At 32.4% G+C, this 43,186-nt stretch carries 40 protein-coding genes and 2 pseudogenes; 22 read left to right on the plus strand and 20 right to left on the minus strand.

Annotation, left to right across the window (positions count from 1 at the left end):
• Positions 1-290: 290 nt before the first annotated feature.
• The 7 genes from CHRY9293_RS14510 to rsfS all read right to left on the minus strand — a co-directional run bounded on the left by CHRY9293_RS14510 (position 291) and on the right by rsfS (position 6,432).
• Positions 291-1,037 (minus strand): hypothetical protein, encoded by a 747-nt coding sequence (locus CHRY9293_RS14510; protein WP_162033637.1) that lies wholly within the window; start codon positions 1,035-1,037, stop codon positions 291-293.
• Between the two features lie 129 nt (positions 1,038-1,166).
• Positions 1,167-1,460 carry a Bor family protein gene (locus tag CHRY9293_RS14515; RefSeq protein WP_162033638.1) on the minus strand — a complete coding sequence of 98 codons (294 nt, stop codon included), beginning with the start codon at positions 1,458-1,460 and terminating at the stop codon, positions 1,167-1,169.
• 327 nt (positions 1,461-1,787) lie between these two features.
• Entirely contained in the window at positions 1,788-2,441 is a 654-nt protein-coding gene (locus CHRY9293_RS14520; RefSeq protein WP_122545784.1) for a phosphatidylserine decarboxylase family protein, read from the minus strand.
• Positions 2,442-2,445: 4 nt separating this feature from the next.
• Positions 2,446-3,318 carry a phosphatidate cytidylyltransferase gene (locus tag CHRY9293_RS14525; RefSeq protein WP_162033639.1) on the minus strand — a complete coding sequence of 291 codons (873 nt, stop codon included), beginning with the start codon at positions 3,316-3,318 and terminating at the stop codon, positions 2,446-2,448.
• 26 nt (positions 3,319-3,344) lie between these two features.
• Complete coding sequence (locus CHRY9293_RS14530; RefSeq protein ID WP_183147868.1) at positions 3,345-3,926, minus strand: LUD domain-containing protein; 582 nt, start codon at positions 3,924-3,926, stop codon at positions 3,345-3,347.
• A 135-nt stretch (positions 3,927-4,061) separates the two neighbouring features.
• The gene (gene ftsH / locus CHRY9293_RS14535; RefSeq protein WP_162033640.1) at positions 4,062-6,047 is read right to left on the minus strand and encodes an ATP-dependent zinc metalloprotease FtsH; all 1,986 of its coding nucleotides are present in this window, start codon (positions 6,045-6,047) and stop codon (positions 4,062-4,064) included.
• 16 nt (positions 6,048-6,063) lie between these two features.
• Complete coding sequence (gene rsfS, locus CHRY9293_RS14540) at positions 6,064-6,432, minus strand: ribosome silencing factor (protein ID WP_122545780.1); 369 nt, start codon at positions 6,430-6,432, stop codon at positions 6,064-6,066.
• Between the two features lie 86 nt (positions 6,433-6,518).
• On the opposite strand from rsfS, the gene CHRY9293_RS14545 reads away from it, so the two are divergent.
• Entirely contained in the window at positions 6,519-7,235 is a 717-nt protein-coding gene (locus CHRY9293_RS14545; RefSeq protein ID WP_162033641.1) for a biotin--[acetyl-CoA-carboxylase] ligase, read from the plus strand.
• Here CHRY9293_RS14545 and CHRY9293_RS14550 read toward each other — a convergent pair.
• The 4 genes from CHRY9293_RS14550 to CHRY9293_RS14565 form a co-directional block, all read right to left on the minus strand.
• Positions 7,229-8,341, minus strand: a complete 1,113-nt coding sequence (locus CHRY9293_RS14550) for an LptF/LptG family permease (RefSeq protein ID WP_162033642.1) — start codon at positions 8,339-8,341, stop codon at positions 7,229-7,231. The genes CHRY9293_RS14545 and CHRY9293_RS14550 overlap by 7 nt on opposite strands.
• Before the next feature lie 12 nt (positions 8,342-8,353).
• Positions 8,354-9,484 carry a tRNA guanosine(34) transglycosylase Tgt gene (gene tgt / locus CHRY9293_RS14555; RefSeq protein ID WP_162033643.1) on the minus strand — a complete coding sequence of 377 codons (1,131 nt, stop codon included), beginning with the start codon at positions 9,482-9,484 and terminating at the stop codon, positions 8,354-8,356.
• Between the two features lie 78 nt (positions 9,485-9,562).
• The gene (locus CHRY9293_RS14560) at positions 9,563-9,928 is read right to left on the minus strand and encodes a DUF4296 domain-containing protein (protein ID WP_162033644.1); all 366 of its coding nucleotides are present in this window, start codon (positions 9,926-9,928) and stop codon (positions 9,563-9,565) included.
• Positions 9,925-10,641, minus strand: coding sequence for a polyprenol monophosphomannose synthase (locus CHRY9293_RS14565; protein WP_162033645.1), 717 nt, complete (start codon positions 10,639-10,641; stop codon positions 9,925-9,927). Before CHRY9293_RS14565 ends, CHRY9293_RS14560 begins: the two co-directional genes overlap by 4 nt.
• 145 nt (positions 10,642-10,786) lie before the next feature.
• Between CHRY9293_RS14565 and CHRY9293_RS14570 the strand changes: the two genes are divergently transcribed.
• The 4 genes from CHRY9293_RS14570 to CHRY9293_RS14585 all read left to right on the plus strand — a co-directional run bounded on the left by CHRY9293_RS14570 (position 10,787) and on the right by CHRY9293_RS14585 (position 14,612).
• Positions 10,787-11,386: a DUF4271 domain-containing protein gene (locus CHRY9293_RS14570; protein WP_228455551.1), complete on the plus strand. Its 600-nt coding sequence runs from the start codon at positions 10,787-10,789 to the stop codon at positions 11,384-11,386.
• Between the two features lie 11 nt (positions 11,387-11,397).
• Positions 11,398-12,138, plus strand: coding sequence for a uroporphyrinogen-III synthase (locus CHRY9293_RS14575; RefSeq protein ID WP_162033671.1), 741 nt, complete (start codon positions 11,398-11,400; stop codon positions 12,136-12,138).
• An 88-nt stretch (positions 12,139-12,226) separates the two neighbouring features.
• Complete coding sequence (locus CHRY9293_RS14580; RefSeq protein ID WP_162033647.1) at positions 12,227-14,278, plus strand: S9 family peptidase; 2,052 nt, start codon at positions 12,227-12,229, stop codon at positions 14,276-14,278.
• The gene (locus tag CHRY9293_RS14585; RefSeq protein ID WP_162033648.1) at positions 14,271-14,612 is read left to right on the plus strand and encodes a hypothetical protein; all 342 of its coding nucleotides are present in this window, start codon (positions 14,271-14,273) and stop codon (positions 14,610-14,612) included. Before CHRY9293_RS14580 ends, CHRY9293_RS14585 begins: the two co-directional genes overlap by 8 nt.
• Before the next feature lie 59 nt (positions 14,613-14,671).
• Here the strand turns inward: CHRY9293_RS14585 and CHRY9293_RS14590 are convergent, their stop codons facing one another.
• On the minus strand, positions 14,672-15,163 hold the full coding sequence (locus CHRY9293_RS14590) for an SRPBCC family protein (RefSeq protein ID WP_162033649.1): 492 nt from the start codon (positions 15,161-15,163) through the stop codon (positions 14,672-14,674).
• A gap of 203 nt (positions 15,164-15,366) precedes the next feature.
• Here CHRY9293_RS14590 and CHRY9293_RS14595 point away from each other — a divergent pair, with 203 nt between their 5' ends.
• The 11 genes from CHRY9293_RS14595 (at position 15,367) to fabF (ending at position 26,754) form a co-directional block, all read left to right on the plus strand.
• Entirely contained in the window at positions 15,367-16,914 is a 1,548-nt protein-coding gene (locus CHRY9293_RS14595; RefSeq protein WP_162033650.1) for a sensor histidine kinase, read from the plus strand.
• 76 nt (positions 16,915-16,990) lie between these two features.
• The gene (locus CHRY9293_RS14600; RefSeq protein WP_007842513.1) at positions 16,991-17,677 is read left to right on the plus strand and encodes a response regulator transcription factor; all 687 of its coding nucleotides are present in this window, start codon (positions 16,991-16,993) and stop codon (positions 17,675-17,677) included.
• 81 nt (positions 17,678-17,758) lie between these two features.
• Positions 17,759-18,391, plus strand: a complete 633-nt coding sequence (locus CHRY9293_RS14605; RefSeq protein WP_162033651.1) for a hypothetical protein — start codon at positions 17,759-17,761, stop codon at positions 18,389-18,391.
• Between the two features lie 100 nt (positions 18,392-18,491).
• Positions 18,492-18,773 (plus strand): hypothetical protein, encoded by a 282-nt coding sequence (locus tag CHRY9293_RS14610; protein ID WP_228455549.1) that lies wholly within the window; start codon positions 18,492-18,494, stop codon positions 18,771-18,773.
• A gap of 67 nt (positions 18,774-18,840) precedes the next feature.
• Positions 18,841-21,528, plus strand: a complete 2,688-nt coding sequence (locus CHRY9293_RS14615; RefSeq protein WP_185153223.1) for a TonB-dependent receptor domain-containing protein — start codon at positions 18,841-18,843, stop codon at positions 21,526-21,528.
• Positions 21,529-21,623: 95 nt separating this feature from the next.
• Positions 21,624-22,493 carry a helix-turn-helix domain-containing protein gene (locus CHRY9293_RS14620; protein ID WP_162033653.1) on the plus strand — a complete coding sequence of 290 codons (870 nt, stop codon included), beginning with the start codon at positions 21,624-21,626 and terminating at the stop codon, positions 22,491-22,493.
• 89 nt (positions 22,494-22,582) lie between these two features.
• Positions 22,583-22,999 carry an OsmC family protein gene (locus CHRY9293_RS14625; protein WP_122545765.1) on the plus strand — a complete coding sequence of 139 codons (417 nt, stop codon included), beginning with the start codon at positions 22,583-22,585 and terminating at the stop codon, positions 22,997-22,999.
• A gap of 113 nt (positions 23,000-23,112) precedes the next feature.
• Positions 23,113-23,718 carry a TetR/AcrR family transcriptional regulator gene (locus tag CHRY9293_RS14630; RefSeq protein WP_162033654.1) on the plus strand — a complete coding sequence of 202 codons (606 nt, stop codon included), beginning with the start codon at positions 23,113-23,115 and terminating at the stop codon, positions 23,716-23,718.
• Between the two features lie 9 nt (positions 23,719-23,727).
• The gene (locus CHRY9293_RS14635; RefSeq protein ID WP_162033655.1) at positions 23,728-24,996 is read left to right on the plus strand and encodes an acetyl-CoA C-acetyltransferase; all 1,269 of its coding nucleotides are present in this window, start codon (positions 23,728-23,730) and stop codon (positions 24,994-24,996) included.
• Between the two features lie 4 nt (positions 24,997-25,000).
• Positions 25,001-25,426 carry a PaaI family thioesterase gene (locus tag CHRY9293_RS14640; RefSeq protein WP_162033656.1) on the plus strand — a complete coding sequence of 142 codons (426 nt, stop codon included), beginning with the start codon at positions 25,001-25,003 and terminating at the stop codon, positions 25,424-25,426.
• An 83-nt stretch (positions 25,427-25,509) separates the two neighbouring features.
• Positions 25,510-26,754 carry a beta-ketoacyl-ACP synthase II gene (gene fabF, locus CHRY9293_RS14645; protein WP_162033657.1) on the plus strand — a complete coding sequence of 415 codons (1,245 nt, stop codon included), beginning with the start codon at positions 25,510-25,512 and terminating at the stop codon, positions 26,752-26,754.
• Positions 26,755-26,848: 94 nt separating this feature from the next.
• Here the strand turns inward: fabF and CHRY9293_RS14650 are convergent, their stop codons facing one another.
• Complete coding sequence (locus tag CHRY9293_RS14650; RefSeq protein ID WP_162033658.1) at positions 26,849-27,604, minus strand: murein L,D-transpeptidase catalytic domain family protein; 756 nt, start codon at positions 27,602-27,604, stop codon at positions 26,849-26,851.
• Positions 27,605-27,729: 125 nt separating this feature from the next.
• A complete protein-coding gene (gene msrB / locus CHRY9293_RS14655) occupies positions 27,730-28,176 on the minus strand; it encodes a peptide-methionine (R)-S-oxide reductase MsrB (protein ID WP_162033659.1) in 447 nt (148 codons plus the stop codon).
• Positions 28,177-28,279: 103 nt separating this feature from the next.
• On the opposite strand from msrB, the gene CHRY9293_RS14660 reads away from it, so the two are divergent.
• Positions 28,280-29,524, plus strand: a complete 1,245-nt coding sequence (locus CHRY9293_RS14660; RefSeq protein WP_162033660.1) for a DUF445 domain-containing protein — start codon at positions 28,280-28,282, stop codon at positions 29,522-29,524.
• Positions 29,525-29,568: 44 nt separating this feature from the next.
• On the opposite strand, the gene CHRY9293_RS14665 is transcribed toward CHRY9293_RS14660, so the two are convergent.
• Positions 29,569-30,606: a quinone-dependent dihydroorotate dehydrogenase gene (locus CHRY9293_RS14665; protein WP_162033661.1), complete on the minus strand. Its 1,038-nt coding sequence runs from the start codon at positions 30,604-30,606 to the stop codon at positions 29,569-29,571.
• A gap of 323 nt (positions 30,607-30,929) precedes the next feature.
• On the opposite strand from CHRY9293_RS14665, the gene CHRY9293_RS14670 reads away from it, so the two are divergent.
• From CHRY9293_RS14670 to CHRY9293_RS14680, 3 genes are all read left to right on the plus strand, one after another.
• A complete protein-coding gene (locus CHRY9293_RS14670) occupies positions 30,930-32,471 on the plus strand; it encodes a glycine--tRNA ligase (protein ID WP_162033662.1) in 1,542 nt (513 codons plus the stop codon).
• 200 nt (positions 32,472-32,671) lie between these two features.
• Positions 32,672-33,691 carry a serine hydrolase domain-containing protein gene (locus CHRY9293_RS14675; RefSeq protein WP_228455550.1) on the plus strand — a complete coding sequence of 340 codons (1,020 nt, stop codon included), beginning with the start codon at positions 32,672-32,674 and terminating at the stop codon, positions 33,689-33,691.
• A 3-nt stretch (positions 33,692-33,694) separates the two neighbouring features.
• Positions 33,695-34,306 (plus strand): YdeI/OmpD-associated family protein, encoded by a 612-nt coding sequence (locus tag CHRY9293_RS14680; RefSeq protein WP_162033664.1) that lies wholly within the window; start codon positions 33,695-33,697, stop codon positions 34,304-34,306.
• Between the two features lie 26 nt (positions 34,307-34,332).
• Here CHRY9293_RS14680 and CHRY9293_RS14685 read toward each other — a convergent pair whose 3' ends face one another.
• On the minus strand, positions 34,333-35,604 hold the full coding sequence (locus CHRY9293_RS14685) for a Y-family DNA polymerase (RefSeq protein ID WP_162033665.1): 1,272 nt from the start codon (positions 35,602-35,604) through the stop codon (positions 34,333-34,335).
• A 455-nt stretch (positions 35,605-36,059) separates the two neighbouring features.
• Between CHRY9293_RS14685 and CHRY9293_RS14690 the strand changes: the two genes are divergently transcribed.
• A complete protein-coding gene (locus CHRY9293_RS14690; RefSeq protein ID WP_162033666.1) occupies positions 36,060-37,097 on the plus strand; it encodes a patatin-like phospholipase family protein in 1,038 nt (345 codons plus the stop codon).
• Between the two features lie 824 nt (positions 37,098-37,921).
• Here CHRY9293_RS14690 and CHRY9293_RS19005 read toward each other — a convergent pair.
• The 4 genes and pseudogenes from CHRY9293_RS19005 to CHRY9293_RS14710 form a co-directional block, all read right to left on the minus strand.
• Positions 37,922-38,242 (minus strand): annotated as a pseudogene (locus CHRY9293_RS19005) (transposase); the annotation flags it as partial.
• Positions 38,243-38,961: 719 nt separating this feature from the next.
• A complete protein-coding gene (locus CHRY9293_RS14700; protein ID WP_162033667.1) occupies positions 38,962-40,047 on the minus strand; it encodes a fatty acid desaturase family protein in 1,086 nt (361 codons plus the stop codon).
• Positions 40,048-40,241: 194 nt separating this feature from the next.
• A pseudogene (locus CHRY9293_RS14705) lies at positions 40,242-40,340 on the minus strand (cold-shock protein); the annotation flags it as partial.
• A 54-nt stretch (positions 40,341-40,394) separates the two neighbouring features.
• Positions 40,395-41,510, minus strand: coding sequence for a DEAD/DEAH box helicase (locus CHRY9293_RS14710; RefSeq protein ID WP_162033669.1), 1,116 nt, complete (start codon positions 41,508-41,510; stop codon positions 40,395-40,397).
• Positions 41,511-41,885: 375 nt separating this feature from the next.
• Here CHRY9293_RS14710 and CHRY9293_RS14715 point away from each other — a divergent pair, with 375 nt between their 5' ends.
• Positions 41,886-42,839 carry a beta-1,6-N-acetylglucosaminyltransferase gene (locus CHRY9293_RS14715; RefSeq protein ID WP_162033670.1) on the plus strand — a complete coding sequence of 318 codons (954 nt, stop codon included), beginning with the start codon at positions 41,886-41,888 and terminating at the stop codon, positions 42,837-42,839.
• Positions 42,840-43,186: the final 347 nt, after the last annotated feature.

The following is a 43,186-nucleotide window of genomic DNA, read 5'->3' on the forward strand; positions in this document are numbered from 1 at the left end:
AAATGGACCATGCCTATTCGAAATTGGGGTATTGTTCTCAACCAATTTATGCTTATTTTTGAAAAAAGGCTCAGATTATAAAATCCAAGCCTAACTTTTTAACTTACACACTTTACGAGATAGTGTCGATCACTTTTATTGAATTATTTTTAAAGTTAGGCTCAGATTATAAAAATCCAAGCCTAACTTTTTAACTTAAAAATTTTACGAAAGAGTGTCTTTTTCTCTTATACTCTTCGGGTTCTAATTTTATACTTCACTAATATTTGCAATAGTTAAAGCCTCTTTTACTATTTGTTATATGTATATGATATAGTTCTACCACTACTATTGGTCATTCTGCTAGGATATCCATTACTATTATAAATATAGGCATAAGTAGCGGAGTTCTTTGTTAAAATATTATTACTTCCTGCCATACCTTCTCCAATAAGCCCTCCAATACTATCTTCAACCATATTAAGTATTTTATATCCCATAATATTATTAAAAGGATTACTTTTAGTATCAAAAGTTGAAGTCATCTCAATAGCTCCCTCTACTTTCTTAATTAGATTCCCACTATTATCAAAATAAGCGTCAACGCTATTCAAAACCGTTCCACTTACAGGAGAGTATTCATCATATTTTATGTGTTTATTCTCCAAAATTTGTATATCTTTAGTATAAACTACGGTAGATGAGGTCAAATTACTAGTTACTTTTACTGAGGTAATCATCCCACTTGATGCGTATGAAAACTCTTTTATTAATTTACTTTGTCCACTAAAAGTAGTTTCTTCTTTAATAATATTATTACCACTATAAGTATAGGTATATTTAACCCCATTATCCCTAGTAATCTCTTTTATCTTATTACCATCATAATAACTATATTTTAAATTATATGGCCCTCCTGAAATAGAATCAGAAACAGTTATAGGTAATATAGGAGTTGTATTTACAACTGGTTGAGAGGGAGTCGCAATATCATCGTTTGAAGAATTGCAACTTGAAGTTATTGCTAAAGCAATAAATGCGATAATGAATTTTTTCATTTGTATGAATTTTTAAAATTAGTATTAATAAAATAACATACATGATTATTAGCTAATAAGGTTTTTATTTAATTTAAATAAATAGTATTTCTTTATCTAGAGTTAATTCAACTCGATTATCTAATTAAATTACTTTGTTACCGTAGTCGTTGTTGGGCTATAAATGTCCAATGTAATTGCAGTAATAAATCCATTTAGAAATGTTTGCCTAGTTAAAACAGTATAATTTTCAGAATCTCCTGCCATTTGTTTAGAATCAGAGACTCCCACTGGTGCTATACCTTCAAATAAATAGTGATTCCATTTAGTAATCTGAACATTATTTTGAGCTCCTTTCCCTACAACACTAGTGTAGCTATAACAAGAAGTTAATGTAATTGATGACATTGTCATAAACACCATCATTTTAAAATTATTTTTCATCAATTAGATTTTAATATTTTCGACAAATATAAAATATAATTCTGTAAAAACAAGTGAAAAATACACTGCAATTCATTGATTTTCAATAGTTTAAATCTCTGCTTATCCACTAAAATCTCTAATAAATCAATAGTATTCAAAGTTTATAGAATATCAAAAAGTTATTAATTTTTTTCTTAAAAATTAATATTTCACATAAAATTGAAAATATATTTATAATTCAAATAAAATTCATATTTTACATATTTTTATACCTTATCATTACAAAAAAAACTCCTATACTGATAAAATCAGTATAGGAGTTTTACTATATAAGAATTATTAAAGTTATTCTTTTAATTTAGCAATAACATCCAATCCACCTTTTGTAATATCACCAATCTTACAAATAATTTCAGTATCTAATGGTAAAAAAACATCCATTCTGGAACCGAATTTTATAAAGCCAAATTCATGTCCTGCCTTTGCATCATCTCCTTCATTACAATAAAACACAATTCTTCTCGCTACATATCCTGCAATTTGTCTAAAAACTACTTTATGCCCCGTCAAACTTTCCACGGCAACTGTAGTTCTTTCATTTTCTGTAGAAGATTTTTCATGCCAAGCAACTAAATACTTCCCGGGATGATACTTCTTATAAAGAACTTTACCAGACACTGGATATCGACAAATATGGACATTGAGGGGTGACATAAAAATAGACACTTGAATAGCCTTTCCATGTAAGAATTCATTTTCTTCCACTTCTTTAATCATCACGACTTTTCCATCTACAGGGGCTACAATACTTTCTTTATGTTCAAGTATATCCCTATCTGGCACTCGAAAAAACCAAAATACTAGACTATAGATAACCAATAAAGGCATAATAATAAGTAAAGACCACATTTTAAGAAAGTAAATAGCCAATCCACCTACTATTATAAAAATAGTCGTTGCTACGAAAATAGTTCCTTTTGATTCTTTGTGTAATTTCATAAGGTCAAATAAATTTTTCTAAAATAAAATACAAATATACAACAGGTGCGCAAATTATAAAACTATCTAGTCTATCTAATACGCCACCATGCCCGGGGATAATATTCCCACTATCTTTAACTCCAAAGGTTCTTTTTAATTGGCTTTCAACCAAATCTCCTAAAGGGGCAAAAGCTGCCACTAAAAATCCTACTACCATCCAATTACCTCTCAATTCTTGTTGATAATATTCTATAAAATAGGATAATACCAACGTTAAAGTAACACCTCCGATATACCCTTCCCAAGTTTTTTTAGGAGAGATTTTAGGTGCCATTTTATGTTTCCCAAAAAACTTACCTGTCAAATATGCAAAAGTATCGCTACTCCATATTAAAACAAATAAAAATAAAACTTCTAAAGAAAATGAATCATTAAAGTTTGAAAATTTTGGAAGACCTAGAGCGAAACAAAATGGGAGAGCTACATAAATGACTACAAAAATTAATTTTCCACTGTTATAATATAACTCGTTGGGATATTTGAATAATGTAAATATCGCAATACCAATTAAACTAAGGGCCAAAATCTCACTAAGCCTAAAATCATAAAAAAAATCATGATGGAAATATCTTTTAGAAAAAATATAAAATATAAAAATAACCAGAGGGTAAACCACCCACTTCTCATATCCGTTACCAAACTTCATCATTTTTATACATTCCCAAGCCCCTACTATTAGAAAGAATGTAATAAGGCCAAAATATAGGTATTGTTGTTGAATAATCCCTGGATAAATCCCATTGATTAATTGAGCTCCCATTGATGTGGTGCAAAGAATAATAATTCCAACATATACAATTCCTGAAATTGTCCTTTGAATAAGATTTCTGTCCAAAATTTAAAATTTAAAATGTTACTGCATTAATCTTCTAATAACAATAAAAATAACTTTGTAGTAATAGTAGAAGAGCTATCTAGCTTTGTTTGACTTCCACTAATAGATGTAAGATTTTTAATATTTCCATTTCTTTTTATTTTACTCATTGCATCATTAAGATTACTCACTATCTGGGAGACATTTGCAATGATAATAATTTTATTTGGCAATTTTGAAGAATGATAATGGAGAATATTATTATGAGACAGCATTATTCGCCCATCATAAGCAATCAAATATTCACAAGTAATGAATACTGCATCATCCAATGCATTTAGTTCATTTGTATACGCGACTTTTATCACATTCAAAAAGTTCTGTAATTCTTTATCCCAGCAAAAAAAATTGTTAATACCCTCTATTTTAACAATCTGTTGTAAAGTTTTAAGAGCTTCCGCTTCATCTGCACAATAATTAAAAAATCCCCCGGAGTGCGTAAATAATTGCGCAAACTTATAGTCAAGGTCCGCATTTTTCAGCGAATCTCCAAGTTTTTCCAAACTCTGCTTTTCGTCTTCTTCAGGTTGGTTGGTAAGTTTGCTTACAATCCTCTTGAATAAATTCAACTTAATTTATTTTTAGTCAACTTTATACAAAAGTAAAAAATTAATTATATAGATTCTAAAAAACTGCCCTTAAATATGAAAAAACCTAGTAGTTTAAAACTACTAGGTTGTATTTTAATTCATTTTACTTAAAAATTAAATTTGAGTAGGACTTTCTGGTGCCTGAATTTCGTTTTCCTTTTCTTCTTCTTTTTCAGGAATAGTATTCGTAACAGGTTTTTCAGTCAACTCAGGATCCCATGCTCTTTTACCAAAGATTTCTTCTAAATCTTCCCGGAAAATAACTTCCTTCTCTAACAGTTTATTCGCCAAAGCATCTAATTTATCTTTATTCTCAGCAAGAATAGTAACTGCTCGATCGTACTGATTTTCAATAATAGACTTGATTTCAGCATCAATTTTAGTTGCTGTCTCTTCGGAATATGGTTTACCAAAAGAATATTCAGATTGCCCAGAGCTATCATAGTAAGAGATATTACCAATATTAGGACTCAATCCATAAATGGTTACCATAGCTTGAGCTCTTTTAGTTACAGTTTCCAAGTCTGAAAGCGCACCTGTTGATATATTATTGAATATTACCTGCTCTGCTGCTCTTCCTCCTAAGGTTGCACACATCTCATCCAACATCTGTTCTGTAGTAGTAAGCTGCCTCTCTTCCGGAAGATACCAAGCCGCTCCCAAAGAACGTCCTCTCGGAACTATAGTAACTTTCAACAATGGAGATGCATGTTCTACCAACCAAGAGATTGTAGCATGACCTGCTTCATGATATGCCACCCTTTTCTTTTCAGAAGGTTTGATCGCTTTATTCTTTTTCTCAAGCCCTCCAATGATACGGTCTACCGCATCAAGAAAATCTTGTTTTGTAACAGAGTCATGATTATTTCTGGCCGCTATCAATGCTGCTTCATTACACACATTCGCAATATCTGCTCCACTAAACCCTGGAGTTTGTTTTGCTAAAAATTCCCTATCAACACTATTATCCAGCTTAATTTTCTTTAAATGAACATCAAAAATTTGCCTTCTTTCATGTAATTCCGGAAGATCTACATAAATAGAACGATCAAAACGCCCTGCCCTCATTAAAGCTTTATCTAAAATATCCGCCCTATTTGTCGCAGCCATCACTATAACATTCGTATCTGTACCGAAACCATCCATTTCTGTTAACAGCTGGTTAAGAGTATTTTCCCTTTCATCATTCCCTCCAGAGAAATTATTTTTACCCCTTGCACGTCCAATGGCGTCAATCTCATCAATAAATATGATGGCTGGAGATTTTGCTTTTGCTTGCGCAAAAAGATCTCTTACTCTCGAAGCCCCAACTCCTACAAACATCTCTACGAAATCTGATCCTGAAAGAGAGAAAAAAGGAACTCTTGCCTCTCCCGCCACAGCCTTAGCAAGCAATGTTTTCCCTGTTCCCGGAGGCCCTACTAAAAGAACACCTTTAGGAATTTTACCTCCTAATTTGGTATATTTTTCAGAATTTTTGAGGAAATCTACTACCTCCTGAACTTCTTCTTTTGCCCCTTCTAAACCAGCAACATCTTTAAATGTCACCTGAATACGCTCTTTTTCATCAAATAATTTGGCTTTAGATTTCCCAATGGAAAAGATCTGTCCTCCAGGACCTCCGCCTCCGCCCATCTTTCTGAAAAGAAGGAAGTAAAACAATCCTAAAATAGCAATCCAAATCAATGCTGAGACTAAGATATCCGTGAATGGATTCTTCCCAACCCCATAATCTTTTGTCGTCTTAATATTCGGATTCGCCGCTTTTATTTGATCAAATTTTTGAAGAAAAAGCTGAAGATCACCGTATTTAACAGTGTAATCGGCCTTAGGAGCCATAGAAAAAGCTGAAAGTGGATCACTTTCTTTAGAATTTTTACTCACCATTGCTGTTTTAGCAGCTTGGGTAAGAAATATATCAGCCTTCTCAGTATCTTTATAAATTATAATATTTTGAATTTTTCCAGTCTGCATTTCTTTAAAGAAACCATCTTCGTCAATAGTCTTTGCACTGCTGTCACCCAAAAAGTTGGTCACAAAAAATAACAAAAGAGCTATGATCGCAATCGGAAAAAACCAGTTAAATCCTTTATTGTTCATTTATACTTTTTAAAATTTAAAATTCATTTTCGATTTTGGTAATCATTGCATCACCCCAAAGTTCTTCTATATCATAGTATTCCCGAACTTGTTTTTGAAATATATGAACGACCACTGAAACATAATCCACCAAAACCCACATAGCGTTTTCAGTTCCTTCAACATGCCAAGGTCTCTCTTTAAGGTCATTTCTGACTTTTTTTTCAACACTTCCTGCCAATGCAGCTACCTGTGTATTCGAGTTTCCACTACATATTACAAATGTTTCAGCTACCGAGTTTTCTATGTTTGAAAGGTCAAAGATCATAATATCCTCCCCTTTTACATCTTGAATAGCTTCAATGATTTTATCTAATAGTTCTTGTTTTTCTGCTGTTTTATTCATTAAAAAATACTATAATCTGCAAATTTATTGTTTTTTCTTTACTTTAACCTTACTTTTACCCCTTGAAATTCTTAAAGTTTTCTTAAATGAGTCAACTATTCTATCTCAAAGAATGTTCTTCTACTAATGACGAAATTTCAAAGTTTTTACTTTATAAAAATTCAGATTTCATAGCATTACATACTTTTAATCAGACCAGAGGCCGCGGCCAATACGGAAATACCTGGTATTCAGCTGCAAAAAAAAATATTGCATATACTTTAGCGGTAAGCACCCAAAACTTTGTCTACTCTGATTTTCTGTTCAATTATTATACCGCAATCCTTATACACGATTTCATTGCCAATTTGACTGAAGTTACCCCTAAAATTAAATGGCCAAATGATATAATCCTTAAAAATAAAAAAATTGCCGGAATTCTAATAGAAAAGAAAAAAATTAATCAAAAAGAATATTTCATAGTAGGAATCGGAATCAATATTCTTCAAGAAAGATTTGATGCTCTATCTAACGCCGGATCAATTTTCACGCAAACAGGAAAAGAAAACAGCCTTGAAGAGATTGCATTGAAACTTCATCATTATTTGGTAAAAAAATTAAAAGAAACCCCTTCTAATCAAATGATAATAGAACAATTCAACCTCCACCTATTTAAGAAAGACGAAATTTCCGTGTTCGAAATAGGAGAAACTAGACAAAATGGCATTATCAAAAAAGCCGACGAAGAAGGTAAACTATGGATAGAATTAGAAAAAGAAGGCATCAGTTCTTTTTACCATAAAGAAATAAAGCTACTTTATTGATTAGCTCTTTTAAGATATAAATACAATGCAACAGGTAAAAAAACAAGGTTCGGAAACCACATGGCTAAAGCAGGAGACAGACTTTTATTCTCTGAAACTATTTTTAACGCCTCAAAAGAAAACACAAACATAAAAGCCAAAGAAATACCTATCGCCAAATTAATTCCTAATCCTCCTCTTTTCTTTTGTGAAGAAAGTGAAAGCGCTAAAAAAGTAAGAATGATAATTGAAACCGGCATTGAAGTTCTTTGATACAACTCGTTTAAGTGAGAATTGAGATTGCTATTTCCTTTTTCATTTTCCCTTTTAATAAACTTAAGAAGCTCGGGAGTCGTTTTATTCTGCCCTAAAAGCTCGTTAGGAAATAGTTCCTCAGGAGCTGCACCATAAGTTTTTTTCAAGTCAAATCCATTCCGTAATGTTTCAGAATCATTTTTGTTTACTGTTTTTTCAACATAGCTATTTAAAACAAAATACTTTTTATTTTGATCCCAATATACATCTGAAGATTTAAGCTCATAAATCATTCTTCTATTTTTATCAAACTTTTGATAGATGAACCCAGACCCTCGCCTTTCCATTTTATTCCAGGAATTGATAAAAATATATTCTGTTCTACTTAATTGTGCCGTAACGGGAGCCGTTCCAAGAACTTTCTCTTTATTCCTTGCATTATAAGTATATGCTTCAAGTTCATTTTTTTTAATATTCGCCCAGGGTAGTACAAAATGATTAATAACCAAAGAAATTGAAGCAATAAATAATGAAGTGAGTAAATAGGGTCTGGCAAAACGATGAAAACTTGAGCCACTACTAATAATGGCAACAATTTCGGTATTATTTGCCATTCTAGATGTAAAATAAATCACAGAAATAAACACCAAAATTGACAAGAAAGTCATTACAAGGTTCACAATCCAATAGGGATAAAAGTGAACTAAAAAATAGGATAAATCAAGCTTAGGATCGATTAACTTTGCATTTTCAATTCTGGGTATCTTTTGCTGTACATCAATTACCAATACAACTATAGACAGCAATATAAGCATGAAACTAAAAGTTCCAAGATATTTTTTAATCACATACCTGTCTATAATTTTAAACATATTTTTATTATTTTAAAGTCTTTGTTTAAGTACCGGGACTACCGATTTTTTCCATTCATAAAAGTCTCCTGCTACAATATGCTCCCGGGCTACTTTTACTAAATCTAAATAAAATGCTAAGTTATGAATTGACGCAATCTGTTTTGCCAAATATTCTTTAGAAACGAATAAATGCCTTAGATAGGCCTTAGAATACTCTCTATCCACAAAACTGGTCCCAAATTCATCCAAAGGAGAAAAGTCCTTTTTCCATTTTTCATTCTTCAAATTCATGACTCCTTTCCAAGTGAAAAGCATTGCATTTCTTGCATTTCTTGTAGGCATCACACAATCCATCATATCAATCCCTAAACCTATTGATTCCAAAATATTCCAAGGAGTACCTACCCCCATTAAATATCTAGGCTTATCTTTTGGTAAAATATCTGTTACTTCATCGGTAATTCTATACATCTCTTCTTCAGGCTCCCCTACAGAAAGGCCTCCAATAGCATTTCCTTCCGCTCCAGCTTCTGAAATAACTTCGGCTGAAATTTTTCTTAAATCAGAATAAGTAGATCCTTGAACAATAGGAAAAAGCCTTTGTTTATGTCCATACAGCTCTTGATTTTTTTCAGTCCATTCAATACATCTTTTTAGCCAACGATGAGTAAGCTCCATAGAAGATTTTGCTTGATTATATTCACATGGATAGGGAGTACACTCATCAAATGCCATAAAAATATCCGCACCAATTTGTCTTTGTATCTCCATTGACTTCTCTGGGGAGATAAAATGGTAACTACCATCAATATGTGATTTAAATTTCACTCCCTCTTCTGTCATTTTTCTACTCTTTGAAAGTGAAAAAACTTGAAACCCTCCTGAATCAGTAAGAATAGGCCCATCCCAATTCATAAAATGATGTAGTCCTCCTGCTTCTTGCATAATATCCATTGTCGGACGGAGGTATAAATGATACGTGTTTCCCAAAATAATCTGGGCTTTAATATCTTCTTTTAATTCTCTTTGATGAACAGTTTTTACACTTGCTACAGTCCCTACAGGCATAAAAATAGGAGTTTGTATTTTCCCATGATCTGTAGTAATCTCTCCTGCCCTAGCCTTTCCTTGAGATATTTTTTCTATATTAAAAAACTTCATTTTTATCTTCTTATCTTCTTTAAATTGACTGTCAATGATACTTATATTTTCACAACCATTTCAAGTCTTAAATCCTTACTATTTTCCTATAGGAGGAATATTATTTTTAAGCCTTCGATCATTCACATATTTTTCTGCCTTAGGATCCTTTTTCAAAATTATTTTTTGAGCTTCGTCCACAATTCCATTCATCTTATTTTTCACAACATAATACCTGAAGCTCTCAATGAAATCATCCTTTTTCACCTTATGATTTTGGAGAATAAATCTTGTCCCTGCTTCTAAATTGGAATTTGTATACATATAGGCTACCTGATTATTTATTGATAAATCAGCCAATATTTCTGCCATTTGTTCTTTTGTCAACAGATTTTTGGGTCTGTCAATATAGTCACCACATGAAAATAAACAAACTAAAAAGAATGCCAATACTATTTTTTTCATAATTTGTTAATCAATGATTTCCATTTTAAGTTTAAAACACCCAATACTGCCTCATGGATAATTCCTCCATTCATTTTACTCTCCCCCAAAATTCTATTAGTAAAAATAATAGGAACCTCTACAATTTTGAATCCTTTTTTAAAAGCTCTAAATTTCATTTCAATCTGAAATCCATATCCTTTTAATTTTACATTATCTAAACCAATATCCTCCAATACTTTCCTTGAAAAGCATACAAAGCCCGCCGTTGTGTCATGAATAGGAAGACCTAAAATGAATCTCACATATTTTGAGGCAAAATAGGAAAGTAAAACTCTACCCATAGGCCAATTTACTACATTGACCCCTTTAGAATAACGAGAACCTATTACCATATCCGCATTCAAACATGCATCATATAATTTGGGTAAATCATTTGGATTGTGCGAAAAGTCGGCGTCCATTTCAAATATATAGTCATACCTTTCTTGTAATGCCCATTTAAAACCATGGATATATGCTTTTCCCAATCCATCTTTCACATGCCTTACAGACAAGTGTAAATGATGGGAAAACTTTTTCTGTAATTTTCGTACAATATCTGCTGTTCCATCAGGAGAAGAATCATCCACAACCAAAATATGAAAGTCTTTCTCCAATGCAAAAACTGCGGAAATAATATTTTCAATATTTTCCTTTTCGTTGTAAGTTGGAATAATGACTAGCTTTTTCATTTCAATTTGCAAAGATAGTTTATTAACCTTTTTATTTTATACAAAATAATCTATAATTTTGCAAAAAATCATTCCATTGCCACTATCGCAAAATTTTATAAATCATGTAAGAACACCTGAGAATAACGACTGGGTTATTTTCAGCTTGTTAGGTTGTATTTTTTTATATCTTTTTATGATGAATATTATAGAAAGGGAAGCTAATTTGAAAGATTTTTTATTACAAAAATATTTTAATGCAAGTAATAATCTCGCAAGTTGGATCATTACTTCTTGCGTTACTACGATAACTTCAGCAATTTTGATTTCCCAATACATTCCAACAGTTCCTCAATATATTGCCGAGGTACAAATGCTGGGATACCATATTAATAAAATTGGATATACTTTAGTTGTAATTGTCTTTTTCTATTTGACAAGATCAGCTTTAAGTTTCTTATTCTATCAAAGTATAGGAGATGGCAGAAAATGGCCTGTATTTTATTTTACTTCTACTAAATTTTATTTTATTCAGTCTTTTTTATTAATTATGGTATGTATAATACATTATTATTTTGCAATAGACCGCAGTAAAATATTCACTTATTACTTATTATCATTTGTTTTTGTATTTATTTTTAAGATTTTTTTCTACTTATTTCACAAGAACAATATTTTACCCGAAAAATGGTATTATAAAATTTTGTATATTTGCACCCTCCAAATAGCACCAATTTTGTTGCTTTGGAAATTATTATTTTTTTAATAAAGTCAATGATGAGAATAAAGTCTATATTGGTTTCTCAACCAGCGCCTAGTGAGTCTTCTCCATATCTGGATATTGCGAAGAAGGAAAAAATAAAGATTGATTTCCGTCCTTTTATCCATGTCGAAGGAGTTGACAACAAAGAACTTAGAACACAAAAAATTGATCTTACACAATATACTGGTATTATTTTCACCAGTAAAAATGCAATAGATCATTACTTTAGATTAGCAGAAGAATTACGTTTCACAGTTCCAGATACTATGAGATATATATGCCAATCTGAAGCCATTGCCAATTATTTACAAAAACACATCGTCTACAGAAAAAGAAAGATCAGCTTCGGAGAAAAAAATTTCTCAGACTTATTGCCTCTTTTTAAGAAATTTTCCACAGAAAAATATCTACTCCCTTCTTCCGATGTTTTAAGTCCGGATATTGTAAAGACATTAGATTCTGCAAATATTGACTGGACGAGGGCGATTATGTATAGAACTGTTTGTAGTAATCTAACAGATATTAATATTAAAGATTATGACATGTTAATATTCTTTAGCCCACAGGGAATTAAATCTTTACAACAAAATTTCCCTAATTTTAAACAAGAAGAAACTAAAATAGGTGTCTTTGGCAATACTACTTTAGCAGCAGCTGAAGAAACAGGGTTAAAAATAGAGCTAATGGCCCCTACAAAGGAAACACCTTCAATGACTATGGCTCTAGAAAAATATATTAAAAATCTACATAAATAGTTTTAATAAAATATAAAAAAACCGTCTTTTCTTCAATTAAGAAAAGATGGTTTTTTTTTAATTAAATTTGGATCACAATTAACATTCAATGAAAGCCCCACAAGCAAAAAAAATACAGAAAACGCTCGAAATACATCACAATAAAAGGATTGATAATTATTTTTGGCTTAATGAAAGAGAAAATCCAGAAGTTATTGAATACCTAAATGAAGAGAATGCCTATGCTGATTTCGTAATGAAAGATACTGAAGATCTTCAGGAGCTTCTTTTTGAAGAAATGAAATCACGATATAAAAAAGATGATGAATCACTACCTTATTTTTTCAATGAGTATTGGTATATGGTACGTTATGAAGATGGAAAAGAATATCCTATTTTTTGTAGAAAATACAAAAGCTTACATCATGATGAAGAAATCGTTCTTGATGTCAATATTCTTGCGGAAGGAAAAACCTTTTTTGAAACGGGAAGCATTGCAGTGAGTCCAAATAATCAATTAGCCTCTTTTTCATCAGACAGTGTAGGAAGAAGAATTTATTCTATCTATTTTAAAAATTTGAAAACAGGAGAAATACTACACGATGAAATTCCTAATACAACAGGAAAAGCTGTCTGGGCCAACGACAATGAACATATTTTTTATATCAGAAAAGATGATAGCTTACGAGCTTTTCAGGTTTACAGGCATAAATTAGGAACTCCTTCTTCAGAAGACATTCTAATTTTCCATGAAAAGGACGAAACCTTTGATGTCAATGTTTTCAAAACAAAATCTTTACAATATATATTCATTGCCAGCTCAAGCTCAATTTCTGACGAACATTGGTTTATTCCTTCAGATAATGTTTTTGCGGACTGGGCAGTTATACAGCCCAGAATTGAAGACTTAGAATATTCGGTTGAACATTATAAGGACGAATTTTACATTATTACGAACGCTCATGAAGCCACTAATTTCAAAATTGTAAAAACAAAAATTGCTAAGTGCGGAATGGAAAACTGGATTGATGTGATCCCTCACCGTCCGGAAGTACTGTTGGAAGGTTTTGAAATTTTTAAAGAATTTCTTGTTCTTGAAGAAAGAGAAAAAGGCTTATTACAAATAAAAATCATTGATGAGAAAAATAATAAATATCATTATTTACCTTTCTCAGATCCCACTTATACATCTTATATCGGCATCAATCTTGAATTTGACACTGAGGTTTTACGCTATGGTTACACATCCTTAACACAACCGAGCTCCACTTACGAATATAATATGCGAGAAAAAACCACTAAACTTCTGAAACAACAAGAGGTATTAGGAGGAAAATTCTTTCCCGAAAATTATATTTCCGAAAGAATATGGGCTAATTCAAGAGATGGTAAATCAAAAATACCTATTTCTTTGGTTTATCATAAAGATACAAAAAAGAATAAAGATACTCCCCTTCTCTTATATGGTTATGGAAGCTATGGTCATACTGTTGATGCCAGTTTTTCAAATGTAAGATTGTCAATTCTAGATAGAGGATTTATATATGCTATCGCTCACATTAGAGGAGGTGAATATTTAGGTAGAGAATGGTATGAAGAAGGAAAGATGTTATTTAAAAAAAATACCTTTTTTGATTTCATAGACGCAGGGAAACATTTGATCAAAGAAAACTACACTTCATCTAAACACCTATATGCTATGGGGGGAAGTGCAGGAGGGCTCTTAGTAGGAGCTGCTATAAATTATGAACCTAATCTCTTCAACGGAGTTGTAGCTCAAGTTCCTTTTGTGGACGTTGTTACCACAATGCTAGATGAAACTATTCCTTTGACCACAGGAGAATATGACGAATGGGGAAATCCTAATAATGAAGAATATTATCACTATATAAAAGAATATTCTCCCTATGATAATGTTGAAGCTAAAGCATATCCGAATATATTAATTACAGCAGGATTGCATGATTCACAGGTTCAATATTGGGAACCGGCAAAATGGACCGCAAAATTGAGAGAGCTAAAAACCGATGATAATATTTTGATTTTCAAAACTGATATGAGTGCAGGACATGGAGGTGCCAGTGGAAGATTTGAATCCTTAAAAGAAGAAGCATTAGAATTTGCTTTTTTATTAAAACTAGAAAAGGAAAAAAATGATTAACGAAGCAGAATACTGGAAAAAAATAGAACAATTTTTTGAAGACAACTTCCAAACGGAAAAAAATCCTCCAATTGAAACCTTGCTTTTTTTGATTGGGCTTCAGGAGCTAGGAAGTGGTCAACAAAAATATACGAAAGATGATAAAGTAAACTTAATTCATATTGCTGTTTGCAGGTTATTAGAACCTTTTGGCTATTATCGATTTACCCATTATGAAGATGGATGGCCACAATTTGAAACCATAGAGGATCTTCCCGAACTAAAACCCAATGAGCAAACACTTCTTATGAAAAAAGCAATTATTCAATATTTTCAGGATGAAGAGTTGATATAAAATAAAAGCTTGGATTGTATTTTCCAAGCTTCTTTTTATTCAGTATTTTAAAATCTGGCTTATTGATTGTTTAAAATTACTTCAAGTTGATTTAATCCCATTTTAAATCCCTCCTCAAAACCCATTTCTACTTGTTTTTTCATATCTTCTACAGTTGGGAAATGAATATTGACCGTCACTTTCGCTCCTTCTTCCACTCCTGTGAAGCCTATTAACCATTGAGCTTGCGGAAAATTTTCATTGATGGTTCCGTTCTCATCGCAGAACGCATCAACTCCATCAAAACTTCTATGCTCGGAAATCTCCCCATATTTTACTTGTGCATAGTGTCTTTCTCCATTAGGACCAACCATGGAATATAACCAAATCCCATCCTTCTTGAAATCTTGTTTCTTCGTCTCACATTTCCAAGGCTTTGGAGCCCACCATTGATCTAGCAATTCGGATTTAGTAAAATACTCCCACACTTTGGAAACTTCAGTGTTGTAAATTTTCATTACATATACACTGTTCGAATCAAAATCTTTGTTGAATATAATGTTTGATTCCATATATAATATTTTGTTATAGTAAAGTTACTTTTTATTTTTCACACTACTTTCATAAGGCAATTATTGAAGGAATTTATAAATAAATGTTAAAAAATACGCTTTTAAGAAAAATAACACAATTTTATGATTCCTTTTTTGTTTATTTAATCATAAAATAATTAATTTTAACATTCATTTTTATAAACAAATTTTAAAATAGAATAATGAATAATAAATTCATCCCAATAATTTCGGTGTTTATGACAATCTCACTGATTGTATTTGTTACGCTCCAATTTTATTGGCTGAAACGTTATTATAGTACGCTGGAACAGGATTTTTCAAACAAAGTGTATTCTGCTTTAGAAAGTACCACAAGAAATATTGCTGAAATTGAAGTTGACAAATATTTAAATCAAGATTATAAAGACTTTAGAAAAAATATACTTGCTAATAGTGAGTTACCTTCCTTAACGACCATTCAACAAGTAAAGGACTCAGGAACTCAGCGACAAATTATTTACTCTAAAAATATTATTGAGAAAACTCAGCTTCCCATTTCTCAAAAAGGAGACTCTATCAAACTAACCACCCTTTATACAGATGAGGCTGCTTATAAAATAAAAAGAGACACCACTAACAGGGAACTCCTTACTGCAGACATCAATCAAGATATTGAAAATGGAGATTATTCCATGAAAGAATATGCAAAAGTATATGGAAATAATTTGCCAATCACTAAAAGAGTGGATCCTAAAGTATTAGATTCTGTTATTTTTAAAGAACTTAAAATAAGAGGTATTACCGCAAAATTCGGATATGGAGTCACGGATAAAAATAGTAAATTGACCAATATTGTTAATAAGATTTATCAAGAAAAAAATGACAATAACACCTATAGTTATCCTCTTTTCACTGATACAAAAGAGCGAACATTATATACTTTAGTATTAGTCTTTCCTAAAAAAGAATATTCTCTAGCAATGAATAACTGGCCCATGTTATTGGGAACATTTTTATCATTGCTTACAATATTAGGAATTTATATTATTTCTATTAATTATATGATGAGACAGAAAAAACTTGCAGAAGTTAAAACAGATTTCATCAATAACATGTCACATGAGTTCAAAACCCCCCTCGCTACAATTTCTGTAGCAACAGATTCTCTTGCCAATGACAAAATAGCCACCAACCCAGAAAAAGTCAAATATTATTCCGAGTTAATTAAACAGGAGAATTTGAGAATGAAAAAACAGGTGGAAAACGTTCTTAACATGTCAAAGTTAGAAAGAAATGAGGTAAAGTTATTCTTAAAAGAAACCAATGTAAGAGAACTGATAAAAAGAACAACAGAATCTTTTAACTTAATTGTACAGCAAAGAGAAGGCTCTCTAACACAAGAATTTAATGCGAATAACTTTATATTTAAAATAGATGAATTTCACATCTCAAACATGCTAGTCAATTTGCTAGATAATGCTAACAAATATTCTCCTGAAAAGCCCGATATTAAGATAAAGACCAAAAATGAAGGAAATTGGTATGTGATAGAAATATCTGATAAAGGAATGGGCATGGAAACACAAAATAAGACAAAAATTTTTGAAAAATTCTTTAGAGAAGAAACTGGGAATATTCATAATGTAAAAGGACAAGGTTTAGGCCTTTCATATGTGAAAAAAATTGTGGAACTCCATAAAGGTCAAATTTTAGTTGACTCTCACAAGGAGAAAGGCAGTACATTCACGATTAAACTCCCAATGACTTAATATAACCAAATAACAAAACATAAAACAGAGTGAGTAAATCCATTCTTAATTAGCTAACTATTAATCAATTAAAATTATGAGCAACAGAATATTATTAGTAGAAGACGATCAGAGTTTTGGAGCCGTACTTAAGGATTATTTAACTATAAATAACTTTGAGGTAACCCTTGCCACAGATGGAGAACAGGGATTAAAAGAATTTACTGAGAATGAATTTGATATCTGTATCTTCGATGTGATGATGCCCAAAAAAGATGGATTCTCATTAGCAGAAGATGTAAAGAAGATTGATAAAAATACCCCTATTATATTTCTAACAGCAAGAAATATGAGAGAAGATATTTTAAAAGGATATCAACTGGGGGCCGATGACTACATCACAAAACCATTTGACACAGAATTACTTCTATATAAAATTAAAGCTATCCTTCAAAGAAGTTCCACATTAGAAAATGAAGAACAGGAACAATTTAAAATAAGCAATATTTTCTTTGATTCTATGCTAAGACAATTAAGAGTCGGAGATAAAGAGTATAAGCTTTCACCAAAAGAAAACGAATTATTAAAACTTCTGTGTATTCACAGAAATGACTTTATGCCAAGAGACCTTGCTCTAAGAAAAATCTGGAAAAAAGAAAATTACTTCACAGCGAGAAGTATGGATGTATATATTGCTAAGCTTCGTAAATTATTAAAAGACGATGAAGGATTAGAAATTATTAATGTTCATGGAGAAGGTTTCAGATTATTAGTAAAAAATTAATTTTAATTTTTGAGTATAAATATAAAATTAGCAAAACAATTGAAAATGTTTTGCTAATTTTGTTTAATAGCATTCGTGGATATGAAAAATATATATTTAAGTTTTATCGCAGTTTTAGCAGTAAATATTTCTTGTAAAAAAGATGAAAGAGCAACTTATTTAACTGAAGAAGCAAGCACGCAGCAACCAACCTCTCCTATCAATAATAGCCCTAAGACCTCACTTCTCAATCAACCCGGAATGCAAACAAGTACACCATCATCGGTTTCTGTTGCCCCTGGAATGAACCCTCCACATGGACAACCAGGACACAGATGTGATATTCCTGTGGGACAACCATTAAACAGCAAACCTGCTTCAGCCAACACAACACAAAACATAACGGTTAATGGGAATCAAACGCAAACTATTCAAATTGATCCGAATAGCATAAAACCTGGTAAATTAAATCTCGATAAAAGTGGAAAACCAATAAAAGTAGCCCCCGGAATGAATCCTCCACATGGCGAACCTGGCCATCGATGCGACATATCTGTTGGACAACCCTTAAATAGTAAGCCTGCTCAGGTAGCTCAAACTGCTCAAAATCCCCCGGCTTTACAACCTCAAGTTACAGAACAAAGTATAGCCATGGGAGAAAAACCTAAATTAAATCCAGCTCATGGTCAGCCTTGGCATAATTGTGCCATAAAAGTAGGTGAAGCTTTACCATAATTTTTGTAATTTTGCCATTGTGAAGTTATTTCAGATTTTGATTCTTACTTTTTGTCTTGGAGTTTTTTTAATTCCAAAAGGGCAATTCTATGTTCAAAATATGACAGAAACCTGCTGTAAAAGTAATCAAAAGTCAAAAAACTGTTGTAAAGAAGATCATTCTTCCCATAGCAAAGAGACTAACCATAAAAAAACTTCATGTAATGAAAATTGTTCTACACTCTGTATAACTTGCTATACTTTTATAGAAAGTCCTTTTTCTGAAAGCTTTTTCTTAGAGCTATCTTATTACAAAGCCAATAAAAATTTACAATTCCAATATTCTGATCCTCATATTTCTGATCGTTTAAAAGAAATTTGGCAACCTCCCAAAATAGCTTAATTAAATACATTTGAGTTCATTAAAAGACTAATGAGCAATTTTTTAATTAATCTAAATTTTAAACAAAATGAAATTATATATTTCCAAGATTATTCTTGGTGTATTCTTATTATCTATTCAATTTATATTTGCCCAAAACCTTTCTAAAACCCAATTCCAAGTCAAAGGAAACTGTGAAATGTGTAAAGAAAGAATAGAGAGCACAGCAAGAAAAGCAGGTGCAAAGACTGCAATCTATTCCATTAATAATCAAACTCTCACATTAGAAACTGATGACAATCTCATCTCTCCTAATACAATTCTTAAAAAAATTGCAGAAGTAGGTCATGACAATGAAAAGTTTAAAGCCAGTAATAGTTCTTATGAAAACCTCCCACCATGCTGTCATTATGAAAGAGATTTACAAACTTCATCAATAGAGGATTATAATCCTTCAAAAAAGGAGAATGAATTTTACGTAAAAGGAAACTGCGAATCTTGTAAAGCAAGAATTGAAAAAGCAGCAAAAGACGCCGGAGCAGATAATGCGGAATGGAATGCAGAAAAGCAAATGGTGACTCTAAATTTTGACCCAAAAAGAACTTCTGCAGATACAATTTTAAAGAAAATTGCAGATGTGGGCCACGATAATGAAAAGTATAAATCCAACGATAATACCTATAAAAACTTACCTTCATGCTGTCTTTACGATAGAGAAATTCCTTTTGGAAAGGCCAACCCAAAAGTCCATTTTGAAGAAGGAATAAAAACCGAACTCTCTGATCACATCACTAATAATCTCATAAATGAAACTCCACAGAACAATGAAAAGCAGATTGAAGGAGTGACAATAAATGGTTCAAAAGCATCCACTGTTCTAAATAAAAAGGAAGCCGGATTGGTTTTCAATATTGATAAAAAAGAATTATTAAAAGCCGCCTGCTGTAACTTATCTGAAAGTTTTGAAACCAATGCAACCGTAGATGTTTCTTTTAGTAATGCCGTAACTGGAACAAAACAACTGAAAATGTTAGGATTGGATCAAAAATATACAAGCTTAACAAAAGAGTTATTACCCGAAATAAGAGGTTTAGCATCGGCCTATGGATTAAGCTTCATCCCTGGAAGATGGATTGAAAGCATTCAATTGACAAAAGGAGGAAGCACAGTGACAAATGGCTATGAAAGCATCACGGGACAAATCAACACAGAGTTCTTAAAAAATGCAAAAAAGCCGGAAACTTCATTAAATTTATTTTCTGATTTTAATGGAAGAGCCGAAGCGAATATTACTAGTGTTTCGCCTATAAACGATAAATGGTCTCAAACATTTCTACTCCATGGAAATGGCACTTTTGGTAATACCGACATGAACCATGACAACTTCCTTGATAGGCCAAAAGGAACTCAGCTAAATGCAGCCTATTTATTAAATTACAATGATTTGGAAAAATCGGGCTTTGGTTCACATTTTGGAATTAATTTTATTAAAGACGAAAGAACATCAGGGCAAATTGGTTTTGATAAAAAAACACCTCAAGATACGCAATCTCTTTATGGGGTAGGGATAAATATTTCAAGATTTCAGATTTGGAATAAAACAGGATATGTTTTTAAAGGAAAACCTTACCAAAGCCTAGGCTGGATGAACCAATATATTTATCATCAGCAAGATAGTTTTTTTGGCTTAAGAAATTACTCTGGGCAACAACATACTTATTATTCAAATCTGATTTTCGAAAGCATTTTAGGAAATACTAATCATAAATATAAAGCAGGAGCCAGCTTCATGTATGATGGTTATGACGAGACTTATTTGACAAGTAATTTCAAAAGAAACGAAATTGTACCTGGTGCCTTTGCAGAATACACTTTGACAGGCCTCAAATACACTTTAGTTGCAGGCGCAAGAATCGACTTTCACAACTTGGCAGGCACTCAATTTACTCCCAGGATGAATTTTAAATATGATATTACCCCCCAGACTATTGTAAGACTTTCTGCAGGGAGAGGTTTCCGAACAGCTTCTATTTTTGCAGAAAACCAACAATATTTCGCTTCAAACAGGAGTATACAAATTTTACAAAATGGAGGAAACATTTATGGTTTAAAACCAGAAATCGCCTGGAATTACGGAGTTAGTATACAACAAGAGTTCAAAATATTCGGAAGAAAATCCACCATTGTTGCTGATTTTTTCAAAACTGATTTCCAAGATCAGGTAATGGTAGACTTAGACCGTTCACCTCAACAACTTACCTTCTATAATTTAGAAGGAAAGTCTTTTGCGAATTCGTTCCAGACACAATGGGATTTCAGCCCTTTTAAAAATTTTGACGTTAGGTTCGCTTATAAATATTATGATGTACAGGCAGATTATATTGGAGGAAGAAGACAAATTCCTTTCATGGCGAAGAACAGAGGTTTTATGAACTTAGCCTATTCAACCCATAAAAATACCAAAGGGGGATTTTGGAGTTTTGACACCACCCTAAATTGGGTAGGAAAACAACGACTTCCAGATACGTCCACAAATCCCGAAGAGTTCCAGCTTCCTCAATATTCTGAATCATATGCTATTTTAAATGCACAGATTTCACGGAATTTTAGTCAAAAAATAAGAGCTTATTTGGGAGGAGAAAACTTAACATCCTATTATCAGAAGAATGCCATTGTTGATTTTAAAAATCCTTTCGGAAACTATTTTGATGGAGGGATGGTATATGCTCCCATTATGAAAGCAAATCTTTATATTGGAATAGATGTGACTTTTTAATATTAATAATACCCTCTTATAAAAATATGAAGCATGGTCATGATTTAATATAATTAGACCATGCTTTTTCGTATCTTTAATTTTAAAGTAAATTCATGCTCATAAAAAATCTGATTTTTGAAGATCACTACAAGAAACTAGGATTAGAAAATTTTTCAGAAGAAAATTTGGAAACGATTAATGGAAACAGGTTTCGTTATGATATCAAAATATTTTTTATTCCTGCTAATTATGAACTCACTATCGACTTCACTCATTTTAAAACAACAAAACCTACTCTCTTTTTCATAACCAATCAACATTTAAACATTAAAAAAGGAAAAGAAAACGCAGTTCTTTTATATTACAACAGAGACTTTTATTGCATTCAAATTCACGATAAGGAAGTCGCTTGTGATGGATTACTTTTTCATAATATTTTCGAAATTCCTTTCGTAGAACTTAATGAGGAGGAGAGCTTTATTATTAAAAATTTACTTCAAGGTATAGAAGATGAATTGGAATGGCAAGACTCTTCAGGCGAAGAAATGATTAGAACATATTTGAAACAAATTATTATACGAGCTACCAGAAAATGGAAAAAACAAAATCTAGAATCGCAGCGCCTAGAAGTTCACCATCATGAATTGGAAACTTTCAGAGATTTTAGTCGATTACTAGAAGTTCATTTCAGAGAAAAGCACAATGTGTCGGATTATGCAGAACTACTTCATATCGCACCTAAAACACTGACTCATAAATTCAAAAGTTTAAAACTTGATTCTCCTAATCAATTTATTATTAACAGAATTCTACTGGAAGCCAAGAGATTATTATTTTATACTGATAAACCCGTCAAAGAAATTGCCTATGACCTAGGGTACGAAGACCCTGCCTATTTCAATCGTCTTTTCACTCATAAAACAGGAAATACACCCATACATTTTAAAAAAAATTACACTTTGGGAAAAAAGTACAATAGTTAAGGTTTTTTATCTATTGAAATGAGTGAACAAGTAGAATACCTTTGTAATATAAAATATCAATTAATATAAACAATAAAAAAACAAACATTATGAAACGTAACGCAACTGCCGTTTGGAATGGTAATATTAAAGAAGGAAAAGGGCACATCACAACTCAAAGCACCACATTAAACCAAACTCAATATTCCTTTAATAGTCGTTTTGCAGACGGAGTGGGAACTAATCCTGAAGAACTATTGGCTGCTGCCCACGCAGGGTGTTTCACAATGAAACTGAGCGCAGAACTTTCTCAAGCTGGCTACACACCAGAAGAATTAACTACAAAATCGGTAATTACATTAGATCCGAATATTGGAAAAATCACAAAATCTGAATTAACTCTCACAGCAAAAGTACCCGGAATATCAGAAGAAGAATTCCAGAAATATGCTAAAATTGCAGAAGAGGGATGCCCAGTAAGTGCGGCTTTCAATTTTGAAATTACGTTGGAGGCTAGCTTAGCTTAATATATAATTTATGCTTTAAATCTGAGTTATTAAATGAACTCAGATTTAATTTTAAAATAAAATATACCGAATGGTATATTTTTGTATCTTTGTATTATAATTAATAACTGTACATGTCAAAAGCCGAAAAGACAAAACAATTTATTATTGAGAAAACAGCCTCACTGTTTAACACCAAGGGCTATACTTCTACATCCCTTTCGGACATAGCAGAAGCAACAGGCTTAACCAAAGGCAGCATCTACGGAAATTTCGAAAATAAGGAAGAGGTTGCACTGGAAGTATATAAATATAATGCTGGTTTGTTGAAGAAAAGCATGTCCCGTTCTTTTGGAAATGAATTCTCAACGACAATGGATAAACTTCACGCATTTGTTTCTTTTTATAGAAAAAATTGGCATTCAGTATTTTTAAATGGGGGTTGTCCTTTGATGAATGCTGCAACCGAAGCCGACGACACTCTCCCGGACTTAAAATACCAAGTCAAAAAATCTTTTGAAGAATGGATTTTTAAAATAACTAATGCTATCATTGAAGGTCAACAAAATAAAGAAATAAGAAAAGATATTGATGCAGAAGAATACGCATCATTATTTATCATGTTAATAGAGGGAGGAATTTTATTATCAAAAACGACTGGAGATGAGAAGTTCTTATATCAAGCTTTAGACAAGACACTCCATATTATAGACCATGAATTACAAATTCTTACATCATAAACTTTACCTATGGAAACAAAAAAAGTGGCAATTGTAGGATACAATCGAATACCATTTGCCAGAATTAATACCGCATATTCAGATAAAGGAAATCAAGATTTATTAGTTTCAACATTAAATGGATTGATTAAACGATATAACCTTGCAGGAAAACTCCTTGGAGAAGTTGCTGGAGGAGCAGTAATAAAACATATTTCAGAAAGTAATCTAGTCAGAGAATCCGTCATGGAGACTTCTCTCGATCCTGCAACGCCTGCATGTGATCTACAACAAGCATGTGATACAGGGATTGAAGCTGCGATTTACATCGGAAACAAAATTGCTTTAGGGCAAATTGAAAGCGGAATTGCATGTGGAGTTGAAGCAATGAGCAATATTCCTTTTGAATCATCACCAAGATTAAGAAAAGCTCTATTAAAAGCCAATAAAGAAAAATCAGTTTTTGGAAAACTAAAACAATTATTAGCCCCACAGTTGAAAGACTGGATGCCCATTCCATATCCAGGTCAAGAACCAAAGACAGGCTTGGTAATGGGGGGACACACAGAAATTACGGCAAAGTATTATAAGATTTCCCGAGAAGAGCAAGATGCACTTGCTTTAAAGAGTCATCAAAATATGACAAAAGCCTATGATGAAGGATTTTTCAACGATATGATTACACCAGCTTTTGGATTGAATACGGACAATAATCTACGCCGTGACACCAGCTTGGAAAAATTGGCACAACTAAAACCGGCTTTCGACAAGCAAAACGGAACCTTAACAGCTGGGAACTCCACTCCTTTTACTGATGGTGCCTCTTCCATTTTATTGGCGAGTGAAGAGTGGGCAAAAGAGAATAACCTTCCTATTTTAGCCTATATTACTTTTTCGGAAGTTGCAGGGATTGAATATGTTGAAAATAAACAAAACTTATTGCTTGCGCCTGTTTTTGCTGCAGACAGAATGTTAAAAAAAGCAGGAATGAGTTTAGAAGATTTTGATTATTATGAAATTCATGAAGCATTTGCTGCACAAGTATTAGCGACTTTAAAAATTTGGGAAAATGATGATTTGGCCAAAAAGTTCGGCATAGAAAAAGCATTAGGAAAAATCGACAGAAATAAATTAAATGTAAAAGGCGGAAGTCTAGCTGTAGCACATCCTTTTGCAGCTACTGGAGGACGTATTATAGGAACATTGGCCAAACTTATGAATGAAAAAGGAAGCGGAAAAGGATTTATTTCCATCTGTGCTGCTCGTGGACAAGGTGTAACGATGATTTTAGAAAAATAAAAATATGGATAGATTAGAGCAATTAAAACAGTTTATCGGAAAAGAATTTGACCAGTCTCCATCTCCTTTTATGAAATGGTTGAATCCGGTTATTCTTTTCGTAGAAGAAGGACATTTGGAATTTGAATATAAAGTAAGATCTGAATGGTTGAATCCAGTTGGAAATCTTCATGGTGGGGTTACAGCTGCCATTATAGACGATATCATTGGGGCCACAATGTTCTCTTTAAATGAAAGTTCTTTTATCACCACAATAAATAATGTCATCGATTATTTTTCAACCGCAAAAGAAAATGATCATATTGTAGCCGAAACTAGAATCATTAAAAGAGGAAAACAATTTATAAATGCACAATGTGAAATATGGGACGCCCAAAAAATGCGTTTAATTGCGAGAGGAACATCCAATTTATTCAAAATCAATAATTAAAAACAACAAAAAACATTAACAAAATCTTATTGAAAAAATAAAACGGTAATTTCACAGAATTTTAAAAAGATAAATATGCACATATGAGAAGAGTTGTCATTACAGGTCTGGGAGCAGTAACTCCCTTAGGAAACAATGTCGAAGAATTTTGGCAAAACAGTATAGATGGAGTAAGCGGAGCAAATAAAATCACTCATTTTAATACTGAAAAATTCAAAGTACATTTTGCTTGTGAGGTTAAAAATTTTGACCCAAAAGTTCACTTAAATCATAATGAGATTAAAAAAAGTGATTTATTTTCACAGTATGCCATGTATTCAACAGCAGAAGCTCTTAAAGATTCCGGGCTTGAACTAGATCGTATGGACCCTTTTGATACTGGGGTAATTTGGGGAACCGGACAAGGTGGAATGTGGACATTTGAAAGTGAAGTAACCGATTTTACAAAAGGCGATGGAACACCTAGGTTTAATCCTTTTTTCGTTCCAAAATTTATTGCAAATATGGCTTCGGGAATGATTTCTATGAAGTATGGACTTCAGGGAATTAATTACACAACGATTTCAGCTTGTGCAACAGGAAATACAGCATTAATGGATGCTTTTAATTACATCCGTTTAGGAAAAGCTAAAGTAATCATTAGTGGAGGCTCAGAAGCGGCAATTTCACCTGCTTCCATTGGAGGCTTCTCTATCATGAAAGCCATGTCAACAAGAAACGATGATTTTACCACAGCAAGTCGCCCTTATGATACTGACAGGGATGGCTTTGTGATGGGGGAAGGTGCAGGAGCGCTAATTCTTGAGGAATATGAGCATGCAAAAGCAAGAGGAGCAAAAATTTACGCAGAATTAGTAGGAGCAGCAATGACCGCAGACGCCTATCATATGACTGCTCCTCATCCCGATGGAGTGGGAGCAATCAAAGCAATGCAACTGGCATTAAATGAAGCTCAAATTAATATAGAAGATATTGATTATATTAATCCTCACGCCACATCTACTCCCATGGGAGATTTGGTTGAATTAAATGGAATTACAAAATTATTTAAAGGGAGTAAAAACCTGGACATTAGTGCTACAAAATCAATGACTGGTCATTTATTAGGAGCAGCAGGTGCTGCAGAGGCTATTCTCTCAATTAAAGCAATAGAAAAAGGAATTATTCCACCTACTATAAACCTTCATAAGATTGATGAAAATATTCCAAAAGATATTAATATTATATTTGGAGAAGCTAAAGAAAAAAATATTAATTACGCTTTAAGTAATGCTTTTGGATTTGGAGGACATAATGCCACGTTGGTTTTTAAAAAGTTTAGCAACTAGTATTTTACAATCCAAGTGATATAGATTATAAGCAATAAGATCCTCAACTTAGATTAAAAATAAAAGCAGTCAAAAAAAATTCGACTGCTTTATTTTATGCTTTCAACCATTCTGATTTTGAAAGATAATTCTGATCAGGATAATAAATGAAAAGACAATTTCTTCCTTTTATAGTATTAATGAGTGGCTGTGTAAGATCTCTCGGAACGGCGGGACATCCCCAACTTCTTCCTATTCTTTTATGGATTGCAGCAAATTCATCACTTACATAATCTGCTCCATGCATTACAATTGCTCTTCTATAAGCGGCATCATTAAAGCCTTTATCCATGCCCAGCAATCTTAAAGAATATCCGTTATCACCATTGTAGGTGGCATCCGTAATATAAAAACCTAAACTACTCTGAAGTGAACTATTCGTATTCGAAAAATTGGTGGCAAATTCCTCTCCCGTATTTTTTCCATGAGCAACCAACGAATTAAATAAAACAGTTTTGTTATTCAAATCAATTACCCAAAGTCTTTTTGTATTAGAAGACAAAGAAAAATCGCATACTGTAAGTAAATGCGAATCCGAATTAAGCAAACCAGCTTTCTTTAAATTTTCAAAACCTAATAAGGCTTTAAAGAAAACTTCTTCATTAAGTTCATGTCCCTGTTCAAACGTTATAGACTTGTATAATCCTTCTGATGAAGATTCCACCATACTAGCAGTCTTCTCAGTTGTCGTGGCTACTCTTTCAATTTTTTTCGTACTTATTTCATTCCTTACTATTGCCTTTCTTGGAGACAAATAGAATGAAGTAGTTACCATGTAAACAAAGCCTAATAGGCTATAAAATCCTTTCATTCAATATTATGTTAAATCCAATTGAGTCCGCAAATATATAAAAACATAATTACCAACATGTTATAAATTCGAAAATTTAACTCAATTTAAGAAAATTTAACTCGCTGATTTGATGAATAATACAATTATTTTTGCGAATCAGAAACGAATTCTAGGCTAATCGAATTCATACAATATCTTAATCCTGTAGGCTTTGGACCATCCTCAAAAACATGCCCTAAATGCGAGTCACATCTTTTACAAAGGACCTCTACTCGATCCATACCATATGCAAAATCTCTTTTATAATAAACCCCTTCTTTATCTGCCTCAAAGAAGCTGGGCCATCCACAACTACTGGTAAATTTTGAAGTCGAACGAAATAGATGATTTCCACAAACTGCACAATAATATTCTCCAACCTCATCAAATTCATTGTATTTTCCTGTAAAAGGTCTTTCCGTTGCTGCTTCTCTCGAGATCATATACAAATCCGGAGCTAGAATTTTTTTCCATTCTTCATTGGAAATATCCAATTTTGTTGTATCTGTTCTGGAATAGTATGGATTGTTTTTTGCTTCTATATTTTCCATAAGATTAGTTTAATAGGTTGTAATTTTGAAAATTGGTTGCAGATAAATTAACAATAATATTGAAAATAAAAGTTCTCACACCAAATGTAATACATTTCAGAATATGAACGATGAAGCAAAAAGAAAACAATTAAGAAAATATAAAGCATTTGCCACCGGTCTATTTCTATTAATGGCAATGGTTTTTATAATCACAACTATTCTCCACAAGACCAATGATTCCCATTGGGTTGGCTATGTTCGTGCCTTTGCAGAGGCAGCAATGGTAGGAGCCTTAGCTGATTGGTTTGCAGTAACGGCACTATTCCGCCATCCTCTTGGTTTACCAATTCCTCATACCAATCTTATTGAAAACAGCAAACAAAGACTAGGAGATAATTTGGGAAATTTTGTCGTTAGTAACTTCCTATCTCCTCAAAATATAAGACCCTATATACAAAAACTGAAAGTCTCAAATTTTGTGGGAGAATGGTTGGGAAAAGATAAAAACCAAGACGCCTTACTCAGAAATATTTCGGATATTGTATTAGATATTTTAAATAAACTGGATGATTCTGCGGTGAGTCATTTCATTAGCAAAAAGATATATGAAATGACCGATAATATTAAGTTAAATGCCATGTTGGGAAGTGGGATCAATTATCTTTTGGATAAAAATGATCACCAAAAAATGATTACCAATCTTTCCTCTCAAATAAAAAATTACATACTGGAAAATGACGAAATGATTCAGGATCGTGTAAAAAAAGGAAGTTATTCATTTATTCCTGCTTTTGTAGACCATAAAATTGCCGATAAAATCGTACATGGACTTTCAGATTTTTTCAAAGAAATTGAAGAAGATCCTCACCATGAAATAAGAGCCTTGATTACCCAAAAGATTTACGAATTTTCCATAGAATTAAAACAAGACCCAAAATGGGAAGATGAATTTAAAAATATTAAAAATGATCTTTTAAAGAACAATAAATTAGACGAATATTCGAGTGATATATGGAGTTCTATTAAGAATACTTTAATAAAAGAATTGCAGGAAGACAGCTCTTCATTAAAAAATTATATCATAAAAAACCTAAATGAATTTTCCCAAAACCTCAAAACGGATGAAAATCTTCAAAAGAAAATAGATCATTGGGTACGAGTGACAGCCTATAAATATATCCTTAAAAATACCCACCAATTCGGCATTTTGATAAGTTCCACTGTAGGAAATTGGCAAGGAAAAGACTTAAGTGACAAATTAGAATTAGAAGTTGGAAAAGATTTACAGTTTATTCGGGTCAATGGAACTTTAGTTGGAGGGCTCGTAGGATTAATCATCTACACAATTGCTCATTTCTTTTTATAAAAAAGTAAAACCCTATTGATTTTACCTTATATTTAATTTATTTTTTATCGTGGTAATCTACTTGCTCTTTTCAAGAGCTCTTTATTAATTTCATTAATCAAGTCTGGACCTTCATAGATAAAACCTGTGTATAATTGAACTAAACTAGCTCCTGCGTCAAGTTTTTCAATTGCATCTTTTGCAGAGTGAATGCCTCCTACTCCAATGATAGGAAATGCTCGATTGCTTTTATCAGAAAGATATTTGATCATTTTTGTACTTCGTTCACGGATTGGTTTTCCACTTAAACCTCCATTTCCAATTTGTGATAGAACTTCTGGAGATGTTTTAAGCCCTTCTCTATTTACCGAAGTATTGGAAACAACCACTCCGTCGATTTTTGTTTCAGCAATCAATTCAACAATTTCATCCAATTGATTATGATTTAGATCGGGAGCAATTTTAAGTAAAATAGGCTTTTGAATGGATTTAGATTGATTTATTTTCTTGACATCTGTGATTAATTCACGAAGATACTCTACATCTTCAAGTTTTGCATGGCTTCCCACGTTTGGGCAGCTCACATTCAGTACAAAATAATCAACATAAGGATGAAGCCCTTCAAAACAATCCAAATAGTCTTTTGTATAATTTTCCGGGAGTGTATCGGTATTTTTTCCAATGTTTCCCCCAATGATAATTTTACCTTTGTTGGATTTTAGTTTTTCAATAGCGGTTTCAAGGCCTTCATTATTAAAACCCATTCTGTTGATAATTCCCTCATCTTCAATGAGACGAAACAGTCTTTTTCTAGGATTTCCAGTCTGAGCTTTTGGAGTCACCGTTCCAATTTCTACAAATCCAAAACCAAGATCTCCCAATTCGTTGTACAAGGTAGCATTTTTATCAAAACCAGCCGCCAATCCTACAGGATTTTTAAATTTTAGTCCAAAAACTTCTCTTTCAAGACGTTTATCTTCAATAGGCTTGGGGAAAAATAACTTAGTAAGAAATCCAAAATTCTTAAGTATCGAAAAAGTAAAATGATGAACATCTTCCGGATCGAATTTAAAAAGAATCGGGCGAATGAGCGATTTGTACATGCCTTGTTTTTGGGATACAAAGATACTGAAATATTTTATTTGATTGGAACTCATCCGCTCCATTAAAATCAGTGATAGAAAAATTCAATGCTTCCTTATAATACTAAAAAAAGCCGTAAAAACCCAAAACCAAAGTGACAGAATATTCTCAAATACAAATTCGAAAGCTAATTATTATAAAATCATTCTCAATAAAAATGGAATTTGTTGAAGCTATAATTTCTAAAAAATAAGTAAAAACAGTTTTTTAGCTGCTTTTTTTGTTGAAGCTCATGGATTTGGGATCCAAATTCCTATTTTTGCACTTCAGACGTTAAAAAATTATGGCAAAGCAAGAAGATGTTTTCAAGAAAGTGATTTCTCACGCTAAAGAATATGGTTTTATTTTCCCTTCTAGTGAGATCTACGATGGTTTATCCGCTGTTTATGATTATGGACAAAACGGTGCCGAATTAAAAAATAATATCAAACAATATTGGTGGAAAGCAATGGTACAGCTTAACGAAAATATTGTAGGTATCGATTCGGCAATCCTTATGCATCCCACAACATGGAAGGCATCTGGCCACGTAGACGCTTTCAACGATCCATTGATTGATAACAAAGATTCTAAAAAACGTTTCAGAGCTGATGTTTTAGTAGAAGATTACTGTGCTAAAATTGAAGATAAAGAAAATAAAGAAATAGAAAAGGCAGCCAAAAGGTTTGGGGATTCTTTTGATAAGGCTCAGTTTGAAGCCACTAACCCAAAAATTTTGGAATACCGTGCAAAAAGAGAAACAATTCTTTCAAGATTGGCGAAGTCTTTAGAAAATGAAGACCTTGCTGACGTAAAAGCATTAATTGAAGAATTGGAAATCGCTGATCCTGATACCGGTTCTAAAAACTGGACAGAGGTAAGGCAATTTAATCTTATGTTCGGAACTAAATTAGGAGCTTCTGCAGATAGCGCAATGGATCTTTATTTAAGACCTGAAACAGCTCAAGGTATTTTCGTTAATTTCTTGAATGTTCAAAAAACTTCCCGACATAAACTTCCTTTTGGTATTGCTCAAATCGGGAAAGCATTTAGAAACGAAATTGTTGCGAGACAATTTATTTTCAGAATGCGTGAGTTTGAACAAATGGAAATGCAGTTCTTTGTTGCACCAGGAACGGAACTTGACTTCTACGAAAAATGGAAGCAAACTCGTCTAAACTGGCACTTAGCTCTAGGATTAGGAAATGAAAATTACAGATTCCATGATCACGAAAAACTCGCTCACTATGCTAATGCAGCCGCTGATATTGAATTTAACTTCCCTTTTGGTTTTAAAGAACTGGAAGGAATTCATTCAAGAACAGACTTTGACTTGAAAGCCCACGAAGAATTTTCCGGAAGAAAACTTCAGTTTTTTGATCCTGAAAGAAACGAAAATTATGTTCCGTATGTTGTGGAAACTTCCGTAGGTTTAGATAGATTATTCTTAGCTGTATTCTCTCATTGTTTAAAAGACGAAGTACTGGAAGACGGTTCGGAAAGAACAGTTTTATCATTACCTCCAGCTTTAGCGCCAATCAAAGCTGCTATACTCCCATTAATGAAAAAAGATGGTTTAGCAGAATATGCAGAAAAAATCTTCAACGACTTGAAATATGATTTCAACCTATTCTATGAAGAAAAAGATGCTATCGGAAAGCGCTATAGAAGACAAGATGCCATAGGTACTCCTTATTGTATTACTATAGATCATGATTCTCTTACAGACCATACAGTAACCATACGAGATCGAGATACAATGCAACAAGAAAGAGTTCCTGTTTCAGAGCTGAGACGAATAATTGATGAAAAAACAAACTTCAGAAATTTACTTTCTAAAATATAGATTAGAGCCTTGAGAAATCAAGGCTTTTTTTATACATTTTTTTTGAATAGATTTGTTTATAAACTATAACCTTTGAAATTATGTGGCTTATTATATTACAAAGCTTTTTGATTATACTCATCTTCTCCATTATATTGACTTATATTTTGGGATATGGCTATCTATTCAACGGGATCTCAAAAACCTACCTAAGAGGCAAAATGAGTGCTCATATTGATGATGGAAAGTTTTTTTCGAACCATATTATTGAGACAAAATCTCCAAAAACTTGGAAAAAATCTTCAGAATACAATAGAAAAGAATTACCTAAAAACATAGTTGACGATCTCAATCAATCTCATACGGCAGCTTTCTTAGTTATCAAAAATGGAGAATTGATTCATGAGCAATATTGGAATGGTTATCATCAATCGTCAAAAACAAATTCTTTTTCTATGGCAAAAGCAGTTACCGTCATGTTATTTGGAAAAGCATTAGAAGAAGGAAAGATTAGCAATATTGACATTCATTTTTCTGAATATTTTGATGAATTTAAAACTAAAGGGCTAGCAAAAAACTTAACCTTAAAAAATTTGGCTCAAATGGAATCCGGCTTAGACTGGAATGAAGATTATAAAAATCCATTTCTTCCAAATGCTAAAGCTTATTATGGGAAAAGTCTCAATAAAGCAGTTTTTACACGAAACTTTAAAGAAGAACCAGGAACTCAATTTGAATATCAAAGTGGCTCTACACAGCTTCTTGGTTTTGCAGTAAAAAAAGCAATAAATCAATCTTTAGCGAGCTACTTATCTGACAAATTTTGGATTCCATTGGGAATGGAACACAATGCAGAATGGAGTACGGATGAAAGCGGTATGGAAAAAACGTATTGTTGTATCCATTCTAATGCTAGAGATTTTGCCAAATTAGGTCAATTATTTTTAGATAATGGTAAAGTTGGAGACCATCAAATTTTAAATCTAGATTTCATTAATCAAATGAGAACCCCCACCCAAAAATCGGAAGAAATATATGGGATGGGGCTTTGGATCAACAATGATAATCCAGTAAAACATTATTACTTCTTAGGACTTCAAGGTCAGTACATTATTATGGTTCCAGAACACAATATGGTCATTGTAAGAACGGGCAGTTATAACGACTTACTTAAAAATGATCGAGGAAGACCAGACCAAGTAAAATTCCTCGTCAATGAAACTGTAAAATTATTTTCATAAACAATGGAAAGATATAGTCCGAGAATTGATGAATATATTGAAAATTCTCAAGATTTTGCAAAGCCCGTTTTAAACTATATTCGGGAAACGGTTCATGAATTCTGCCCAGATATAGAAGAGGTTATAAAATGGAGCTTCCCACATTTTACTTACAAGGGAAAAATTCTCTGTGCTATGGCTTCCTTTAAACAACATTGTACATTCGGATTCTGGTTGGAAAAAGAAATGAAAACTATGATGGAGATCACCCAAAATATAGAGAAAAGCTCCATGTTCAGTTTGGGTAAAATAGCCAAAGTTGAAGACCTTCCTTCAAAAATTCTGCTCAAGCATGCTCTCCAAGAAGCAATGGAGCTTATAGAAATGGGAGTTACCATAAAAAAAACAGCTCCCTCCAACATAGATCCTGAAATTCCTGATTATTTTAAAATGGCTCTGAACCAAAACAAAGGAGCCTTAGAAATTTTCGAAAAAGCTTCACCATCATTCAGAAAAGAATATATTAATTGGGTTGTCGAGGCTAAAACAGAAAGCACAAAAAATAAAAGATTGGAACAGGCTATAGAGTGGATTTCAGAGGGTAAAGGAAGAAATTGGAAATATGAAAAAAAGTAATTTCCGTCATATTTCTCTTTCTAAAATTAATGAAATCTAAAATTAGCTTCGGGAAGGATATTATTTTTTAAGAACGCTTCATATTCCGGAGAAAGTTTTGCCCTCCCAAAAGTATTATTCCCACTCATACTTCCAAGCCGAACTTTATCTTTACCAAATTTTTTATTCAGCGCATCCATTGCCTTCATAGCTGGCAAATGTTGGTTTTGAGTATCTTCTTCAAATAAATTGATCTGCCTTTCACTCTCGGGAACAAAATCATTGACAATCACTCCTGCTCTTTTATAATAAAATCCTTCTCGATAGATATTTTCAAAAAGCTCATTTACAACCTTCCCCATTAAAATGGATGAGTTTGTAGGATTAGGAAGAATTTGGGTAACCGCATTTTTATATTCGGGTAAATCTTTTCTAAAACGATTGGTTTGTACAAAGACCGTAATCATTTTACAACAAGTGTTTTGCTTTCTTAATTTTTCAGAGCAATACATTCCAAAAGTCTCCACACGTTCACGGAGATCTTCTTTATTAGCTAACATTTCCATAAAACTCCGAGTAACGGCTATGGACTTCTTAGGAGAAGGAGTATCTAAGTCCAATTGACGAATTCCTTTTAATTCATTAATCATCCTCACTCCATGAATTCCCATTACTTTACGCACCCACATTTCTGGTTTCTGAAGTAAGTCCCAAGCTTTATACACTCCGTGATCTTGCATTTTCATAGAAAGCTTACGTCCTATTCCCCATACATCACCAATGTCTAACCATTTTAAAGCTTTCTCAATTTTGTCAGGAGTATCTAAAATATACACTCCTTCAAATTTCTCTGGATATTGCTTTACAATTCTATTCGCTACTTTGCATAATGTTTTTGTAGGAGCAACCCCGATACTTACAGGAATATTTGCCTGGCTTTTTATAGTATTTCTAATTTCAAGACAATAGGTAAAAATATCAATATACTTAAAACCCGTTAAGTCCAAAAATAATTCATCAATACTGTATACCTCATGATCCATAACATAGGATTTAGCAATATCAATAACTTGCTGACTCTTGAAATTATAAAGTTCAAACTTAGCGGAAAGTACCTTTACATCATACTCTTTAAAAAGGTCTTTATATTTGAATGCCGGAGCCGCCATGGGAATTCCTAAATCTTTAGCCTCTTTACTTCGAGAAACAACACATCCATCGTTGTTAGAAAGTACTACAACAGGCCTATCTTCCAAAGAAGAATCTAATGTCCTTTCACAAGAAACAAAGAAATTATTACAGTCGACTAAAGCATACATGACAAAAAATCAAGCATTTATAGAAGCAAAATTATAATTTTTACAATAAAAAATAACATTTAATTTGAAGTTTAACACTCTATTTAACTCATTGATTTTTAATTTATATTTTATTTTAAATACGTCTATTTTTGACTCTTGTATGAGATAACTTTGTTTTTAAAAATAAAATTTCAAAAAAACGAGAAAATCATTTTTCTCTTGTATAAATAACGATATGCATCCCTTGTTTCTCCTATAAATACAATAAAAAATCAATGAAATTTCACAGAAAAGAAAAGTTATTTCATATTACGTCAAGTTTTGCCGTTCTGCTATTTTACTTTTGTTTCATACACAGTACCAAGAGCAATTAACAACAAGAGTAGAACCAATAGATTTTTTTACTCAAAAATCTATTGGTTCCTCTTATCTAAAATGGCAAAATTTATTTTAAAAAAAATTAAAAAAATCACATGAAGAAAACAACCATTCTTTCTTTAGATGGTGGCGGAATAAGAGGAATTGTCACCTGTATTATTTTACGCTACATAGAAGAGCAATTACAATATCACGATAATCCCAATGCAAAACTGGGTGATTATTTTGACTTAGTTTCAGGAAGCAGTACAGGAGCATTAATTGCTTGCACGATCTTATGTCCTGATGAAAACCGAAAAGCAAAACATTCCATTCAAAAGGGGCTAGAATTATATGCTGAGAAAGGAGGCAGTATATTTCAGGTTTCTTTTTGGGAAAAATTGATCAATCCATTTGGATTATTGAACGAAAAAATTTCTCAGGAAACACTTGAAAAAAATTTAAATGACTTTTTTGGAAATTTAGAATTAAAAGAATTAATAAAACCATGCCTCATCACAAGTTATGATATAGAAAACAGAAGAGCCAAACTTTTTAACTCTTGCAAAGCAACTATAAGTACCGATAATTTTTATGTAAAAGATATCTGTCGAGCTACATCCGCAGCTCCTACTTACTTTAGCCCTGTACAAATAAAATCAATGTATGGGCAAATTTTCAGTCTAATAGACGGTGGAATGTTTGCCAATAACCCCGCATTATGTGCTTATGCTGAAGCAAGGAAAACACCTTTTGCCGAAATTTTAAAAAACCATCAAAAGGCCAATTATCCCACAGTAAATGACATGCTCATCATTTCTATTGGGACGGGCATAGAATCACGATCATATTCTTTTAAAAAATTAGAAAAATCAGGAAAAATAGGTTGGGTAAATCCTATCATTGATATTTTAATGTCTGCCAATGCAGAAACAGTGGATTATCAACTTTCTCAAATGTTTCAAACATTAGGGCAAAGAAACCAAAAGAACTACTATCGATTAAATCCATCCTTGAAAAATGCATCTCCCGCTATGGATAATGTAAGAAGGGCCAACATTGAAAATCTTATACAAGCGGGACTCAGCTATATTGACAATAATAGGCAAGTCTTGAATCAAATTGTCCAAAAACTCATAAAAAATAAGATATAAGTTTTTTTGCTTATAATCCATATATATAATATTAAAAGCTTATAATTTCCATGCTATTTTATCTACAAAATTTTATAAAATTCTTAAAAAGCGTCGAGTTTTGACGTTTACGTATCCTATTTTTGGGATAGAAGCAGAGAAATTGGTAGAAAAAAATATCAACAATTTGATTTAAATAGGCATCAATACTGAAATAATAAAATAGGGAAACACCTAATCGGCCTAGTAGCCACATAAGTGCTAAAACGACCAACTTTTTTGAATGTATGAATTTCTTATCCTAAATTAGGGAAGAAAACTAATGAAACAAATTTGGGATGATGAAGAATTAGTAAAATACTAGTCACTTAATTACCAAGAGCTGGAACTTCTTAAAACAAAACCACAAAAGCACCATTTGGCTTTTTGTATGCAATTGAAATATGGCCAGTATCATGGTGCTTTTCCTGAAGGTAAAAGAGAATTTCCCCAACTCCTTTACAATATGTTTCCGATCAGTTAGATATTTCCGATAATATATTTTCCTATAAGGGTTATCTTAAACAAAAGTACAAAAAGCATACTGAAAATTACGTAACATTATGTTTATACGTATTTTATAATTAAATTTTCTACATGGGAGAAAATGAAATACCAATCGGAAATATCTACAGAGATAATTTTTTAAGGAGTTTGTGACAAAAAAGGGGTTAGGGAAATGACTCAATTGTTTTAATTAAAGTAATAATTAGTTGATTTATTTTCCCGACGAAGCACTTAAAAATGTTTTAGATTTTGATCTTGAATAAAGTAAGATAAAAAATAAAGCATCATCTGCAAAATGAGATGATGTTTTCCAAACCATCAATAATTTTGTGCCTTTTTAGCAACTAATACAGGCTCAAAACTCCTTTCATCATTTCTTGGAACTTTAATTTCACACTCTTCAAAAGACGATTTTATTTTCTTACTGCCGTGTCCATTTCGGTAATTTCCAGAGATGGACTTTTGATGTTTCTCATTATCCCGGTTAGAATCCAACTCGGCATCAAGCATATGTTCTAACGCTCGTTTGTGTAGATCTTTAAAGAATGAGGTTAAATCTTTTCCATCTTGAAGGATTTGTAAAAATCCTTGTTGCTTAGTAAATCTTCTTTTTCAATCATAATTATCTAATGGTTAAAAATAATAAAAATTATTTCCGTAAAATTTTTTGAGCTTTAAGGGCTCATAAATTTAATATATGGTCAAAATTACCAAAAATATTCCCGTTATTCCCTCCTGTTTTTGATATGTTTAGCCGTTACGATTTTCAATCTTTCCTTCTAGATCCTCAATAATACCCATCAAGCAAAGGTAATACTGTTATTGACTATTTTACAGATTCTACAAAAAAGGGATGAAATAAGAAGTTTTAAATTTTTATAAAATCAACAAAGAACACCTTTCTATTTTATCATTTTCGAAATTACGACATTCTCAATTTAATTAAACAACTGAAAATCAGAGCAAATTGCATTTTCATCCTAATCCATAATATACATTATGTTAAGTGAGATGTAGTGTTTATTTTGTCCATATTCATTAAAAGCTTAATCAACTGGAAAGAAAAATGGTATAAGAAAGTTCATACCATTTAATTCAGATGCAAAAATTTTAAATAAAATTACCCTGTAAGGAGAATAAGACGATATGAACATTAAGTGTATCACTGTATGATGATATAAATATATATAACTTATTCTTGTTGGAAGGAAAAGTCAAGAATAATAGAACAAACCTGTGATAAGTATGTTTTATTCTAAAATAAATGATACTGATTTCAATATATTTCTCTAGGCTCTTTTGAAAATATCAATAGATTTTCTTACAGCTATCAAATATCCTAACAATTTGCCTCTTTACTAAATTTTTTCAGCGTTAAAAAATGCGAGTGTAACGCGGATAAAAAGCTCTTATTTTCAATGTAAGGCAAATTGAACTCTATGGCAGTCTTCTTCACAATAATAGAAATTTCTCCGTAATGTATATGGCAGACTTTAGGAAAGAGATGATGCTCGATCTGCCTATTCAATCCACCAAGGAAAAATGCCGCGAATTTATTATCCGTTGCAAAATTCGCCGTTGTACGCATCTGATGCTCTGCCCAAGCCTCTTCCATCCGGCCGTTTTCATTAGGTATAGGGAAAGTGGTATCTTCCACAACATGGGCCAACTGAAAAACAAGTCCCATTGTCAAGCCTTCGGCAATATGTAAAAACATAAAGCCTATTAGAAACTGCCACCAGCTTATATCCATTACCAAGAGCGGCAATATAATAAATAGAAAGTAATAAAGTGCTTTATAGAAAAATAAATTGAAATACTCCACCTTAGGGTGTTTGCTCTGGCGAGCACCAATTTTTTTCTTAAAAAATTTCACATAATCCTTACGAAAAACCCATGACAGTGAGGCCAAGCTATAAAGAGGAAAGGCATACCAATGCTGGTATTTCTGAATGCTATTCACTGTACCTTCTCTAGCAATACGGATCAATCCTGGTGCAACCTCAATATCCTCATCGTGCCCGGGAATATTTGTATACGAATGGTGAACCACATTGTGGGTAATGTTCCAAACGTACGGATTAGCGCCAATCAGATTAAAAATGAAACCAAATGCCTTATTCACTTTTTTATTACCGGAGAGCGCACCATGTATAGCGTCATGGCAAACATTGAACCCTACAAAAGCACTAAACATGCCTAGTACAGCAGCAAGCAGTAAGAGCATCCCGGCAGGGAACAAGCTTGTAATGATCACAAGGTAAATTCCGATGAACCCGGCAAGGAAAAATATAGTCTTGCCCCACATATGGACATTGGCATGTTGACTTAATTGATTTTGAATGAAAAACTGATCTACTCTACTCCTTATGGTTGTATAAAAATCAGAACCAGATGTGGATGGGAATTTTATTTTTTGTGACATAAAAATTATATTTGATCCCCTAACGCGAACAAACAGATATGCTAAATCGGGTGTTGTAATAAGAAGACTATTGAATTTTCCGGCATCTTGCCGGATGTATATAAATATAATGTATTAAACGTATTAATTGTTAGTTTATTGTAGCTGTATTTAACAATATAAATTTTAAGTTGTTATTCAACTAAATAACTGCATCCAGACGAATGTACAAATATGTCTTTACTCCCATTTGAAGGAGAAATAAATCCGAAGCCTTTTACTTCGTTAAAAAATTTTACTGGGCCTTGTTGCATTGTAATTATTATTAAAATTGTATATGATAATTTATGAATTTTACAGTTTTATTATTAAAATATCCCCACAGGGATGGTAAAACCTATTAGACTCTGGATTTTTTTTAAATCCATGTGCTCGTCCGCCGTGCAGAATGAAATTATCAAACCTTCACTTCCTGATTTTATCACTCTTCCACTTCTCTGAACATACGTTTGGGGAATTGTCGGAAGGTCATAATTAACTATATATAATAGTTGTCCTAAATTAATTCCCTTTGCTTCAATATCTGTAGTGATCAAAATTTGAATCTTTCCACTTCTGAAATTATCCAGCACCTCATTTTTATCGATCCTTCTTCTGTTTCCATGAATAAATCCCATACTGATCCCTGCTCTTTCAAGCTGTTCCACTAGCTCGTCAGCAATATATTTGCTATGTGTGAAAACAAGAACTTGCTCCATCTCGCGGTTTTTAAGCAGATCTATCAGTAATTCTGATTTATCTCTTTTTTCAACAAAATACACACATTGCGAAATGCTTTCTATCTCCACTGGTCCTGCCTCCGTTGAAATCTCTACAGGGTTTCTGAGGAATGTTGAGACAGCTTTTTTTACATAATCTGAAGTTTTTGTACCAAAGACCAGAGTCTGTATATTTTCAGGAATTAGTTTCTGTATATTTTTTATTCTATTATTTAATGTTTTTTCAAGCATTTTATCTGCACCATATAAAACCAGAATTTCTAATTGGGAAAAATTGATTGCCCTTTTTTCAACAATTTCCAGTAGTCCTTCGGGAGTCGCCACCAACAAATCTATTCTTCTTTGAAAGGCGGAAAGCTGACTTTCAGCCGATTCTTCAACATTAATGCGAAATTGTAAAAGAGAGAGGTATTTACTACACCACTTAATTCTTTCTTCAATCTCAACAGCCATTTCATTTGTAGAAGCAATTACCAACACCCTGATGTTAGTATGACCGGTAGGGTTTCTACCCAACAATTGTGATATGGAAATTGCAAATGCGGCTTTTTTTCCGCTTCCTTTCGGAGCAAATACCAGCAAATCTTTTCCTTCTAAAATACTGGGTATTATAGCATCCTGTATATCAGTGGGTTGTGAATATCCTACTTCCGTAACTGCGCGGATAATTGGATTGATTAATCGTAAATTTTTGAAACTTATCATACATTTTTGCAATTCCCGCTCTTTTTTCGGAAAGTACATTTCTAAAGAATTAATTACATGGGGTAAGGAATTAATATTAATTCTCAATGCTTCTCTCAAGCATAACTTTTTCCCTTAAATTAAATAGCTTAAAATAAAACCTGCTTTAGAGAAATTAGTTGATAATGAGGCAGGTGAAAAAGCAAAACTAAATGATAAAATCTGATTTAAATTATTGCATAATAGTAGAGATCTGCTTATAAATACTCGATAAAGCTACAATAAAACAATTTAACAAAAATATAATATAATTAACTGATTATCAAAAATATATTCATACCTTATGCATATAATCAAATTGTTTGCAACGTGCGGATGATTTTAAATTCCCAGCATATGCCAACTCCCGCAATCCATACACAGCCTTTCTCTCAAAAGTCAGATAATCATCAATCTTCTCAGGTCCGGATAGCCTATTTTATCATGATACACCATAAGCCTGAAACCTTTAAGGAAATGTTTGAGAAAATCTACAGCCGTGATCAGTTTTACCTGGTCCATATTGACAAGAAAGCAAAAGAAGAGTTTACTGAAGAAATTCAGATGTATCTGGTCGGTTTTCCCAATGTGTATATCCTGGAAAGCATGAGTATTGTCGCAGGAGGTTTCAGAATGATTCAGGCAGAGCTGAATGCGATGGAATATCTTCTGAACGTAAGCGGAGAATGGGATTATTTCATTAATTTAAGTGGTGAAGATTATCCACTCAAATCACAAAATATTATCCGCCAGTTTCTTACTTCCAATAACGGCAGGAACTACATTTTCTTTTATGACCAGAAATTTTACAGACCTGATACGTTCCAGAGGATACAAAATCATTTTACAGAACTTACTCATAAAATATCTTCCCTGATTTATAAAAGAGAGTTTATGGAGGGCGTTACCCCTTACATTGGAGGGAAATGGTTTATTTTCACTAAAAAAACCTGTGTTTTTCTGACCAACAATAAAAAGGTGATGGATTTTGAAGACTATTATTTGCATACCCTGCTACCGGCAGAATCATTCTTTCAGACCGTTTTGATGAATACTGTTTTTAAAGATATTATTGTCAATGATGATAAAAGGGCATCCCTTGAAAAAAAATATTTTAATAAAAATCAATATTATACTGAATTTATAGAAGCTCTCAAAACAAGTAATCAGCTTTTTATCAGAAAAGTAAATAATGAAACGAATCAAAACATCATTAAATACATTGATGAAACTTTTCTTCTCCCTTTAACCAATGTGGACGAGATAGCAAGAGAATTAAAGCAGGATGAGCGTGACAATAAGTGGTCTTAAAAAGCATCTTTTATTGGGTAATGATGGGCACAGAAAACCAATTTTATTAAGGCCTTTTAACTCTTTTAACATTCTAAGAATGTAGCATCCTTTTCCAGGGTGATATTGGCATTCCTAATATAGAATAAAGCAAAAAACGGTGAGTAATAGGCCCTTCTTAAAATATTTTTTTTTCTGAGTTCCAATTTGCTCTTTGGATACTTAGTTAATTTTTTCATCCGAGTTTTATTGTAAATCATGTTTCTTGATAATCTCTTTTTCAAAATATTTTTGTTGTGTTATAAGGGAAATAAGATATTGTCTTAAATCTTTTATCGTGATATTTTTCTCTTTCTCAGAAAAAAATA

The organism is Chryseobacterium potabilaquae, from assembly GCF_902728265.1.
In the GTDB taxonomy this organism is placed as follows: Bacteria; Bacteroidota; Bacteroidia; order Flavobacteriales; family Weeksellaceae; genus Chryseobacterium; species Chryseobacterium potabilaquae.

Bases quoted from the DNA above. Each gene is read 5' to 3' on its own strand.
- CHRY9293_RS14510 (WP_162033637.1), bottom strand. From the start codon at position 1,037: ATGAAAAAATTCATTATCGCATTTATTGCTTTAGCAATAACTTCAAGT.
- CHRY9293_RS14515 (WP_162033638.1), bottom strand. From the start codon at position 1,460: ATGAAAAATAATTTTAAAATGATGGTGTTTATGACAATGTCATCAATT.
- CHRY9293_RS14520 (WP_122545784.1), bottom strand. From the start codon at position 2,441: ATGAAATTACACAAAGAATCAAAAGGAACTATTTTCGTAGCAACGACT.
- ftsH (WP_162033640.1), bottom strand. From the start codon at position 6,047: ATGAACAATAAAGGATTTAACTGGTTTTTTCCGATTGCGATCATAGCT.
- rsfS (WP_122545780.1), bottom strand. From the start codon at position 6,432: ATGAATAAAACAGCAGAAAAACAAGAACTATTAGATAAAATCATTGAA.
- CHRY9293_RS14545 (WP_162033641.1), top strand. From the start codon at position 6,519: ATGAGTCAACTATTCTATCTCAAAGAATGTTCTTCTACTAATGACGAA.
- CHRY9293_RS14550 (WP_162033642.1), bottom strand. From the start codon at position 8,341: ATGTTTAAAATTATAGACAGGTATGTGATTAAAAAATATCTTGGAACT.
- tgt (WP_162033643.1), bottom strand. From the start codon at position 9,484: ATGAAGTTTTTTAATATAGAAAAAATATCTCAAGGAAAGGCTAGGGCA.
- CHRY9293_RS14560 (WP_162033644.1), bottom strand. From the start codon at position 9,928: ATGAAAAAAATAGTATTGGCATTCTTTTTAGTTTGTTTATTTTCATGT.
- CHRY9293_RS14565 (WP_162033645.1), bottom strand. From the start codon at position 10,641: ATGAAAAAGCTAGTCATTATTCCAACTTACAACGAAAAGGAAAATATT.
- CHRY9293_RS14575 (WP_162033671.1), top strand. From the start codon at position 11,398: ATGAGAATAAAGTCTATATTGGTTTCTCAACCAGCGCCTAGTGAGTCT.
- CHRY9293_RS14580 (WP_162033647.1), top strand. From the start codon at position 12,227: ATGAAAGCCCCACAAGCAAAAAAAATACAGAAAACGCTCGAAATACAT.
- CHRY9293_RS14585 (WP_162033648.1), top strand. From the start codon at position 14,271: ATGATTAACGAAGCAGAATACTGGAAAAAAATAGAACAATTTTTTGAA.
- CHRY9293_RS14590 (WP_162033649.1), bottom strand. From the start codon at position 15,163: ATGGAATCAAACATTATATTCAACAAAGATTTTGATTCGAACAGTGTA.
- CHRY9293_RS14595 (WP_162033650.1), top strand. From the start codon at position 15,367: ATGAATAATAAATTCATCCCAATAATTTCGGTGTTTATGACAATCTCA.
- CHRY9293_RS14600 (WP_007842513.1), top strand. From the start codon at position 16,991: ATGAGCAACAGAATATTATTAGTAGAAGACGATCAGAGTTTTGGAGCC.
- CHRY9293_RS14605 (WP_162033651.1), top strand. From the start codon at position 17,759: ATGAAAAATATATATTTAAGTTTTATCGCAGTTTTAGCAGTAAATATT.
- CHRY9293_RS14610 (WP_228455549.1), top strand. From the start codon at position 18,492: ATGACAGAAACCTGCTGTAAAAGTAATCAAAAGTCAAAAAACTGTTGT.
- CHRY9293_RS14615 (WP_185153223.1), top strand. From the start codon at position 18,841: ATGAAATTATATATTTCCAAGATTATTCTTGGTGTATTCTTATTATCT.
- CHRY9293_RS14620 (WP_162033653.1), top strand. From the start codon at position 21,624: ATGCTCATAAAAAATCTGATTTTTGAAGATCACTACAAGAAACTAGGA.
- CHRY9293_RS14625 (WP_122545765.1), top strand. From the start codon at position 22,583: ATGAAACGTAACGCAACTGCCGTTTGGAATGGTAATATTAAAGAAGGA.
- CHRY9293_RS14630 (WP_162033654.1), top strand. From the start codon at position 23,113: ATGTCAAAAGCCGAAAAGACAAAACAATTTATTATTGAGAAAACAGCC.
- CHRY9293_RS14635 (WP_162033655.1), top strand. From the start codon at position 23,728: ATGGAAACAAAAAAAGTGGCAATTGTAGGATACAATCGAATACCATTT.
- CHRY9293_RS14640 (WP_162033656.1), top strand. From the start codon at position 25,001: ATGGATAGATTAGAGCAATTAAAACAGTTTATCGGAAAAGAATTTGAC.
- fabF (WP_162033657.1), top strand. From the start codon at position 25,510: ATGAGAAGAGTTGTCATTACAGGTCTGGGAGCAGTAACTCCCTTAGGA.
- CHRY9293_RS14650 (WP_162033658.1), bottom strand. From the start codon at position 27,604: ATGAAAGGATTTTATAGCCTATTAGGCTTTGTTTACATGGTAACTACT.
- msrB (WP_162033659.1), bottom strand. From the start codon at position 28,176: ATGGAAAATATAGAAGCAAAAAACAATCCATACTATTCCAGAACAGAT.
- CHRY9293_RS14660 (WP_162033660.1), top strand. From the start codon at position 28,280: ATGAACGATGAAGCAAAAAGAAAACAATTAAGAAAATATAAAGCATTT.
- CHRY9293_RS14665 (WP_162033661.1), bottom strand. From the start codon at position 30,606: ATGTACAAATCGCTCATTCGCCCGATTCTTTTTAAATTCGATCCGGAA.
- CHRY9293_RS14670 (WP_162033662.1), top strand. From the start codon at position 30,930: ATGGCAAAGCAAGAAGATGTTTTCAAGAAAGTGATTTCTCACGCTAAA.
- CHRY9293_RS14675 (WP_228455550.1), top strand. From the start codon at position 32,672: ATGAGTGCTCATATTGATGATGGAAAGTTTTTTTCGAACCATATTATT.
- CHRY9293_RS14680 (WP_162033664.1), top strand. From the start codon at position 33,695: ATGGAAAGATATAGTCCGAGAATTGATGAATATATTGAAAATTCTCAA.
- CHRY9293_RS14685 (WP_162033665.1), bottom strand. From the start codon at position 35,604: ATGTATGCTTTAGTCGACTGTAATAATTTCTTTGTTTCTTGTGAAAGG.
- CHRY9293_RS14690 (WP_162033666.1), top strand. From the start codon at position 36,060: ATGAAGAAAACAACCATTCTTTCTTTAGATGGTGGCGGAATAAGAGGA.
- CHRY9293_RS14700 (WP_162033667.1), bottom strand. From the start codon at position 40,047: ATGTCACAAAAAATAAAATTCCCATCCACATCTGGTTCTGATTTTTAT.
- CHRY9293_RS14710 (WP_162033669.1), bottom strand. From the start codon at position 41,510: ATGATAAGTTTCAAAAATTTACGATTAATCAATCCAATTATCCGCGCA.
- CHRY9293_RS14715 (WP_162033670.1), top strand. From the start codon at position 41,886: ATGCCAACTCCCGCAATCCATACACAGCCTTTCTCTCAAAAGTCAGAT.